At 50.4% G+C, this 56,139-nt stretch carries 58 protein-coding genes, 1 other RNA gene and 1 other annotated feature; of the genes, 41 read left to right on the top strand and 18 right to left on the bottom strand.

Annotated features, from left to right (window positions below):
- Nucleotides 1–288: 288 nt before the first annotated feature.
- From clpB to rluD, 3 genes are all read right to left on the bottom strand, one after another.
- On the bottom strand, nt 289–2,862 hold the full coding sequence (gene clpB / locus D9597_RS02975) for an ATP-dependent chaperone ClpB (protein ID WP_130221579.1): 2,574 nt from the start codon (nt 2,860–2,862) through the stop codon (nt 289–291).
- 129 nt (nt 2,863–2,991) lie between these two features.
- Nucleotides 2,992–3,723 carry a purine nucleoside phosphorylase YfiH gene (gene yfiH / locus D9597_RS02970; protein WP_130221578.1) on the bottom strand — a complete coding sequence of 244 codons (732 nt, stop codon included), beginning with the start codon at nt 3,721–3,723 and terminating at the stop codon, nt 2,992–2,994.
- Entirely contained in the window at nt 3,720–4,700 is a 981-nt protein-coding gene (gene rluD / locus D9597_RS02965; protein WP_115438707.1) for a 23S rRNA pseudouridine(1911/1915/1917) synthase RluD, read from the bottom strand. Before rluD ends, yfiH begins: the two co-directional genes overlap by 4 nt.
- Before the next feature lie 134 nt (nt 4,701–4,834).
- On the opposite strand from rluD, the gene bamD reads away from it, so the two are divergent.
- The 4 genes from bamD (at nt 4,835) to pheA (ending at nt 7,595) form a co-directional block, all read left to right on the top strand.
- On the top strand, nt 4,835–5,572 hold the full coding sequence (gene bamD / locus D9597_RS02960; RefSeq protein WP_000197686.1) for an outer membrane protein assembly factor BamD: 738 nt from the start codon (nt 4,835–4,837) through the stop codon (nt 5,570–5,572).
- Nucleotides 5,573–5,842: 270 nt separating this feature from the next.
- Nucleotides 5,843–6,184: a ribosome-associated translation inhibitor RaiA gene (gene raiA / locus D9597_RS02955; protein ID WP_000178461.1), complete on the top strand. Its 342-nt coding sequence runs from the start codon at nt 5,843–5,845 to the stop codon at nt 6,182–6,184.
- Between the two features lie 102 nt (nt 6,185–6,286).
- Nucleotides 6,287–6,412, top strand: a sequence feature (Phe leader region).
- Entirely contained in the window at nt 6,288–6,335 is a 48-nt protein-coding gene (gene pheL, locus D9597_RS02950) for a pheA operon leader peptide PheL (protein ID WP_100229775.1), read from the top strand. (Overlaps the previous feature by 48 nt.)
- 22 nt (nt 6,413–6,434) lie before the next feature.
- A complete protein-coding gene (gene pheA, locus D9597_RS02945) occupies nt 6,435–7,595 on the top strand; it encodes a bifunctional chorismate mutase/prephenate dehydratase (RefSeq protein ID WP_130221577.1) in 1,161 nt (386 codons plus the stop codon).
- A gap of 41 nt (nt 7,596–7,636) precedes the next feature.
- Here pheA and tyrA read toward each other — a convergent pair whose 3' ends face one another.
- Together tyrA and aroF are read right to left on the bottom strand one after the other, a co-directional pair.
- Nucleotides 7,637–8,758, bottom strand: a complete 1,122-nt coding sequence (gene tyrA, locus D9597_RS02940; RefSeq protein WP_130217291.1) for a bifunctional chorismate mutase/prephenate dehydrogenase — start codon at nt 8,756–8,758, stop codon at nt 7,637–7,639.
- Nucleotides 8,759–8,768: 10 nt separating this feature from the next.
- Nucleotides 8,769–9,839: a 3-deoxy-7-phosphoheptulonate synthase AroF gene (gene aroF, locus D9597_RS02935; RefSeq protein WP_130217289.1), complete on the bottom strand. Its 1,071-nt coding sequence runs from the start codon at nt 9,837–9,839 to the stop codon at nt 8,769–8,771.
- 211 nt (nt 9,840–10,050) lie between these two features.
- On the opposite strand from aroF, the gene D9597_RS02930 reads away from it, so the two are divergent.
- The 4 genes from D9597_RS02930 to D9597_RS02915 all read left to right on the top strand — a co-directional run bounded on the left by D9597_RS02930 (nt 10,051) and on the right by D9597_RS02915 (nt 12,796).
- The gene (locus D9597_RS02930) at nt 10,051–10,413 is read left to right on the top strand and encodes a DUF2799 domain-containing protein (RefSeq protein WP_130221576.1); all 363 of its coding nucleotides are present in this window, start codon (nt 10,051–10,053) and stop codon (nt 10,411–10,413) included.
- 150 nt (nt 10,414–10,563) lie between these two features.
- The gene (locus tag D9597_RS02925; protein ID WP_130221575.1) at nt 10,564–11,082 is read left to right on the top strand and encodes a YfiR family protein; all 519 of its coding nucleotides are present in this window, start codon (nt 10,564–10,566) and stop codon (nt 11,080–11,082) included.
- Nucleotides 11,075–12,298: a diguanylate cyclase DgcN gene (gene dgcN / locus D9597_RS02920; protein ID WP_130217283.1), complete on the top strand. Its 1,224-nt coding sequence runs from the start codon at nt 11,075–11,077 to the stop codon at nt 12,296–12,298. Before D9597_RS02925 ends, dgcN begins: the two co-directional genes overlap by 8 nt.
- 15 nt (nt 12,299–12,313) lie before the next feature.
- Complete coding sequence (locus D9597_RS02915; protein ID WP_064529888.1) at nt 12,314–12,796, top strand: OmpA family protein; 483 nt, start codon at nt 12,314–12,316, stop codon at nt 12,794–12,796.
- 76 nt (nt 12,797–12,872) lie between these two features.
- Here D9597_RS02915 and rplS read toward each other — a convergent pair whose 3' ends face one another.
- The 5 genes from rplS to ffh form a co-directional block, all read right to left on the bottom strand.
- Nucleotides 12,873–13,220 (bottom strand): 50S ribosomal protein L19, encoded by a 348-nt coding sequence (rplS, locus tag D9597_RS02910; protein WP_000065253.1) that lies wholly within the window; start codon nt 13,218–13,220, stop codon nt 12,873–12,875.
- A gap of 41 nt (nt 13,221–13,261) precedes the next feature.
- On the bottom strand, nt 13,262–14,029 hold the full coding sequence (gene trmD, locus D9597_RS02905; protein WP_000264781.1) for a tRNA (guanosine(37)-N1)-methyltransferase TrmD: 768 nt from the start codon (nt 14,027–14,029) through the stop codon (nt 13,262–13,264).
- Nucleotides 14,030–14,059: 30 nt separating this feature from the next.
- Nucleotides 14,060–14,608, bottom strand: a complete 549-nt coding sequence (gene rimM, locus D9597_RS02900; RefSeq protein ID WP_130221590.1) for a ribosome maturation factor RimM — start codon at nt 14,606–14,608, stop codon at nt 14,060–14,062.
- An 18-nt stretch (nt 14,609–14,626) separates the two neighbouring features.
- On the bottom strand, nt 14,627–14,875 hold the full coding sequence (gene rpsP / locus D9597_RS02895; RefSeq protein WP_000256450.1) for a 30S ribosomal protein S16: 249 nt from the start codon (nt 14,873–14,875) through the stop codon (nt 14,627–14,629).
- A 136-nt stretch (nt 14,876–15,011) separates the two neighbouring features.
- On the bottom strand, nt 15,012–16,373 hold the full coding sequence (gene ffh / locus D9597_RS02890; RefSeq protein WP_130221574.1) for a signal recognition particle protein: 1,362 nt from the start codon (nt 16,371–16,373) through the stop codon (nt 15,012–15,014).
- Nucleotides 16,374–16,539: 166 nt separating this feature from the next.
- Between ffh and D9597_RS02885 the strand changes: the two genes are divergently transcribed.
- Entirely contained in the window at nt 16,540–17,331 is a 792-nt protein-coding gene (locus D9597_RS02885; RefSeq protein WP_024165303.1) for an inner membrane protein YpjD, read from the top strand.
- Nucleotides 17,332–17,351: 20 nt separating this feature from the next.
- On the top strand, nt 17,352–18,638 hold the full coding sequence (locus tag D9597_RS02880; protein WP_010723175.1) for an HlyC/CorC family transporter: 1,287 nt from the start codon (nt 17,352–17,354) through the stop codon (nt 18,636–18,638).
- Between the two features lie 54 nt (nt 18,639–18,692).
- On the opposite strand, the gene grpE is transcribed toward D9597_RS02880, so the two are convergent.
- Complete coding sequence (gene grpE / locus D9597_RS02875; protein ID WP_001296310.1) at nt 18,693–19,286, bottom strand: nucleotide exchange factor GrpE; 594 nt, start codon at nt 19,284–19,286, stop codon at nt 18,693–18,695.
- Nucleotides 19,287–19,408: 122 nt separating this feature from the next.
- Between grpE and nadK the strand changes: the two genes are divergently transcribed.
- The 4 genes from nadK (at nt 19,409) to D9597_RS02850 (ending at nt 23,098) form a co-directional block, all read left to right on the top strand.
- Complete coding sequence (gene nadK / locus D9597_RS02865) at nt 19,409–20,287, top strand: NAD(+) kinase (RefSeq protein ID WP_001059169.1); 879 nt, start codon at nt 19,409–19,411, stop codon at nt 20,285–20,287.
- An 85-nt stretch (nt 20,288–20,372) separates the two neighbouring features.
- The gene (recN, locus tag D9597_RS02860; protein WP_130221573.1) at nt 20,373–22,034 is read left to right on the top strand and encodes a DNA repair protein RecN; all 1,662 of its coding nucleotides are present in this window, start codon (nt 20,373–20,375) and stop codon (nt 22,032–22,034) included.
- Between the two features lie 148 nt (nt 22,035–22,182).
- The gene (gene bamE / locus D9597_RS02855; protein ID WP_064529892.1) at nt 22,183–22,527 is read left to right on the top strand and encodes an outer membrane protein assembly factor BamE; all 345 of its coding nucleotides are present in this window, start codon (nt 22,183–22,185) and stop codon (nt 22,525–22,527) included.
- A gap of 64 nt (nt 22,528–22,591) precedes the next feature.
- A complete protein-coding gene (locus tag D9597_RS02850) occupies nt 22,592–23,098 on the top strand; it encodes a ClbS/DfsB family four-helix bundle protein (protein WP_130221572.1) in 507 nt (168 codons plus the stop codon).
- 11 nt (nt 23,099–23,109) lie between these two features.
- On the opposite strand, the gene D9597_RS02845 is transcribed toward D9597_RS02850, so the two are convergent.
- On the bottom strand, nt 23,110–23,400 hold the full coding sequence (locus tag D9597_RS02845; RefSeq protein ID WP_130221571.1) for an RnfH family protein: 291 nt from the start codon (nt 23,398–23,400) through the stop codon (nt 23,110–23,112).
- Nucleotides 23,390–23,827, bottom strand: coding sequence for a type II toxin-antitoxin system toxin RatA (ratA, locus tag D9597_RS02840; protein ID WP_001339419.1), 438 nt, complete (start codon nt 23,825–23,827; stop codon nt 23,390–23,392). Before ratA ends, D9597_RS02845 begins: the two co-directional genes overlap by 11 nt.
- Before the next feature lie 170 nt (nt 23,828–23,997).
- On the opposite strand from ratA, the gene smpB reads away from it, so the two are divergent.
- From smpB to csiR, 8 genes are all read left to right on the top strand, one after another.
- Nucleotides 23,998–24,480: an SsrA-binding protein SmpB gene (gene smpB, locus D9597_RS02835; RefSeq protein WP_000162574.1), complete on the top strand. Its 483-nt coding sequence runs from the start codon at nt 23,998–24,000 to the stop codon at nt 24,478–24,480.
- Between the two features lie 214 nt (nt 24,481–24,694).
- Nucleotides 24,695–25,057, top strand: a transfer-messenger RNA (tmRNA) gene (ssrA, locus tag D9597_RS02830).
- A 707-nt stretch (nt 25,058–25,764) separates the two neighbouring features.
- Nucleotides 25,765–26,742 carry a glutarate dioxygenase GlaH gene (gene glaH, locus D9597_RS02820; protein ID WP_130221570.1) on the top strand — a complete coding sequence of 326 codons (978 nt, stop codon included), beginning with the start codon at nt 25,765–25,767 and terminating at the stop codon, nt 26,740–26,742.
- Nucleotides 26,743–26,761: 19 nt separating this feature from the next.
- Nucleotides 26,762–28,030 carry an L-2-hydroxyglutarate oxidase gene (gene lhgO / locus D9597_RS02815; RefSeq protein ID WP_130221589.1) on the top strand — a complete coding sequence of 423 codons (1,269 nt, stop codon included), beginning with the start codon at nt 26,762–26,764 and terminating at the stop codon, nt 28,028–28,030.
- 22 nt (nt 28,031–28,052) lie between these two features.
- Nucleotides 28,053–29,501 (top strand): NADP-dependent succinate-semialdehyde dehydrogenase, encoded by a 1,449-nt coding sequence (gene gabD / locus D9597_RS02810; protein ID WP_130221569.1) that lies wholly within the window; start codon nt 28,053–28,055, stop codon nt 29,499–29,501.
- 13 nt (nt 29,502–29,514) lie between these two features.
- Nucleotides 29,515–30,795, top strand: a complete 1,281-nt coding sequence (gabT, locus tag D9597_RS02805; RefSeq protein WP_130221568.1) for a 4-aminobutyrate--2-oxoglutarate transaminase — start codon at nt 29,515–29,517, stop codon at nt 30,793–30,795.
- A 415-nt stretch (nt 30,796–31,210) separates the two neighbouring features.
- Nucleotides 31,211–32,611 (top strand): GABA permease, encoded by a 1,401-nt coding sequence (gene gabP / locus D9597_RS02800; RefSeq protein ID WP_130221567.1) that lies wholly within the window; start codon nt 31,211–31,213, stop codon nt 32,609–32,611.
- Between the two features lie 20 nt (nt 32,612–32,631).
- A complete protein-coding gene (gene csiR / locus D9597_RS02795; protein WP_130221566.1) occupies nt 32,632–33,291 on the top strand; it encodes a DNA-binding transcriptional regulator CsiR in 660 nt (219 codons plus the stop codon).
- Nucleotides 33,292–33,297: 6 nt separating this feature from the next.
- On the opposite strand, the gene kbp is transcribed toward csiR, so the two are convergent.
- Nucleotides 33,298–33,744: a potassium binding protein Kbp gene (kbp, locus tag D9597_RS02790; RefSeq protein ID WP_064529911.1), complete on the bottom strand. Its 447-nt coding sequence runs from the start codon at nt 33,742–33,744 to the stop codon at nt 33,298–33,300.
- Nucleotides 33,745–33,826: 82 nt separating this feature from the next.
- A complete protein-coding gene (locus D9597_RS02785) occupies nt 33,827–33,985 on the bottom strand; it encodes a YqaE/Pmp3 family membrane protein (RefSeq protein ID WP_000508177.1) in 159 nt (52 codons plus the stop codon).
- Between the two features lie 182 nt (nt 33,986–34,167).
- On the opposite strand from D9597_RS02785, the gene D9597_RS02780 reads away from it, so the two are divergent.
- A complete protein-coding gene (locus D9597_RS02780; RefSeq protein ID WP_130208087.1) occupies nt 34,168–34,467 on the top strand; it encodes a metalloregulator ArsR/SmtB family transcription factor in 300 nt (99 codons plus the stop codon).
- Between the two features lie 9 nt (nt 34,468–34,476).
- Nucleotides 34,477–35,001: a rhodanese family protein gene (locus tag D9597_RS02775; RefSeq protein WP_130221565.1), complete on the top strand. Its 525-nt coding sequence runs from the start codon at nt 34,477–34,479 to the stop codon at nt 34,999–35,001.
- Nucleotides 35,002–35,047: 46 nt separating this feature from the next.
- On the opposite strand, the gene stpA is transcribed toward D9597_RS02775, so the two are convergent.
- The gene (stpA, locus tag D9597_RS02770) at nt 35,048–35,449 is read right to left on the bottom strand and encodes a DNA-binding protein StpA (protein ID WP_064529914.1); all 402 of its coding nucleotides are present in this window, start codon (nt 35,447–35,449) and stop codon (nt 35,048–35,050) included.
- Nucleotides 35,450–36,111: 662 nt separating this feature from the next.
- Here stpA and alaE point away from each other — a divergent pair.
- A complete protein-coding gene (alaE, locus tag D9597_RS02765) occupies nt 36,112–36,561 on the top strand; it encodes an L-alanine exporter AlaE (RefSeq protein ID WP_064529915.1) in 450 nt (149 codons plus the stop codon).
- A gap of 37 nt (nt 36,562–36,598) precedes the next feature.
- Here alaE and D9597_RS02760 read toward each other — a convergent pair whose 3' ends face one another.
- Nucleotides 36,599–36,943, bottom strand: a complete 345-nt coding sequence (locus D9597_RS02760; protein ID WP_130221564.1) for a DUF2002 family protein — start codon at nt 36,941–36,943, stop codon at nt 36,599–36,601.
- A 151-nt stretch (nt 36,944–37,094) separates the two neighbouring features.
- On the opposite strand from D9597_RS02760, the gene D9597_RS02755 reads away from it, so the two are divergent.
- Nucleotides 37,095–37,424, top strand: a complete 330-nt coding sequence (locus tag D9597_RS02755) for a DUF883 domain-containing protein (RefSeq protein ID WP_001295174.1) — start codon at nt 37,095–37,097, stop codon at nt 37,422–37,424.
- A gap of 55 nt (nt 37,425–37,479) precedes the next feature.
- On the opposite strand, the gene D9597_RS02750 is transcribed toward D9597_RS02755, so the two are convergent.
- Nucleotides 37,480–38,814, bottom strand: coding sequence for a PLP-dependent aminotransferase family protein (locus D9597_RS02750; protein ID WP_130221563.1), 1,335 nt, complete (start codon nt 38,812–38,814; stop codon nt 37,480–37,482).
- Between the two features lie 87 nt (nt 38,815–38,901).
- Here D9597_RS02750 and D9597_RS02745 point away from each other — a divergent pair, with 87 nt between their 5' ends.
- From D9597_RS02745 to D9597_RS02665, 15 genes are all read left to right on the top strand, one after another.
- A complete protein-coding gene (locus D9597_RS02745; RefSeq protein WP_000209788.1) occupies nt 38,902–39,333 on the top strand; it encodes a carboxymuconolactone decarboxylase family protein in 432 nt (143 codons plus the stop codon).
- A 208-nt stretch (nt 39,334–39,541) separates the two neighbouring features.
- Nucleotides 39,542–39,787, top strand: a complete 246-nt coding sequence (gene nrdH, locus D9597_RS02735; RefSeq protein ID WP_130208073.1) for a glutaredoxin-like protein NrdH — start codon at nt 39,542–39,544, stop codon at nt 39,785–39,787.
- The gene (gene nrdI, locus D9597_RS02730) at nt 39,784–40,194 is read left to right on the top strand and encodes a class Ib ribonucleoside-diphosphate reductase assembly flavoprotein NrdI (RefSeq protein ID WP_130221561.1); all 411 of its coding nucleotides are present in this window, start codon (nt 39,784–39,786) and stop codon (nt 40,192–40,194) included. Before nrdH ends, nrdI begins: the two co-directional genes overlap by 4 nt.
- Nucleotides 40,167–42,311: a class 1b ribonucleoside-diphosphate reductase subunit alpha gene (gene nrdE / locus D9597_RS02725; RefSeq protein WP_130221560.1), complete on the top strand. Its 2,145-nt coding sequence runs from the start codon at nt 40,167–40,169 to the stop codon at nt 42,309–42,311. Before nrdI ends, nrdE begins: the two co-directional genes overlap by 28 nt.
- A gap of 9 nt (nt 42,312–42,320) precedes the next feature.
- A complete protein-coding gene (nrdF, locus tag D9597_RS02720; protein WP_130221559.1) occupies nt 42,321–43,280 on the top strand; it encodes a class 1b ribonucleoside-diphosphate reductase subunit beta in 960 nt (319 codons plus the stop codon).
- A gap of 354 nt (nt 43,281–43,634) precedes the next feature.
- Complete coding sequence (proV, locus tag D9597_RS02710) at nt 43,635–44,837, top strand: glycine betaine/L-proline ABC transporter ATP-binding protein ProV (RefSeq protein WP_130221558.1); 1,203 nt, start codon at nt 43,635–43,637, stop codon at nt 44,835–44,837.
- Nucleotides 44,830–45,894 (top strand): glycine betaine/L-proline ABC transporter permease ProW, encoded by a 1,065-nt coding sequence (gene proW / locus D9597_RS02705; protein WP_130208067.1) that lies wholly within the window; start codon nt 44,830–44,832, stop codon nt 45,892–45,894. The genes proV and proW overlap by 8 nt, the downstream gene beginning before the upstream one ends.
- A 56-nt stretch (nt 45,895–45,950) precedes the next feature.
- Entirely contained in the window at nt 45,951–46,943 is a 993-nt protein-coding gene (gene proX / locus D9597_RS02700; protein WP_032226031.1) for a glycine betaine/L-proline ABC transporter substrate-binding protein ProX, read from the top strand.
- A 291-nt stretch (nt 46,944–47,234) separates the two neighbouring features.
- Nucleotides 47,235–48,419, top strand: coding sequence for an MFS transporter (locus D9597_RS02695; protein WP_130221557.1), 1,185 nt, complete (start codon nt 47,235–47,237; stop codon nt 48,417–48,419).
- Nucleotides 48,420–48,542: 123 nt separating this feature from the next.
- Nucleotides 48,543–49,280, top strand: coding sequence for an L-valine exporter subunit YgaZ (gene ygaZ / locus D9597_RS02690; protein ID WP_130210896.1), 738 nt, complete (start codon nt 48,543–48,545; stop codon nt 49,278–49,280).
- Nucleotides 49,270–49,605: an L-valine transporter subunit YgaH gene (gene ygaH / locus D9597_RS02685; protein ID WP_130210894.1), complete on the top strand. Its 336-nt coding sequence runs from the start codon at nt 49,270–49,272 to the stop codon at nt 49,603–49,605. Before ygaZ ends, ygaH begins: the two co-directional genes overlap by 11 nt.
- Nucleotides 49,606–49,695: 90 nt before the next feature.
- Nucleotides 49,696–50,226 (top strand): multidrug efflux transporter EmrAB transcriptional repressor EmrR, encoded by a 531-nt coding sequence (emrR, locus tag D9597_RS02680; protein ID WP_000378441.1) that lies wholly within the window; start codon nt 49,696–49,698, stop codon nt 50,224–50,226.
- 126 nt (nt 50,227–50,352) lie between these two features.
- Nucleotides 50,353–51,525: a multidrug efflux MFS transporter periplasmic adaptor subunit EmrA gene (gene emrA / locus D9597_RS02675; protein WP_001295175.1), complete on the top strand. Its 1,173-nt coding sequence runs from the start codon at nt 50,353–50,355 to the stop codon at nt 51,523–51,525.
- 16 nt (nt 51,526–51,541) lie between these two features.
- Nucleotides 51,542–53,080 carry a multidrug efflux MFS transporter permease subunit EmrB gene (gene emrB / locus D9597_RS02670; RefSeq protein WP_130217219.1) on the top strand — a complete coding sequence of 513 codons (1,539 nt, stop codon included), beginning with the start codon at nt 51,542–51,544 and terminating at the stop codon, nt 53,078–53,080.
- A 622-nt stretch (nt 53,081–53,702) separates the two neighbouring features.
- Nucleotides 53,703–56,139 (top strand): autotransporter outer membrane beta-barrel domain-containing protein (locus D9597_RS02665; protein ID WP_130221588.1); only part of this gene is annotated, 2,437 nt, incomplete at its 3' end.

Below are 56,139 nucleotides of genomic sequence, written 5' to 3'. Positions count from 1 at the left end.
AGCTCACTGTCGCGAGGTGGCATATATTACGCTTTCCTCTTTCAGAGTCAAGCGTTTATTTTCGCTTTTCTCTGCCGGAATTCTCAGGAGAATCCCGCTGACCCGGCGGCTTGTTCGCCGTTGTTCCGTGTCAGTGGTGGCGCATTATAGGGAGTTATTCTGAAGAGACAAGCGGAAAATATAAAAAATTTATCGTTCGTTCAATTCTTAAGCGAAACACCTTAAAAACGACCATTTCCGGTTGGAAATTAGACAAAAAGCGAGCCCCGAAGGGCTCGCTTTTCTTATTTACTGGACGGCGACAATCCGGTCTTCATTAACTTCCAGGCGAATAACTTTACCCGGAACCAATTCACCAGACAGTATTTGCTGTGCCAGCGGGTTTTCGATCTGCTGCTGGATAGCACGTTTCAGAGGACGTGCACCATAGACCGGATCGTAACCGTTCTCGCTCAGCAGTTTCAGCGCCTCGTCAGAAATGTGGATTTCATAACCACGTTCTTCCAGACGTTTGTATAGACGTTTCAACTGAATCTGCGCAATCGACGCAATGTGCTGTTCACCCAGCGGATGGAAGACCACCACTTCATCGATACGGTTAATGAATTCCGGACGGAAGTTATGGCTTACCACACCGAGCACCAGCTCTTTCATGTGCGCATAATCCAGTTCACCAAAGCGTTCCTGAATCAGATCAGAACCGAGGTTAGAAGTCATAATGACCACCGTATTACGGAAGTCGACCGTTCTCCCCTGCCCGTCAGTCAAACGTCCATCATCCAGTACCTGCAACAGAATGTTGAAGACATCCGGATGCGCTTTTTCCACTTCATCCAGCAGGATGACGGAATACGGACGACGACGCACCGCTTCAGTCAGGTAGCCACCTTCTTCATAACCGACATATCCCGGAGGCGCACCAACCAGACGAGACACCGAGTGTTTCTCCATAAACTCGGACATATCGATACGGACCATCGCCTCGTCGCTATCAAACATAAAGTTCGCCAGCGCCTTACAAAGTTCAGTTTTACCCACACCAGTTGGGCCGAGGAACAGGAATGAACCAATCGGGCGATTTGGATCCGCCAGCCCCGCACGGCTACGACGAATAGCGTTAGATACCGCATCAACCGCTTCGTTCTGACCAATAACGCGCTGGTGCAGTTCTTGCTCCATACGCAGCAGTTTTTCGCGCTCGCTTTCCATCATGCGAGAAACCGGAATCCCCGTCCAACGCGCCAGCACTTCAGCAATTTCGGCGTCGGTCACTTTATTACGCAACAGACGCATAGTTTTGCCTTCGAGCTGCGTTGCGGCTTCCAGTTGCTTTTCCAGTTCCGGGATTTTGCCGTATTGCAGTTCAGACATCCGCGCCAGGTCACCCACACGGCGAGCCTGTTCAATAGCGATTTTCGCTTGTTCCAGTTCCGCTTTAATGGTCTGCGTACCAGAGAGCGACGCTTTCTCTGCTTTCCACTCTTCTTCTAACTCGGAGTACTGACGTTCTTTGTCGCTCAGTTCTTCGTTGAGCATATCCAGGCGTTTTTTACTGGCTTCATCAGACTCTTTCATTAACGCCTGTTGTTCCAGTTTGAGCTGGATGATACGACGATCGAGTCGGTCGAGTTCTTCTGGTTTTGAGTCAATCTGCATACGAATGCTGGATGCTGCTTCATCGATCAGGTCAATGGCCTTATCCGGCAGCTGACGGTCAGCAATGTAGCGATGAGACAACGTCGCCGCTGCAACAATTGCCGGGTCAGTAATTTGCACATGGTGGTGCAGCTCGTAACGTTCTTTCAGGCCACGCAGAATAGCAATGGTGTCTTCAACAGAAGGTTCTGCAACAAACACTTTCTGGAAGCGACGTTCCAACGCAGCATCTTTTTCGATGTACTGGCGATATTCGTCCAGCGTCGTAGCACCCACACAGTGCAGTTCACCGCGCGCCAGTGCCGGTTTCAGCATATTCCCGGCGTCCATTGCGCCATCGGCTTTACCTGCGCCAACCATAGTATGTAATTCGTCGATAAACAGGATGACGTTGCCTTCCTGTTTGGAGAGATCGTTAAGCACGCCTTTTAAACGTTCTTCAAACTCACCGCGATATTTCGCCCCAGCCACCAGCGCGCCCATATCCAGCGCCAGTACGCGGCGGCCTTTCAGCCCTTCCGGCACTTCGCCATTGATAATACGCTGCGCCAGACCTTCAACGATGGCAGTTTTACCAACACCAGGTTCACCAATCAGCACCGGGTTATTTTTAGTACGACGTTGCAGTACCTGAATGGTACGGCGAATTTCTTCATCACGACCAATCACCGGATCGAGTTTGCCTTGTTCGGCTCGTTCGGTAAGGTCGATGGTGTATTTTTTCAAAGCCTGACGTTGGTCTTCAGCTCCTTGATCGTTCACGCTTTCACCTCCACGCATTTGTTCAATCGCTTGAGTAATGTTGGCGGTGGTCGCCCCTGCTGCTTTCAGGATATCGGCCAGCGTGCCGCGAGACTCAAGTGCCGCCAGAACGAACAGTTCTGACGAGATAAAGTTATCACCACGTTTTTGCGCCAGCTTGTCGCAAAGATTAAGAACGCGCACCAGATCCTGTGATGGCTGGACATCGCCACCAGTACCTTCAACCTGTGGTAAACGGGTTAATGCCTGAGTGATATCTGTGCGCAACTGGCCAGCATTGATGCCAGCAGATGTTAATAAAGGACTAACCGAACCCCCTTCCTGATTCAGCAGGGCGCTCATTAAATGAAGTGGTTCGATGAATTGGTTGTCGTGCCCGAGTGCAAGTGATTGGGCATCGGCAAGAGCAAGCTGGAATTTATTAGTAAGACGATCCAGACGCATAACTCCTCCCATAACGGATCAAAGTTGCTACTGGAGATTAAATGAGGTCATCCCTCAATTATTCAAGGTTATTGACCAGATTAATGTGAAAAGAAAATCACGCGTACCGGATCGTCTTGATTCTTTAGGTTATATCAGCCAAATGAAACTTGCCATACGACCGGTGGTCTTGTCGCGACGATAAGAGAAGAAAGTCTCATTTTCCGTATATGTACAACGGTCGCCGCCGAAAATTTGTTCAACACCAACGCTCGCCAGACGCTGCCGGGCAAGCTGATAAATATCCGCCAGATACTTATCACCATGCTGAATGAAAGCTGTACTCGCTTTGGCGTCTACTGCCATAAACGCCTCGCGAACCTCCGGCCCCACTTCAAACGCGCGTGGACCAATTGCCGGCCCCAACCAGGCAAGAATGTTTTCGGGCTTATCGGCAAAGCAGGAAACCGTCTCTTCCAGAACGCCAGCGCACAATCCGCGCCAGCCTGCATGGGCAGCCGCGACTTCCGTTCCTGCCCGATTGCAAAACAGCACTGGCAGGCAATCGGCTGTCATTACGGCACAAACCGTGCCGGGTGTGTTGCTATACGAGGCATCCACCCGTTTTGAGGTATAAGGTTCGCCAGTAAGCTTAAGCACATCTTTGCCGTGTACCTGCTCAAGCCAGACCGGTTTTGAAGGCAAATTACCCGCAGCAAAAAGCCGCTTGCGATTTTCCTCGACGTGCTCCGGGTTATCACCACAATGAGCACCGAGGTTGAGCGAGTCGTAGGGCGGCAAGCTCACGCCGCCGACACGGGTAGAGCTACAGGCCGCAACACCTTTTGGCAGCGGCCACTGCGGGACAATCAGCTTACTCATAACCAGTCCACTTCATCCTTGTGCTCTTCGAAATCGGCACGCATCACCTCAATCAGCTCCACCATATCTTGTGGAATAGGCGCATGCCATTCCATTTCAATGCCGGAGATCGGGTGATAAAGACGCAGCATGGTTGCATGTAGCGCCTGGCGGTCAAACTTACGCAGCGTGGAGATAAACGCTTCCGAAGCACCTTTTGGCGGACGCGGACGGCCACCATAAACCGGATCGCCCACCAGCGGATGGGTGATATGGGCCATATGCACGCGGATCTGGTGCGTACGTCCTGTTTCCAGACGCAGCCGCAGACGCGTGTGCACACGGAAGTGTTCCATAATGCGATAGTGAGTGACCGCCGGTTTGCCCATGGGATGTACCGCCATGTGAGTACGTTTGGTCGGGTGGCGGCTGATTGGCTCATCCACCGTGCCACCAGCAGTCATATGACCAATTGCTACCGCTTCATACTCACGAGTAATTTCACGTCGTTGCAGAGATTCCACCAGGCGCGTCTGGGCTGGAACGGTTTTTGCCACAACCATCAGGCCAGTGGTGTCTTTATCCAGACGATGGACAATACCCGCACGCGGTACATCGGCAATGGGTGGATAGTAATGAAGCAACGCATTCAATACCGTGCCATCCGGGTTACCCGCGCCAGGATGTACCACCAGGTCGCGCGGTTTATTAATGACGATGATGTCTTCATCTTCATAGACGATATCCAGCGGGATATCCTGCGGTTCAAAACGCGCTTCTTCTTCAATCTCGGCGTTGATGGCCACCAGCTCGCCACCTAATACTTTTTCTTTCGGCTTATCACAAACTTTGCCGTTAACCAGCACGCGCTGGTCGAGGATCCATTCTTTTATTCGCGAACGTGAATAATCCGGGAACATTTCGGCTAAAGCCTGATCTAAGCGTTGACCGAGTTGGTTTTCGGACACTGTTGCAGTGAGTTCTACTCGTTGTGCCATATATACTGCTTCTTCGTTTATCGTTGGGGTTTTACGGCTTTGCCGTTTAATATAGTGTGCTATTGTAGCTGGTCTTAACCGGGAGCAGGAACAGAGAATCTCCCGTATTACATTTTGAGGAAAGTCAAAACGTCATGACGCGCATGAAATATCTGGTGGCAGCCGCCACACTTAGCCTGTTTTTGGCGGGTTGCTCGGGGTCAAAGGAAGAAGTACCTGATAATCCGCCAAATGAAATTTACGCGACTGCACAACAAAAGCTGCAGGACGGTAACTGGAGACAGGCAATAACGCAACTGGAAGCGTTAGATAATCGCTATCCGTTTGGTCCGTATTCGCAGCAGGTGCAGCTGGATCTCATCTACGCCTACTATAAAAACGCCGATCTGCCGTTAGCACAGGCTGCCATCGATCGTTTTATTCGCCTCAACCCGACCCATCCGAATATCGATTATGTCATGTACATGCGTGGCCTGACCAATATGGCGCTGGATGACAGTGCGCTGCAAGGGTTCTTTGGCGTTGACCGTAGCGATCGCGATCCTCAACATGCCCGAGCTGCGTTTAGTGACTTTTCCAAACTGGTGCGCGGCTATCCAAACAGCCAGTACACCACTGATGCAACCAAACGTCTGGTGTTCCTGAAAGATCGTCTGGCGAAATATGAATACTCCGTTGCAGAGTACTACACCGAACGTGGCGCATGGGTTGCCGTCGTCAACCGCGTCGAAGGCATGCTGCGTGACTACCCGGATACCCAGGCTACACGTGATGCGCTGCCGCTGATGGAAAATGCTTACCGCCAGATGCAGATGAACGCTCAGGCTGAAAAAGTCGCGAAAATTATTGCCGCTAACAGCAGCAACACTTAACTGGTGTGATATACGCAAAACGGCAGCCCTGGAGCTGCCGTTTTTTTATTCGATTTGAACGCTAACTAAAGCGATTCAGTCGCGACTGATCCTATCAAATATGGCTCGCTTTGAGACATTCCTCAAGTAAAAAAACACCTCTTCCTGCGATTTCTCACAAAAAAACTTCGTTGACAAAAAGTGACAAAATTATGAGATTTTCATCACACATTTTGACATCAGGAGCGGTATGCTGAATTCACCAAGACGGGAAGACAAGAGGTAAAATTTATGACAATGAACATTACCAGCAAACAAATGGAAATTACTCCGGCAATCCGCCAACATGTCGAAGACCGTCTCGCCAAACTGGAAAAATGGCAAACGCACCTGATTAATCCGCATATCATTCTGTCCAAGGAACCACAAGGGTTCGTTGCTGACGCCACTATCAATACACCTAACGGCGTTCTGGTTGCCAGTGGTAAACATGAAGATATGTACACTGCAATTAACGAATTGATCAACAAGCTGGAACGGCAGCTCAATAAACTGCAGCACAAAGGCGAAGCACGTCGTGCCGCAACGTCGGTGAAAGACGCCAACTTCGTCGAAGAAGTTGAAGAAGAGTAGTCCTTTATATTGAGTGTATCGCCAACGCGCCTTCGGGCGCGTTTTTTGTTGACAGCATGAAAACAGTACGGGTACTGTACTGAAGTTGCTTAAGGAAACAAACATGAAACAAACGCCGTTTTTCTTCGCATTCTTTTTTACCTTCCCCTGAATGGGAGGCGTTTCGTCGTGTGAAACAGAATGCGAAGACGAACAATAAGGCCTCCCAAATCGGGAGGCCTTTTTTATTGATAACAAAAAAGGCAACACTATGACATCGGAAAACCCGTTACTGGCGCTGCGCGAGAAAATTAGCACGCTGGACGAAAAATTGCTGGCGTTACTGGCAGAGCGGCGCGAGCTAGCCGTTGAGGTGGGAAAAGCCAAACTGCTTTCTCATCGCCCGGTACGTGATATCGATCGTGAGCGCGATTTGCTGGAAAGATTAATTACGCTTGGTAAGACACACCATCTGGATGCCCACTACATTACTCGCCTGTTCCAGCTCATCATTGAAGATTCCGTATTAACTCAGCAGGCTTTACTCCAGCAGCATCTCAATAAAATTAATCCGCACTCAGCCCGCATTGCTTTTCTCGGGCCCAAAGGCTCTTATTCACATCTTGCGGCGCGCCAGTACGCTGCCCGTCACTTTGAGCAATTCATTGAAAGCGGCTGCGCCAAATTTGCCGATATTTTTAATCAGGTGGAAACTGGCCAGGCCGACTATGCCGTCGTACCGATCGAAAACACCAGCTCCGGTGCCATAAACGACGTTTACGATCTGCTGCAACATACCAGCTTGTCGATTGTTGGCGAGATGACGTTAACTATCGACCATTGTTTGCTGGTTTCCGGCACCACCGATTTATCGACTATCAACATGGTCTACAGCCACCCGCAGCCGTTCCAGCAATGCAGCAAATTCCTTAACCGTTACCCGCACTGGAAGATTGAATATACCGAGAGTACGTCTGCGGCAATGGAAAAAGTTGCACAGGAAAAATCACCACATGTCGCTGCGCTGGGGAGCGAAGCTGGCGGTTCCTTGTACGGTTTACAGGTACTGGAGCGCATTGAGGCGAATCAACGACAAAACTTCACCCGATTTGTGGTGCTGGCACGTAAAGCCATTAACGTGTCTGACCAGGTTCCGGCAAAAACCACACTGTTAATGGCTACCGGACAACAAGCCGGTGCTCTGGTTGAAGCGTTGCTGGTATTGCGCAACCACAATCTGATTATGACCCGTCTGGAATCACGCCCGATTCACGGTAATCCGTGGGAAGAGATGTTTTATCTGGATATTCAGGCCAATCTTGAATCCGTGGAAATGCAAAAGGCGTTAAAAGAGTTAGGGGAAATCACCCGTTCAATGAAGGTATTGGGCTGTTACCCAAGTGAAAACGTAGTGCCTGTTGATCCAACCTGATGAAAAAAGCCGGATGATGTGAATCATCCGGCACAGGGTTATTACTGGCGGCTATCATTCGCCTGACGCAATAATACGCGGCTTTCATTCTGGAAGCGTTGTGCGTAATCGCCAAACCAGTGCTCCACCTTGCGGAAGCTGTCAATAAACGCCTGCTTATCGCCCTGCTCCAGCAACTCAATCGCCTCACCAAAACGCTTATAGTAACGTTTGATCAATGCCAGATTACGTTCTGAAGACATAATAATGTCGGCATAAAGCTGCGGATCCTGGGCAAACAGTCGCCCGACCATCGCCAGCTCAAGACGATATATGGGCGAAGAGAGTGCCAGAAGCTGCTCAAGCTGAACATTTTCTTCTGCCAGATGCAGGCCATAAGCAAAAGTGGCAAAGTGGCGCAACGCCTGGATAAACGCCATATTCTGATCATGTTCGACGGCGCTAATGCGATGCAGTCGCGCGCCCCAGACCTGAATTTGTTCAAGAAACCATTGGTACGCTTCTGGCTGGCGTCCATCACACCAGACCACGACCTGCTTCGCCAGGCTGCCGCTATCCGGACCAAACATCGGGTGAAGCCCCAGCACTGGACCATCATGCGCCGCCAGCATGGCCTGTAACGGCCCATTTTTCACTGATGCCAGATCGACCAGAATACAGTCTTGCGGTAAACGTGGTAATTTGCCGATAACTTGTTCTGTAACATGAATCGGCACGCTGACAATCACCATACCGGCATCGGCAACAATCTCATCCGCGCGATCCCAGTCATGTTGCTCCAGAATCCGTACCTGATAGCCAGAGAGCGTCAACATCTTCTCGAACAAGCGCCCCATCTGACCGCCGCCACCAACAATAACTACTGGACGTAGTGAAGGACAAAGCGTTTTAAATCCTTTGTCGTTTTCGCTGGAGTAGGACTCACGCATTACCCGACGCAGAACATCTTCAATCAGATCTGGCGGAACGCCGAGGGCTTCCGCCTCTGCGCGCCGCGAGGCCAGCATGGATGCCTCGCGCTCCGGTACATAAATGGGCAACCCAAAGCGGCTTTTCACCTCACCGACTTCAGCAACCAGCTCCAGACGCTTTGCTAATAAATTCAGCAGCTCTTTATCGACTTCATCAATTTGATCGCGTAATGCGGTCAACTCAGCAACCATAATAAACCTCTTAAGCCACGCGTGCCGTCAGCTGCCCATTCAGATCCTGATGAATTTCACGCAGCAAGGCATCGGTCATTTCCCAGCTTATGCAGGCATCTGTTACGGATACACCGTATTTCATTTCACTGCGCGGTTGCTCGGAAGACTGATTGCCTTCGTGGATGTTACTTTCGATCATCAGACCAATAATTGAGCGATTGCCATCTTTAATTTGGGCAACCACGGATTCTGCCACCGCAGGCTGACGGCGATAATCTTTATTGGAATTACCGTGGCTGCAATCTACCATCAGTGAGGGGCGCAGTCCCGCCTGTTCCATCTCTTTTTCACATTGCGCGACATCCGCCGGGCTATAGTTCGGTGCTTTTCCGCCACGCAGGATCACATGTCCGTCCGGATTACCCTGAGTTTGTAGCAGCGCCACCTGTCCTGCCTGATTAATACCAACAAAGCGATGCGGTTGTGCAGCGGCACGCATAGCATTGATTGCCGTTGCCAGACTGCCATCAGTGCCGTTTTTAAAACCAACCGGCATGGAAAGCCCGGATGCCATTTCACGGTGCGTTTGCGATTCCGTGGTACGAGCACCAATTGCCGACCAGCTAAATAGATCACCCAAATATTGCGGGCTGTTTGGATCTAACGCTTCCGTCGCCAACGGTAATCCCATATCTACCAGTTCCAACAGCAACTTACGTGCAATCTTTAATCCTGTTTCAACATCAAAGGAGCCATCCATATGTGGATCGTTAATCAACCCTTTCCAGCCGACAGTGGTACGGGGCTTTTCAAAATAGACGCGCATCACCAAATAGAGGCTATCGCTGACCTCTGCGGCAAGGGCTTTAAATCGACGAGCATATTCCAGTGCAGTTTCAGGATCATGAATGGAACAAGGACCACACACCACCAGCAGCCGGGGATCGCGCCCGGCGATGATATCTGAAATAGTTTTACGCGAATCAGCAATCTGGGCCTCTTGTTGTCGGCTTAATGGAAAAGCTGCCTTCAACTGTTCCGGGGTCATCAGAACCTGTTCGTCGGTAATATGTACGTTGTTCAGCGCGTCTTTTTGCATGATGGCGATCCTGTTTATGCTCGTTTGCGATAGTTGATCCTCAGCGAGGATGACGCAACGATATCACAACAAGTAAAGATTTCAATCCATATTTCGTAAATAATATTTTACACCAGCAATTCAGATACGTTTTAACCACCAATAAATGTACAAATAAATTTACACGCACAATAAAAACAATCCGCTATGCTTTGAAAAAGGAGAAAAAACAATGAAACACTTTATCGCCCCTTTGTTAGCTTTGGTTGTTAGCGGCTGTCAGATTGATCCCTATACTCACGCACCAACCTTGACCAGCACTGACTGGTATGATGTTGGTATGGAAGATGCGATATCAGGCGTTGCTATAAAAAATGACGATGCTTTTAACGATTCACAGGCTGATCGGGGGATATATCTTAAAGGATATGCCGAAGGGCAAAAGAAAACCTGCCAGGTCGATTTTACTTATGCCCGAGGGCTTTCCGGTAAAAGTTTCCCTGCCAGCTGCAACAATGTAGAAAATGCCAGCCAATTGCATGAAGTATGGCAAAAAGGAGCTGATGAAAATGCCCGCACGATGAGACTTAATTAATTTAAATCCCACCACAAAATTAATCATAAGATTTAACTTATTCGATTTTTAATTCTCTTCTGGATGACGACTACACAAAAGAATGATATTTTAATAAACATTCTGAAAAATTTTCGATGCGTTTCGAGCGAAGATGGTGAGGATCCCTGAATGCGCTTTTCTCACCTACTGTTCTTACTGCTGCTATTCCTTCTGGCAGGCGCGCCATTACTCGCTCAGGAAACCACTGACGTTGCGAAAAATGTGCGTTTAATGGTTTCCGGTATCGTAAGCTACACTCGCTGGCCGACGGTATCTGGTCCACCAAGACTATGTATTTTTTCATCTTCACGATTTAGCACCGCCCTGCAAGAGAAAGGTGCGACGCCTTTGCCTTATCTGCCTGTCATCGTTAACAACAAACAAGAGGCGATGATTTCAGGCTGCAATGGTTTTTATTTTGGCAGCGAGTCACCGACATTCCAGACAGAATTAATCGAACAATATCCGTCTAAGGCGTTATTATTAATTGCCGAACAAAATACCGAGTGCATTATTGGCAGCGCATTTTGTCTGGTCATCAACAATAATAACGTCAGGTTTGCCGTAAACCTGGATGCCTTATCGCGTAGTGGTGTTAAGGTCAACCCGGATGTCTTAATGCTCGCACGGAAGAAAAACGATGGATAACGATAATTCTCTTCATAAGCGCCCCACGTTTAAAAGAGCATTACGCAACATCAGCATGACCAGCATATTTATCACTATGACGCTGATCTGGCTGCTGCTTTCCGTGACGTCAGTACTAACCCTGAAACAATACGCGCAAAAAAACCTGGCACTAACCGCTGCGACAATGACTTACAGCCTGGAAGCTGCGGTCGTTTTTGCCGATGGTCCTGCAGCAACAGAAACTCTGGCCGCACTAGGTCAGCAAGGCCAATTTTCAACCGCAGAAGTGCGTGATAATCAGCAAAACATTATTGCTTCCTGGCACTACACTGCCAGAGAACCGGGAGATACCTTCAGTAATTTCATTAGCCACTGGCTCTTTCCGGCTCCCGTCATTCAGCCGATTCGCCACAATGGCGAAACTATTGGCGAAGTGCAGTTAACCGCACGCGACAGCTCAATTAGCCATTTTATCTGGTTTTCACTCGCTGTCCTGACTGCATGTATTCTGCTGGCATCAGGCATCGCGATTACCCTCACCCGCCATTTGCACAATGGTCTGGTTGAAGCGTTAAAAAACATCACCGATGTCGTACATGATGTGCGTTCCAACCGCAATTTTTCCCGACGAGTTTCGGAAGAACGTATCGCAGAGTTTCACCGCTTCGCTCTCGACTTCAACAGTCTGCTGGATGAAATGGAAGAGTGGCAGCTTCGCTTACAGGCCAAAAATGCGCAGCTTCTACGTACCGCGCTACATGACCCATTAACCGGGCTGGCTAACCGCGCAGCGTTTCGTAGTGGCATCAACACGTTGATGAACAGTTCCGATGCCCGAAAAACGTCGGCATTACTGTTTCTTGATGGCGATAATTTCAAATATATCAATGATACCTGGGGTCATGCGACGGGAGATCAGGTCTTGATTGAAGTGGCAAAACGATTAGCTGAATTTGGTGGGCTGCGACATCAGGCATACCGCATTGGCGGCGATGAATTCGCTATGGTCCTCTATGGCGTGCAGTCGGAATCTGAAGTGCAGCGGATTTGCACGGCACTGACACAAATTTTTAATCGACCATTCGATCTTAATAATGGCCATCAAACCACTATGACATTAAGCATTGGTTACGCGATGACCATTGAGCACGTCTCCGCCGAAAAATTACAAGAGCTGGCCGACCATAATATGTATCAGGCCAAACACCAGCGCGCTAAAAAGCTGGTGAAATAACAAGGAAATATCTACATGATAAAGCAACTGGTAGTTCCCCTGGTGTTCTCTTCACTGATACTGACTGGCTGCCAGTCACCACAAGGGAAGTTTACTCCAGAACAAGTCGCCGCTATGCAGTCTTATGGTTTTACTGAATCCGCTGGCGACTGGTCGCTGGGCTTATCTGATACCATTCTGTTTGCTAAAAATGACTACAAACTGCTCCCGGAAAGTCAGCAACAGATCCAGACCATGGCCGCAAAACTGACCTCCACAGGCTTAACCCATGCCCGTATGGATGGACATACCGACAATTACGGCGAAGACAGTTACAACGAAGCTTTATCGCTGAAGCGGGCAAATGTCGTCGCCGATGCGTGGGCAGAAGGTGGGCAAATTCCTCGCAGCAATCTCACCACTCAGGGCTTAGGGAAAAAATACCCCATCGCCAGTAACAAGACCGCACAGGGTCGCGCCGAGAACCGTCGCGTCGCTGTGGTGATTAGTGCACCGTAAACGCAATTTCAATAAATAAAAAAAGGGCCAGCCAATTGGCCAGCCCTTCTTAACAGGATGTCGCTTAAGCGAAATCTTAGTTAAGACGCTCTTTGATACGAGCAGCCTTACCAGTACGCTCACGCAGGTAGTACAGTTTAGCTTTACGAACAGCACCACGACGTTTGACAGAAATGCTGTCAACTACCGGAGAGTGAGTCTGGAAGACACGCTCAACGCCTTCGCCGTTGGAAATTTTACGAACAGTGAATGCAGAGTGCAGACCGCGGTTACGAATAGCGATAACCACGCCCTCGAATGCCTGCAGACGTTTTTTGGAACCTTCAACAACCCATACTTTCACTTCCACGGTATCACCCGGACGGAAGGAAGGTACGTCCTGCTTCATCTGCTCTTGTTCAAGTTGCTTAATAATGTTGCTCATAATTTAATCTCTTATCCTGGGTAAACTGATATCTCGGGGGCTTACGCCATCCCATCATGTTTATGTTGCTGTTGTGCGTGTTCCGTTTTGAACTCCGCCAGCAACCTTGCTTGCTCTTCAGTCAGAGCCAGGTTTTCCAGAAGTTCAGGTCTTCTAAGCCAGGTACGGCCCAGCGACTGTTTCAAACGCCAGCGACGTATCTCGGCATGGTTGCCCGACAGTAACACTGACGGAACTTCCATCCCTTCTAACACCTCAGGCCGCGTATAGTGCGGGCAATCCAGCAATCCTTCAGCAAAGGAATCTTCCGTTGCCGAGGCTTCATGTCCCAGTACTCCCGGAATAAACCGGGAAACGGAGTCAATCAGCGTCATTGCTGGTAACTCACCACCACTGAGAACGTAATCACCGATTGACCATTCTTCGTCAATTTCGGTTTGGATCACGCGCTCATCTATACCTTCGTAGCGACCGCACACCAGAATCAATTTTTGATTCGTTGCCAGTTCGCTGACGCCCGCTTGATCAAGCTTGCGTCCCTGTGGTGACAGATAAATCACCTTTGCGCCTTCACCCGCCGCGGCTTTTGCTGCATGAATGGCGTCCCGCAAGGGTTGCACCATCATTAACATCCCCGGTCCGCCGCCGTAAGGACGATCGTCCACGGTACGGTGCCGGTCATGCGTGAAGTCGCGAGGACTCCAGCTCTGGATGCTCAGCAGGCCATTTTTAACTGCCCGGCCAGTTACCCCGTAATCGGTAATTGCGCGGAACATTTCAGGAAACAGGCTAATTATGCCAATCCACATAGCGCCGTCTTTTACCGTTTATCCGGTGGTTTAAAAACCAGGATCCCAATCTACTTCGATTGAACGAGTAGTGAGATCGACTTTCTTGATAACCTGCCCATCGAGGAACGGTACGAGACGTTCCTTGATACCAAACGCATCTTTCAGGTTTGCCTTAATGACGAGAACGTCATTAGATCCGGTTTCCATCATATCGACGACTTTACCGAGATCGTAGCCTTCAGTGGTTACTACCTGGCAGCCCACCAGGTCTTTCCAGTAGTAGTCGCCCTCTTCAAGCTGAGGCAGTTGCGATGAATCCACGACAATTTCACAATTCGTCAGCAGGTTCGCCGCATCACGATCGTCAACGCCTTTCAGCTTGATGATCATGTCCTGATTGTGGTGCTTCCAGCTTTCCAGCTGGACTTGCTGCCACTGACCCGCCTTCTGGATAAACCAGGGCTGATAGTCAAAAATGCTTTCGGCGTCTTCGGTGGAAGAAAACACTCTGAGCCACCCACGAATACCGTAAGACGAACCCATTTTTCCCAAAACGATGGGATCAACAGGTGCTTGCGCGGTGAGTTGTTTGCTCATCATGACCACCGTGACAGATTAAGCTGCTTTGTTTACTTCTTTGATCAGCGCAGCAACGCGATCAGAAATAGTTGCGCCCTGGCCAACCCAGTGAGCGATGCGATCCAGATCCAGGCGAGTGCCTTCTTCTTTTTCGCTAGCGATTGGGTTGAAGAAACCAACGCGCTCGATGAAGCGACCGTTGCGTGCATTACGGCTGTCAGCGACAACAACCTGGTAGAACGGACGCTTTTTAGCGCCGTGACGTGCTAAACGAATAGTTACCATAACATCCTCTTGTGTGAATAAAACAACCGGACCCCATCGAGGAACGGAGTCCGGTGTCATATTAAAAGCCCGAAAATTTTACTGATTTCTGGAGAAAATGCAATCAGCAGTTAATAACTCTGTCGCATAAGGTCATTTAGCGACCAGGAAATCCCGGTGGCATCATCCCTTTCATGCTTCTCATCATCTTCGCCATTCCGCCCTTCTTCATTTTCTTCATCATGCGCTGCATGTCGTCGAACTGCTTCAGAAGGCGGTTAACGTCCTGCACCTGCATACCGCAACCGGCAGCGATACGACGCTTACGCGAACCTTTGATGATTTCTGGCTTAGCGCGCTCTTTCATCGTCATCGAGTTGATGATGGCTTCCATACGCACCAGCACTTTATCGTCCATCTGCGACTTGACGTTATCCGGGATCTGCCCCATGCCCGGCAGCTTGCCCATCAGGCTAGCCATGCCGCCCATATTTTTCATCTGCCGCAGTTGCTCAAGGAAGTCGTTGAGATCGAAGCCGTCGCCTTTTTTCAGCTTGCTGGCTAATTTCTCTGCCTGCGCACGGTCAACTTTGCTTTCGATATCTTCGATCAGCGACAGAACATCGCCCATGCCGAGAATACGGGAAGCGATACGGTCCGGGTGGAACGGCTCCAGCGCCTCTGTTTTCTCGCCAACACCGAGGAACTTGATCGGTTTGCCAGTGATGTGACGAATAGAGAGCGCCGCACCGCCGCGGGCATCGCCATCCACTTTGGTCAACACTACGCCGGTAAGCGGCAGCGCTTCGTTGAAGGCTTTCGCGGTATTCGCGGCATCCTGACCGGTCATGGCGTCAACCACAAACAGGGTTTCAACCGGATTAATCGACGCATGGACCTGTTTGATCTCGTCCATCATCGCTTCGTCAACGTGCAGACGACCGGCGGTATCCACCAGCAGCACGTCGTAGAATTTCAGTTTGGCTTCTTTCAGCGCCGCGTTAACGATATCTACCGGCTTCTGACCAACATCGGAAGGGAAGAAATCAACGCCCACCTGCTCTGCCAGCGTCTCAAGCTGTTTGATTGCCGCCGGGCGATAAACGTCGGCAGAAACCACCAGCACTTTCTTCTTGTGCTTCTCGCGCAGGAACTTACCGAGTTTACCCACGCTGGTTGTTTTACCGGCACCTTGCAGGCCCGCCATCAGCACGACCGCAGGCGGTTGCGCCGCCAGGTTCAGGGTCTGGTTCTCTTCGCCCATCGCCGCAATCAGTTCGTTACGGACGATTTTGACGAACTCCTGCCCCGGCGTCAGGCTTTTATTAACTTCATGACCAACCGCTTTCTCTTTTACGCGATTGATAAACTCACGCACTACCGGCAGAGCGACGTCCGCCTCCAGCAGCGCCATGCGCACTTCGCGCAGCGTATCTTTTACGTTGTCTTCAGTGAGGCGTCCACGGCCACTGATATTGCGCAGCGTGCGCGACAAACGATCGGTTAAATTATCAAACATTGTCTCTCGCCTGGGGTGGAAACGGTTGGCCGCAATCGCGACACATCATCAGTATTTTGCCGCAGTATAACATGAAGGCGTCTTTGTTGTTATGCAACGGTTGGAGCAGCGTTCACCTGACGCTATACTGCTTCTCTTTCTTATTGCTCAAACTGTCGACATTACTATGCCCGTTTTTGCTCTGCTCGCGCTTGTCGCCTACTCCGTCAGTCTTGCGCTGATTGTTCCCGGTCTGCTGCAAAAAAACGGCGGCTGGCGGCGCATGGCTATTATTTCTGCGGTCATCGCGCTGGTCTGCCACGCAATCGCTCTGGAAGCCCGCATCCTGCCCGACGGTGATAGCGGACAAAACCTCAGCCTGCTGAACGTTGGTTCATTGGTCAGTTTGATGATCTGTACGGTAATGACCATTGTGGCTTCTCGCAATCGTGGCTGGTTGCTGCTACCCATTGTCTATGCCTTTGCGCTTATCAACCTGGCGCTGGCGACCTTCATGCCCAATGAATACATCACCCATCTGGAAGCAACGCCAGGGATGCTGGTGCACATTGGCTTATCGCTCTTTTCCTATGCCACGCTAATTATCGCCGCCCTGTATGCGCTGCAACTGGCATGGATTGATTACCAACTGAAGAACAAGAAGTTGGCATTCAGTCAGGAAATGCCGCCATTGATGAGTATCGAGCGTAAAATGTTCCACATTACGCAGATTGGCGTGGTGCTGTTAACGCTTACTCTTTGCACTGGCCTGTTCTACATGCACAACTTATTTAGCATGGAAAATATCGACAAGGCTGTGCTCTCTATCGTGGCGTGGTTTGTCTATATTGTGCTGCTGTGGGGACATTATCATGAAGGATGGCGTGGACGCCGCGTCGTCTGGTTTAACGTTGCGGGTGCAGTCATTCTGACACTGGCCTATTTCGGCAGCCGAATTGTCCAGCAGTTAATCAGCTAAACCCAGAAAAGGAGTTTCCCCTGGAACACATTTCTACTACTACGTTGATCATTATTCTGATCATCATGGTGGTCATTTCAGCCTATTTTTCCGGGTCCGAAACCGGAATGATGACCCTCAACCGCTATCGTCTGCGGCATATGGCAAAACAGGGTAATCGCTCGGCCAAACGGGTCGAAAAATTGCTGCGTAAGCCAGACCGCCTGATAAGCCTGGTGTTAATCGGCAATAACCTGGTCAATATTCTTGCCTCCGCGCTCGGCACTATTGTTGGGATGCGTTTGTACGGCGATGCGGGCGTGGCAATTGCGACTGGTGTGCTGACTTTTGTCGTACTGGTTTTTGCTGAAGTATTGCCGAAAACCATTGCCGCGCTGTACCCGGAAAAAGTCGCTTATCCGAGTAGTTTTCTGTTAGCACCGCTGCAAATTTTGATGATGCCGCTGGTCTGGTTGCTGAATGCTATTACCCGCATGTTAATGCGCATGATGGGCATCAAAACCGATATTGTGGTTAGCGGCTCTTTGAGCAAAGAAGAGTTGCGCACCATCGTGCACGAATCGCGCTCACAAATTTCCCGTCGCAATCAGGATATGCTGCTTTCGGTACTCGATCTGGAAAAAATGACCGTTGATGACATCATGGTGCCGCGCAGTGAAATTATAGGTATTGATATCAACGATGACTGGAAATCGATTCTGCGCCAACTCTCCCACTCACCTCACGGGCGCATCGTGCTCTACCGTGATTCGCTGGACGACGCCATCAGTATGCTGCGAGTACGTGAAGCCTGGCGGTTGATGTCGGAGAAAAAAGAGTTCACCAAAGAAACCATGCTGCGCGCCGCGGACGAGATCTATTTTGTGCCCGAAGGTACGCCGCTCAGCACGCAGTTGGTAAAGTTTCAGCGCAACAAAAAGAAAGTCGGCCTGGTCGTCAACGAGTATGGAGACATTCAGGGGCTGGTGACGGTTGAAGATATTCTGGAAGAGATTGTCGGCGATTTCACTACGTCGATGTCGCCAACACTTGCCGAAGAAGTCACGCCGCAAAACGACGGTTCGGTGATTATTGATGGCACTGCCAACGTGCGGGAAATCAACAAAGCCTTTAACTGGCATCTACCGGAAGATGATGCCCGCACGGTTAATGGCGTCATTCTTGAGGCACTGGAAGAGATCCCGGTTGCAGGCACCCGCGTGCGTATTGGCGAGTACGATATCGATATTCTCGACGTACAGGACAATATGATTAAGCAGGTAAAAGTTTTTCCTGTGAAACCGCTGCGCGAGAGTGTGGCGGAGTAAAAAAAACGGCCCGGCATTCGCATGCTGGGCCGTGATTTATTACGAAAACAGAAATTAAGCTTTTGCCTTCGCTACAGTAACCATCGCCGCGCGAATCGTACGACCGTTCAGCGTATAACCTTTCTGCATAATACCCAGTACGTTACCTGGCGCAACGTCATCAGATTCCACCATTGCGATAGCCTGATGCACATTCGGGTCCAGCGGCACGTTAGTTTCTGCGATCACTTCAACGCCAAACTTACGCACAACATCCAGCATCGACTTCAGCGTCAGCTCAATGCCTTCAACCATCGCGGACATATCCGGGTTAGCTTTATCAGCCACTTCCAGCGCACGATCCAGGCTATCAATCACCGGCAGTAATTCGTTGATGAATTTCTCCAGCGCAAATTTGTGGGCTTTTTCGATATCCAGTTCAGTACGACGACGCAGGTTTTCCATTTCGGCTTTTACGCGCAAAATACCGTCACGTTCACGGGTCTGAGCTTCAGCCAGCTGAGCTTCGAGATTCGCAATTTTTTCATCGCGCGGATCCACCTGCTCAGCAGAAGCTTCTGGCTCAACTGCCTCAATCTCTTCGTGCTGATCCATGATAATTTCTTCCGGGGCTTGCCCCTCAGGCGTTTTCTGTTCTTTACTACTCATGAATTTCTCCGCGTTTTTTTCGCATTCATCTCGCTAACTTCGCTTATTATGGGGATCAGTTTCAGGGTTTCAAGGGAAGCACTCACATTGTCATCAATCTTCGCAACAAGGACCTCGGAAAAATGAATAATCATTTCAAGTGTATTGGCATTGTGGGACACCCACGGCACCCTACTGCACTGACAACACATGAAATGCTCTACCGCTGGCTGTGCACAAAAGGTTACGAGGTCATCGTTGAGCAACAAATCGCTCACGAACTGCAACTGAAGAATGTGAAAACTGGCACGCTCGCGGAGATTGGGCAACTGGCTGATCTCGCGGTAGTCGTTGGTGGCGACGGTAATATGCTGGGCGCGGCGCGCACACTCGCCCGTTACGATATTAAAGTTATTGGAATCAACCGTGGCAATCTGGGTTTCCTGACTGACCTTGACCCCGATAACGCCCAGCAACAATTAGCCGATGTGCTGGAAGGCCACTACATCAGCGAGAAACGTTTTTTGCTGGAAGCGCAAGTCTGTCAGCAAGATTGCCAGAAACGCATCAGCACTGCGATTAACGAAGTGGTACTTCATCCAGGCAAAGTGGCGCATATGATTGAGTTCGAAGTGTATATCGACGAAATCTTTGCGTTTTCTCAGCGATCTGACGGACTAATTATTTCAACGCCAACAGGCTCCACTGCCTATTCCCTCTCTGCGGGCGGTCCTATTCTGACACCCTCTCTGGATGCAATTACCCTGGTGCCCATGTTCCCGCATACGTTGTCAGCACGACCACTGGTCATAAACAGCAGCAGCACGATCCGTCTGCGTTTTTCGCATCGCCGTAACGACCTGGAAATCAGTTGCGACAGCCAGATAGCACTGCCGATTCAGGAAGGTGAAGATGTCCTGATTCGTCGCTGTGATTATCATCTGAATTTGATTCATCCGAAAGATTACAGCTATTTCAATACATTAAGCACCAAGCTCGGCTGGTCAAAAAAATTATTCTAATTTTACGCCAGCCTCTTTACTGTATATAAAACCAGTTTATACTGTACACAATAACAGTAATGGTTTTTCATACAGGAAAACGACTATGTTGGCACAACTGACCATCAGCAACTTTGCTATCGTTCGTGAGCTTGAGATTGATTTTCACAGCGGCATGACCGTAATAACCGGTGAAACCGGCGCGGGTAAATCTATTGCGATAGATGCCCTCGGCCTTTGTCTCGGTGGTCGCGCTGAAGCCGACATGGTGCGTACCGGCGCTGCTCGCGCTGACCTGTGCGCCCGTTTTTCACTGAAAGATACGCCAGCGGCTCTGCGCTGGCTGGAAGAAAACCAACTGGAAGATGGCCGTGAATGCCTGCTTCGTCGCGTAATCAGTAGCGATGGTCGCTCCCGTGGTTTCATCAACGGTACAGCTGTTCCTCTGTCACAACTGCGCGAACTGGGTCAGTTGCTGATTCAGATCCATGGTCAGCACGCTCATCAATTACTCACCAAATCCGAGCACCAAAAATTCCTGCTTGATGGCTATGCCAATGAAACCTCTCTGCTCCAGGAAATGACCGTACGTTATCAGTTGTGGCACCAAAGCTGCCGCGACCTCGCGCACCATCAACAACTAAGTCAGGAACGCGCCGCCCGTGCGGAACTGCTGCAATACCAATTAAAAGAACTTAACGAATTTAATCCGCAGCCCGGAGAGTTTGAGCAAATTGACGAAGAGTACAAACGTCTGGCGAACAGCGGTCAATTACTGACTACCAGTCAAAATGCATTGGCATTAATGGCCGACGGTGAAGACGCAAACCTGCAAAGTCAGCTTTACACGGCTAAACAACTGGTGAGCGAATTGATTGGCATGGACAGCAAACTGTCCGGCGTACTTGATATGCTGGAAGAAGCTACCATCCAGATTTCTGAAGCCAGCGACGAACTGCGCCACTACTGCGATCGTCTGGATCTCGATCCCAACCGACTGTTTGAACTTGAACAGCGCATCTCAAAACAAATTTCGCTGGCACGTAAACATCACGTCAGCCCTGAGGCATTGCCACAGTATTACCAGTCGCTACTGGAAGAACAGCAGCAACTGGACGATCAGGCCGACTCACAAGAAACGCTCGCGCTGGCGGTAACGAAACATCATCAGCAAGCACTGGAAACGGCACACGCGTTACACCAGCAACGCCAGCATTATGCAAATGAGTTGGCACAACTGATCACCGATAGTATGCATGCACTCTCTATGCCGCATGGGCAGTTTACGATTGATGTTAAATTTGACGAGCATCACCTGGGCATTGACGGTGCCGATCGTATTGAGTTTCGGGTAACCACCAACCCAGGTCAGCCAATGCAGCCTATTGCCAAAGTCGCATCCGGTGGTGAGTTGTCCCGCATCGCATTGGCAATCCAGGTCATCACTGCGCGTAAAATGGAAACCCCGGCACTGATTTTTGATGAAGTGGATGTAGGGATTAGCGGTCCAACAGCGGCAGTTGTCGGCAAACTGCTACGTCAGCTTGGCGAATCAACCCAGGTGATGTGTGTTACCCATTTGCCGCAAGTCGCAGGATGCGGTCATCAACACTATTTTGTCAGCAAAGAAACCGATGGCGCGATGACCGAAACTCATATGGAGTCGCTGGACAAAAAAGCGCGGTTACAGGAGCTGGCGCGCCTGCTTGGTGGCAGTGAAGTCACACGTAACACACTGGCGAATGCGAAAGAACTGCTTGCGGCGTAAACTTTTTTCCTGCTTTACGGTCAGAGTAAACAGCAAAACGCCGTAAGACCGGAAAGCAAAAGGTTTTAAAGTGATGAAAGGTCTATTATCATCGGCATATTACAGATGAGCCACGTACTGCTCGGGCCCGAAAAGGAATCAAATCACTATGCGCTGTAAAACGCTGACTGCTGCAGCAGCAGTACTATTGATGTTGACCGCAGGCTGTTCCACTCTGGAGCGAGTGGTTTACCGTCCTGACATCAACCAAGGGAACTATCTGACCGCTAACGACGTATCCAAAATACGTGTTGGCATGACGCAACAACAAGTTGCGTACGCATTGGGTACACCGCTGATGTCCGATCCATTTGGTACGAATACCTGGTTCTATGTGTTCCGTCAGCAACCAGGCCATGAAGGTGTAACACAGCAAACGCTGACGCTGACCTTTAACAGTAGCGGTGTGTTGACCAACATTGATAACAAACCCGCGCTGACTGGCAACGAATAAAATTTGCTGTTTATAGCGATTAAAAAAAGGTGCTCAATGAGCACCTTTTTCATAGGAGGATCCTATGTCTGTACCAGAAAGCAAAGCTGCACTGTTGCAGGAAATGGAAAAATCATGGAATGGACTTACAAAAAAGTTATCTCGCATTCCAGAAGAAAAAGCTTTTCTCATCACAATGGAAGGGCATGCCAGCGGCACTGTGATGAGTGCGGCTAACCTGGTAAGCTATCTAATAGGTTGGGGAGAGCAGGTTCTTATCTGGCACAGACAAGAAGAAGCAGGAATCCCCATTGATTTTCCGGCTAAAGACCATAAGTGGAATGAACTTGGGAAACTAGCGCAGACATTTTACGCTAATTATTCCCATGTCACATCATGGTCCCAATTGTGCGAAATGTTAGAAACCAACCATCAGCAACTCAAATCGCTAGTGGAACGCTACAGCGATAACGAGTTATACCATCATCCCTGGTACGGTAAATGGACGCGTGGCCGAATGATCCAATTTAATACTGTATCACCCTATAGAAATGCAAGCACACGTCTGAACGCCCTACTAAAACAATTCTGACAATAGATTTGCTATTTATTCGCTGATTTTTCTGCTCGTTGCCTGCGAAGCTCTTTCGGATCGGCAATGAGAGAACGATAAATCTCCACCCGATCGCCATCATGCACGGTATCGTTCAGTTTTGCCGGACGGCTGTAAATGCCGACTTTGTTTTTAGTTAAATCGATATCGGTACGCAATTCCAGCAAGCCACTGGCGCGAATTGCTTCTTCAACCGTCGCGCCCTCCTGCAATCTTACCCGTTGCAGGTATTGTTTCTCGGGTAATGCGTAAGCAACCTCAACGGCAATTTTACCTGGCACTGTAGACCTCTTTTGCACGAACAGTAAAAGCCTGCACCATATTAGCTGCCAGCTCTTTAAACACGCGACCAAAGGCGAGTTCAATCAACTTATTGGTAAACTCAAAGTCGAGATGAAACTCAATACGGCACGCGTCCTGGCTCAACGGCGTAAACTTCCAGCCGCCGATCAATTTCTTAAACGGTCCATCAACCAGACTCATCAGAATACTTTGGTTACTGGTCAACTGGTTGCGGGTAGTAAACGTTTTGCTGATCCCAGCCTTAGACACATCTACCGCAGCGGTCATCTGCCCAGGAGTGGACTCCAGAATCCGGCTTCCAGTGCACCCTGGTAAAAACTGAGGATAAGACTGAACGTCATTCACTAACTGATACATTTGCTCCGCGCTGTAGGGTACCAGTGCGGTCCGGCTAATCTGAGGCATAACAATTTCCATCAACAAAAATCCAACAAATAATATCATTTATCCTGCCGTAAAAAAAACGCTATCCCGACGCTGGGTAACATCCGGTTCATGCTAAGATAGAGCCTTGTCCCCCGCAGGATTGATATGGGGTATTTTCGATTTCAGATTACCGATGATTCACGACGCTTATGACGAAGAAAAAAGCACATAAACCTGGTTCAGCGACCATCGCGCTTAACAAGCGCGCCCGTCACGAATACTTTATTGAAGAAGAGTTCGAAGCGGGACTTGCCCTGCAAGGCTGGGAAGTTAAATCCCTGCGCGCAGGAAAAGCCAATATTAGCGACAGCTATGTCCTTCTGCGCGACGGAGAAGCGTTCCTGTTTGGAGCAAACATCACGCCGATGGCAGTGGCTTCCACGCACGTGGTGTGCGACCCTACTCGCACCCGCAAACTGCTTCTCAACCAGCGCGAACTTGACTCTCTCTATGGCCGAGTGAACCGTGAAGGTTATACCGTAGTGGCGCTCTCCCTGTACTGGAAAAATGCCTGGTGCAAAGTAAAAATCGGCGTCGCGAAAGGTAAGAAACAACACGATAAACGTTCTGATATCAAAGAACGCGAATGGCAGGTTGATAAAGCACGTATCATGAAAAACGCGCACCGTTAAACCTATATAAGCGATACTAATCAAATCTTCACCGCGCCTCCCTATCCGGTGGCGCGAATGGACATCTTGTCGACTGTCAAATCTGACACTGATGTAGCCATCCCATTGCTTAATCGAAGAAAAATCATACTATGCAGGCGCTAATTCCAGGATGATAACGCCTTTGGGGCTAGTCATGGCGCTCAAAAATCTGGTATACTTAACGTTACACATTGGGGCTGATTCTGGATTCGACGGGATTTGCGAAACCCAAGGTGCATGCCGAGGGGCGGTTGGCCTCGTAAAAAGCCGCAAAAAATAGTCGCAAACGACGAAAACTACGCTTTAGCAGCTTAATAACCTGCTTAGAGCCCTCTCTCCCTAGCCTCCGCTCTTAGGACGGGGATCAAGAGAGGTCAAACCCAAAAGAGATCGCGTGGAAGCCCTGCCTGGGGTTGAAGCGTTAAAACTTAATCAGGCTAGTTTGTTAGTGGCGTGTCTGTCCGCAGCTGGCAAGCGAATGTAAAGACTGACTAAGCATGTAGTACCGAGGATGTAGGAATTTCGGACGCGGGTTCAACTCCCGCCAGCTCCACCAATCATGATTGGATGGTGTTATCACAACACCAACAAAAACAGGAAGTTAGAAGTCTCATCAGAACACCGACCAGACGGTGAGGAGACAAAAAAGGATACGCAACGGAGTCGCGACTCCCTGTGACATTAAAGCCCGCTGATGCGGGCTTTTTTATTGGTCCAGATTCCATCGTGTGTAAACCCCATTCAATTACAGTCCAGACATATACAGCATCCCTCAGGTCAGTATCAGCTTCTCGAAAAATGGTAACTGTCATTAACCCGTTGCCAGAAATAGAAAAATTAGCCTCCATAGCCAGTCTTCCCGGAATCTGTTTGTTCATTAAGATTGTTATCGATGTCATCAAATAACATCGGTTGAATGGGATTGTTCTTGCTCACATTAGTCGATACGGAACTCAGTAAGTTGAAGTAACTCCGAACTCTGAAAAAGCAGTTTAAATAGCATTTCAACAAATGAGCAAACAAATGCCATCCGGTCGAAAACTGGATAAAACCGAAATTAATATATTGTTTTAATTATATATTTATATTCAGCCCAATTCTTATCCCTTACATTTTTTGTTATTAATTTGTTGTTTTTGATCACAATAAGAAAACAACATGTAACTTTTGTGCGCATTTTTCAGAAATGTAGATATTTTTAGATTATGGCTACGAAATGAGCATCGCCATGTCACCCTACATCTCATAAGAGGATCGCTTCTGATGAATGCACTGACCGCCGTACAAAATAACGCTGTCGATTCAGGCCAGGACTATAGCGGATTCACCCTCACCCCGTCGGCGCAATCCCCGCGTCTGCTGGAACTCACCTTCACCGAACAGACGACCAAACAGTTCCTCGAGCAGGTTGCCGAGTGGCCCGTGCAGGCGCTGGAGTACAAATCGTTTCTGCGTTTTCGGGTAGGCAAAATTCTTGACGATCTCTGTACGAACCAGCTGCAACCGTTGCTGTTGAAGACGTTGCTAAACCGCGATGAAGGTGCGTTGTTGATCAACGCCGTGGGTGTCGATGATGTCGCGCAGGCGGATGAGATGGTGAAGCTGGCAACGGCGGTGGCGCATCTGATTGGCCGTTCCAATTTCGATGCCATGAGCGGTCAGTATTATGCGCGTTTTGTAGTGAAAAATGTCGATAACTCAGACAGCTATCTGCGTCAGCCGCACCGCGTAATGGAGCTGCACAACGACGGCACCTACGTCGAAGAGATCACCGACTATGTGCTGATGATGAAAATCGACGAGCAGAACATGCAGGGCGGAAATTCGCTGCTGCTGCATCTCGATGACTGGGAACATCTGGACCACTTTTTCCGCCACCCGCTGGCGCGTCGTCCGATGCGCTTTGCCGCGCCGCCGAGTAAAAACGTCAGCAAAGATGTCTTCCATCCTGTGTTCGATGTCGATCAGCAGGGTCGCCCGGTGATGCGTTATATCGACCAGTTCGTCCAGCCGAAAGACTTCGAAGAAGGCGTGTGGTTGAGCGAGCTTTCGGACGCCATTGAAACCAGCAAAGGCATTCTTTCTGTTCCCGTTCCCGTTGGCAAATTCCTGTTGATTAACAACCTGTTCTGGCTGCACGGTCGCGACCGCTTTACCGCGCATCCGGATCTACGTCGCGAACTGATGCGCCAGCGTGGCTATTTCGCTTACGCCACTAACCACTACCAGACGCATCAGTAAGCGCAAAGGAATTGAGCGGATGTATGATTTTGTGATTATTGGCGGCGGCATCATCGGCATGTCGACCGCCATGCAACTGATTGATGTCTATCCGGACGCCCGCATAGCGTTGCTGGAAAAAGAGTCCGGCCCTGCCTGTCATCAGACGGGCCACAACAGCGGCGTGATCCATGCCGGGGTTTATTACACGCCCGGTAGCCTGAAGGCGCAGTTTTGCCTGGCGGGGAACCGCGCCACTAAAGCCTTTTGCGATCAAAACGGCATTCGCTTTGACAACTGCGGCAAGATGCTGGTCGCCACCTCTGAACTCGAAATGGAACGGATGCGCGCCTTATGGGAACGCACGGCGGCGAACGGTATCGAGCGCGAGTGGTTAAACGCCGACGAACTGCACGAGCGCGAACCGAATATCACCGGGCTTGGCGGTATTTTTGTGCCGTCCAGCGGCATTGTCAGCTACCGCGAAGTAACGGCGGCAATGGCAAAAATCTTCCAGGCCAGAGGCGGTGAGATTATCTATAACGCCGAAGTCAGCGGCCTCAGTGAGCATAAAAACGGCGTGGTGATACGTACCCGCCAGGGCGGCGAATATGAAGCATCGACGCTGATTAGCTGTTCCGGGCTGATGGCTGACCGGCTGGTGAAAATGCTCGGCCTCGAGCCTGGCTTTATTATCTGCCCGTTCCGCGGCGAGTATTTCCGCCTTGCGCCGGAGCATAACCACATTGTTAACCACCTGATTTACCCCATTCCCGATCCGGCAATGCCGTTTTTGGGCGTGCATCTCACCCGCATGATCGACGGCAGCGTGACCGTCGGGCCAAACGCGGTGCTGGCTTTCAAACGCGAAGGCTATCGCAAGCGCGACTTCTCATTTAGCGACACGCTGGAAATTTTGGGCTCGTCGGGGATTCGCCGGGTGCTGCAAAACCATCTACGCTCAGGACTGGGCGAGATGAAAAACTCGCTGTGCAAAAGCGGCTATCTGCGGCTGGTGCAAAAGTATTGTCCCCGGCTTTCATTAAGCGATCTCCAGCCCTGGCCCGCCGGTGTGCGGGCGCAGGCGGTATCGCCGGACGGCAAGCTGATTGACGATTTTCTGTTTGTCACCACCCCACGCACGATCCACACCTGCAATGCGCCCTCCCCGGCAGCGACATCAGCAATTCCTATTGGTGCGCATATTGTCAGCAAGGTACAAACGCTGTTGGCAAGCCAGAGTAACCCCGGACGCACGCTGCGAGCGGCACGTAGTGTGGATGCCTTACACGCCGCATTTAATCAATAACCTTTGAAAACAGGACGTAACAATGAAACCTAACGACAGTAACTTATTCCGCCAGCAGGCGTTGATTAACGGGGAATGGCTGGACGCTAACAATGGCGAGGTCATCGACGTCACCAATCCGGCGAACGGCGACAAGCTGGGTAGCGTGCCAAAAATGGGCGCTGATGAAACCCGCGCCGCTATCGACGCCGCCAACCGCGCCCTGCCCGCCTGGCGTGCGCTCACCGCCAAAGAACGCGCCAACATTTTGCGTAACTGGTTCAATTTGATGATGGAGCATCAGGACGATTTAGCGCGTCTGATGACCCTCGAACAGGGTAAACCGCTGGCTGAAGCGAAAGGCGAAATCAGCTACGCCGCTTCCTTTATTGAGTGGTTTGCCGAAGAAGGCAAACGTATTTATGGCGACACCATTCCCGGTCATCAGGCCGATAAGCGCCTGATTGTTATCAAGCAGCCGATTGGCGTTACCGCAGCCATCACCCCGTGGAACTTCCCGGCAGCGATGATTACCCGTAAAGCCGGTCCGGCGCTGGCGGCAGGCTGTACCATGGTACTGAAACCCGCCAGTCAGACGCCGTTCTCTGCGCTGGCGCTGGCGGAGCTGGCGATTCGTGCGGGCATTCCGGCTGGCGTGTTTAACGTGGTCACCGGTTCGGCAGGCGCGGTCGGTAATGAACTGACCAGCAACCCGCTGGTACGCAAACTGTCGTTTACCGGCTCGACCGAAATTGGCCGCCAGTTAATGGAACAGTGCGCGAAAGACATCAAAAAAGTGTCGCTGGAGCTCGGCGGCAACGCGCCGTTTATCGTCTTTGACGATGCCGATCTCGATAAAGCCGTGGAAGGCGCGCTGGCCTCGAAATTCCGCAACGCCGGGCAAACCTGCGTTTGCGCCAACCGTTTATACGTGCAGGACGGCGTGTATGACCGCTTTGCCGAAAAATTGCAGCAGGCGGTGAGCAAACTGCACATCGGCGACGGGCTGGATAAAGGCGTTACCATCGGGCCGCTGATCGATGAAAAAGCGGTAGCAAAAGTGGAAGAGCATATTGCCGATGCGCTGGAGAAAGGCGCGCGCGTGGTTTGCGGTGGTAAAGCGCACGAACGCGGCGGCAACTTCTTCCAGCCAACCATTCTGGTGGACGTTCCGGCTAACGCCAAAGTGTCGAAAGAAGAGACGTTCGGCCCTCTCGCCCCGCTGTTCCGCTTTAAAGATGAAGCCGATGTGATTGCGCAAGCCAATGACACCGAATTCGGCCTTGCCGCCTATTTCTATGCCCGTGATTTAGGCCGCGTCTTCCGCGTGGGCGAGGCGCTGGAGTACGGCATCGTCGGCATCAATACCGGCATTATTTCCAATGAAGTCGCCCCGTTCGGCGGTATCAAAGCCTCGGGTCTGGGTCGTGAAGGTTCGAAGTATGGCATCGAAGATTACTTAGAAATCAAATATATGTGCATCGGTCTTTAACTGGAGAACGCGAATGAGCAGCAATAAAGAGTTAATGCAGCGCCGCAGTCAGGCGATTCCCCGTGGCGTTGGGCAAATTCACCCGATTTTCGCTGACCGCGCGGAAAACTGCCGGGTGTGGGACGTTGAAGGCCGTGAGTATCTTGATTTCGCGGGCGGCATTGCGGTGCTCAATACCGGGCACCTGCATCCGAAAGTGGTTGCGGCGGTGGAAGCGCAGTTGAAAAAACTGTCGCACACCTGCTTCCAGGTGCTGGCCTACGAGCCGTATCTTGAGCTGTGCGAGATTATGAATCAGAAGGTGCCAGGCGATTTTGCCAAAAAAACGCTGCTGGTCACCACAGGTTCTGAAGCGGTAGAGAACGCGGTGAAAATCGCCCGCGCCGCCACCAAACGTAGCGGCACCATCGCCTTTAGCGGCGCGTATCACGGGCGCACGCATTACACTTTGGCGCTGACCGGCAAGGTGAATCCGTACTCTGCGGGGATGGGCCTGATGCCGGGCCATGTTTATCGCGCGCTTTATCCTTGCCCGCTGCACGGCATAAGCGAGGATGATGCTATCGCCAGCATCCACCGGATCTTCAAAAATGACGCGGCGCCGGAAGATATCGCCGCCATCGTGATTGAGCCGGTTCAGGGCGAAGGCGGTTTCTACGCCGCAACGCCAGCCTTTATGCAGCGTTTACGCGCGCTGTGTGACGAACACGGGATCATGCTGATTGCCGATGAAGTGCAGAGCGGCGCGGGGCGTACCGGCACGCTGTTTGCGATGGAGCAGATGGGCGTGGCACCAGAGCTCACCACCTTTGCGAAATCCATCGCGGGCGGCTTCCCCCTGGCGGGCGTCACCGGGCGCGCTGAAGTGATGGATGCCGTCGCTCCAGGCGGGCTGGGCGGCACTTATGCCGGTAACCCGATTGCCTGCGTGGCAGCGCTGGAAGTGTTGAAGGTGTTCGAGCAGGAAAATCTGCTGCAAAAAGCCAACGATCTGGGGCAGAAGTTGAAAGACGGATTGTTGGCGATCGCCGAAAAACACCCGGAGATCGACGACGTACGCGGGCTGGGGGCGATGATTGCCATCGAGCTGTTTGAAGATGGCGATCACAACAAACCGGACGCCAAACTCACCGCCGAGATCGTGGCTCGCGCCCGCGATAAGGGCCTGATTCTTCTCTCCTGCGGCCCGTATTACAACGTGCTGCGCATCCTGGTACCGCTCACCATTGAAGACGCTCAGATCCATCAGGGTCTGGAGATCATCAGCCAGTGTTTTGCTGAGGCGAAACAGTAGGTCCGTACCCATGCCGGAAGCGACGCTTTGCGTCTTGTCCGGCACACGAGAATCCAGGTCGGATAAGGCGTTTACGCCGCATCCGACAATCAGCGCACCATGCCGGAGGCGACGCTTTGCGTCTTGTCCGGCCTACGGGGATCCAGGCCGGATAAGGCGTTTGCGCCGCATCCGACAATCGGCACACCATGCCGGAAGCGACGCTTTGCGTCTTGTCCGGCCTACGAGAATCCAGGTCGGATAAGGCGTTTACGCCGCATCCGACAATCTGTACGTGAACAGGAATAAATCTATGTTGGCCGGATAAGGCGGAGCCGCTCTCCGGCAAAAAGAATCAATAACAATTATACGCGTGACCCGACGCGGGAAATGTCGGGGCGCTCTCCCAAGTGACACACTTTCGAGAGGATTCAGGATGGGGCAATCATCGCAATCACATGAGTTAGGCGGCGGGCTGAAATCACGCCACGTCACCATGTTGTCTATTGCCGGTGTTATCGGCGCAAGTCTGTTTGTTGGTTCCAGCGTCGCCATCGCCGAAGCGGGCCCGGCGGTATTGCTGGCCTATCTGTTCGCCGGGTTACTGGTGGTTATGATTATGCGGATGCTGGCGGAAATGGCGGTTGCCACGCCCGACACCGGCTCCTTTTCCACCTATGCCGATAAAGCTATTGGCCGCTGGGCGGGCTATACCATCGGCTGGCTGTACTGGTGGTTTTGGGTACTGGTTATCCCACTGGAAGCCAACATCGCCGCCATGATCCTGCACTCATGGGTTCCCGGCATTCCCATCTGGTTATTTTCCCTCGTCATTACCCTCGCCTTAACCGGCAGTAATTTATTAAGCGTTAAAAACTACGGTGAATTTGAGTTCTGGTTGGCGATATGCAAAGTGATTGCCATCCTGGCATTTATTTTCCTCGGCGCAGTGGCGATTAGCGGTTTTTACCCATATGCAGAAGTGAGCGGTATTTCAAGATTATGGGATAGCGGCGGCTTTATGCCTAACGGCTTCGGGGCGGTATTAAGCGCGATGCTGATCACCATGTTCTCGTTTATGGGCGCGGAAATTGTCACCATCGCCGCCGCAGAATCCGACACGCCGGATAAACATATTGTTCGCGCCACCAACTCGGTTATCTGGCGTATCTCTATTTTCTATTTGTGTTCTATTTTTGTCGTCGTGGCTCTCATTCCGTGGAATATGCCAGGACTGAAAACCGTGGGTTCCTACCGTTCCGTGCTGGAGCTGCTGAATATTCCGCATGCAAAATTCATTATGGATTGCGTTATTTTGCTGTCAGTAACCAGTTGCCTGAACTCGGCGCTGTATACCGCGTCAAGGATGCTCTACTCCTTAAGCCGTCGCGGTGATGCGCCCGCGGTAATGGGTAAAATCAACCGCAGTAAAACCCCGTACGTGGCAGTATTACTCTCCACCGGTGCGGCATTTTTAACGGTGGTAGTGAACTATTACGCGCCTGCGAAAGTGTTTAAATTCCTGATCGACAGCTCCGGCGCTATCGCCTTGCTGGTTTATTTAGTCATTGCCGTTTCGCAATTACGGATGCGTAAAATCCTACTGGCGGAAGGCGGCGATATTCGCCTGCGCATGTGGCTTTATCCGTGGCTCACCTGGCTGGTGATTGGCTTTATTACTTTTGTGTTGGTGGTGATGCTATTCCGTCCGGCTCAACAGTTAGAAGTGATCTCCACCGGCTTATTAGCGATAGGGATTATCTGTACCGTGCCAATTATGGCTCGCTGGAAAAAGCTGATAATGTGGCAAAAAACACCCATTCATAATACGCGCTGATAATGATCAGGAGTCACACCATGACCATTACCTCTCTGGATGGCTATCGCTGGTTGAAGAACGATATTATTCGCGGCAATTTTCAGCCGGATGAAAAATTACGGATGAGTTTGCTGACATCGCGTTATGCACTTGGCGTCGGGCCCTTGCGGGAAGCGCTTTCGCAACTGGTGGCAGAACGGCTGGTCACGGTGGTGAATCAAAGAGGGTATCGGGTGGCGTCTATGTCAGAACAGGAGCTGCTCGATATTTTCGATGCCCGTGCCAATATGGAAGCGATGCTGGTAAGCCTGGCGATTGCCCGCGGTAGTGATGAGTGGGAGGCAGACGTTCTTGCGAAGGCACATCTGCTCAGTAAGCTTGAGGCCTGTGACGCCAGTGAGAAAATGCTTGATGAGTGGGATCTGCGTCATCAGGCGTTTCATACTGCAATTGTGACAGGCTGTGGTTCTCACTATTTGCTGCAAATGCGTGAACGGTTGTTTGATCTGGCGGCGCGCTATCGCTTCATCTGGTTGCGGCGAACGGTGCTTTCCGTGGAAATGCTGGAAGATAAACACAACCAACATCAAATTTTAACCGAAGCTGTGTTGGCGCGGGATGCCGCGCGCGCCAGTGAGTTAATGCGCCAGCATTTGCTGACGCCGATTCCCATTATCCAGCAGGCGATGGCGGACTAACCGCTATTACTCTGGAATACGCAACACTTGTCCCGGATAAATTTTATCCGGGCTTTTCAGCATCGGTTTATTCGCTTCGAAGATTTTATTGTACAGATTGGCGTTGCCGTAGACCTGTTTGGAAATGGCGCTAAGCGTGTCGCCAGACTTAACGGTATAAAACTGGCTGGCAGTGGCTGGTGTCGCAGTTTTTACCTGATCGTCGACGCTGGCGATACCAGAAATATTCCCCACCGCAACAAGGATTTTTTCCTTCGCTTCCTGGCTCAAACCATCACCAGTCACCGTCGCTTTGCCATCGGTAATTTGGATATTTACTTTATCGGCATCTGGAATGCCGGTTTTGTTCAGATGCTCCTGCACCTTCTTCGCCTGATCGTCTTTATCATGCTGACCAGTAACTGTATCCCAGAGTTTTTCTCCGGCATCTTTCACAAAATTGAACAGACCCATAGTTACCTCGTTCGTTAACGGAAACACTCAGAAAGTGTAGCAGAGGAACGCGGCGCACTAACGCCGCGGAGTAAGCACAGAGTTAATCGCGGGTTTGCACCCAGAAAGCGTGAATTAAACCAGGGATATACCCAAGCAGCGTCAACAAGATATTAATGATGAACGCCCAACCAAATCCTTTGCCAAGCAGCACGCCGAGCGGCGGCAAAATGATGGTGATGACGATTCTCCAGAAACCCATATTTACTCCCTATAAGAAAATTAACCATTGTTTAAAAAGAGATTTTATCTCTTAAGCATAATAATTTTAGCGGAACCAGCCAGTTTCAGCCTACGCGTTTACCCTCATTTACGCTGCTGACGCTGGTATACGTTGCATTTTTAGTTTAGAATTCACTTAATTTAGAAAATACTTAAATAACTATGACTGAACTCGCCCAACTACAGGCCAGCGCCGAACAGGCTGCGGCCTTACTGAAAGCAATGAGTCACCCCAAACGGTTGTTGATTCTGTGCATGCTTTGCGGGTCACCTGGGACCAGCGCCGGAGAACTGGCTCGCATTACCGGACTTAGCGCCTCCGCCACGTCACAGCATCTGGCTCGCATGCGTGACGAGGGACTTATTGACAGCCAGCGGGACGCCCAACGCATCCTTTATTCCATTAAAAATGAGGCGGTAAATGCCATTATCGCCACCCTGAAAAATATCTATTGTCCGTAAGGAGTGACGATGGCTTTGATAACAATTTCACCGCATGACGCGCAAGAATTAATCGCGCGTGGTGCAAAGTTAATCGATATTCGTGATGCCGACGAATATCTTCGTGAACATATTCCAGCAGCCTCTCTGGCACCATTATCCGTGATAGAACAGTCCGGTCTTCCAGATAAATTACGTAGCGAACAAATTATATTCCACTGCCAGGCAGGTAAACGCACCCGTAATAACGCTGATAAATTAGCAGCGATTGCCGCCCCCGCAGAGGTCTTTTTACTGGAAGATGGGATCGATGGCTGGAAAAAAGCGGGATTGCCGGTAGCAGAAAATAAATCTCAACCGTTGCCATTAATGCGTCAGGTACAGATCGCCGCTGGCGGCTTAATATTAATCGGCATCGTACTGGGTTATGCCATTAATAGCAGCTTCTTCTTATTAAGTGGATTTGTCGGCGCAGGATTAGTGTTTGCAGGAATCAGCGGTTTTTGCGGGATGGCAAGGCTATTAGACAAGATGCCGTGGAATCAGCGAACTTGAGAAGCAACGCCGGATGCGCCATAGAGGCGGCATCCGGCGCCAGGGATTAGATCAGGAAATCGTCGAGAGATTTACCTTCTGCCAGCGCCTGAGCAATTGGCTTCGGCGTACGGCCCTGACCGGTCCAGGTTTTGGTTTCACCATTGAAGTCGGTGAATTTATATTTTGCTGGACGCGGTTCACGCTTTTTACCTGCACGCGGAGCAGCGGTGCCGTTAGCCAATAACTCTTCCGGGTTAATACCATCAGCTTTCATCAGCTCCAGCCAGGTGCTAATTTTTTCCTGGCGTTCTGCCAGTTCACGCTGCTGCTGTTCTTCTTCTTCACGTCTTTCTTTAGTGACAACCCTGAATTTTTCGAGCATTTCTTCAAGAACGTCAATGGAGAATTCGCGAGCCATTGCACGAAGGGTGCGGATATTATTTAAGCTTTGTAACATTACGGACATAATAAAGAAAACCTTTTAAAGCCAAAACAAAAAGTATTTCGCCGCGTAGTGTAAGCGATCACTTATTATATTTCCACAAAATTTAATATATTTACAATCGCGAAGGGATATTATTTCGCGCGTTATTTGCTGACACATTAATGCTTATATGCAAATTATATAGCAGCCATTTAACTTACTTATTACAGCGACTGGTGAGTGTTCCGGCGTACGATACAACCTCCCGGCCGATAACGGAACCCGCAATCAGCATAAATATGCACATAAAAAGAATACATATTACCCATGTCAACTTGAAACTTTGTGCTGCCATTACAGGCTTTACAACATAAAAGATGCTGAATGAGGCCAGGCGCGCTCCTAAGCCGAATTCTCTACGCTTTGCTGCGTAAACACACCTTGTACACTCTGCTAAAAAATATCAGAGCCACGTCATAACATAATGATTTAAAATAACATTATCTTTTAAGACATAAAAAAATCCAGAATGTACAAAAAATGCGCCACTACGGAATATTTTATCTACAAAAACCAAGGAAATAAAAATTTTTCACTAATTGATAAGTCATAGCCAGCGATATACGCTATGCGAAAGTGCAAACGGTAATTTAAACCACTGCATTCACATTCATCCGATTTCGCGTTTATTAAGGAGCATGGGCATGTTCTCACCGCAGTCACGCTTGCGTCATGCAGTAGCAGATACGTTCGCGATGGTTGTTTACTGTTCTGTCGTGAACATGTTTATCGAAGTATTTCTCTCCGGAATGAGCTTCGAACAGTCCCTTTATTCCAGACTGGTAGCGATTCCGGTGAACATCTTAATTGCATGGCCATACGGTATGTACCGCGATCTATTTATGCGAATGGCACGCAAAGTTGGCTCGTCGGGCTGGGTAAAAAATCTTGCGGATATTCTGGCTTATGTGACGTTCCAGTCACCGGTATATATGGCAATCTTACTCGTCGTGGGCGCGGGTTGGCACCAGATTATGGCCGCGGTCAGTTCAAACATCGTCGTTTCGATGTTGATGGGTGCGGTCTATGGCTACTTCCTTGATTACTGCCGCCGCCTGTTCAAAGTCAGCAGTTACCAGCAGGTAAAAGCCTGACCCTTCTTTGTCGCGACTGGCAATGCCAGTCGCGTCTTTAATTGGCTTCGCCAAACAATCCATGTAAATAACGTTCAAGCGCAACACGCGAGCTGAAACCGTGTGGAATGCCGTAATGCTCGTGACGCTCACCCGCTAAATAGAGCGGGAACTGCTGGTAATGATCGCAAGTTTTAATATCGGAAGCCGGTTCTGCCAGTGTCGAACTACGTTCTTTTAACGTGGGATGAATTACCAGTGCGGTACGTCCCATTCGCGCTTCGCGATTAACATAGACATAATTTTCCCCACGGCGATAACCATAAGTTTTCTGGGTTACCACATCGACGGTAAAACCGACTTTCTCAAGTACGCGCGCCACCTCGTCTGGTCGTAAATACATATTTTATCCTCGTTATTATCTACCGCGGCCCTACCTTACCTGATTGAGCATTCACAACGCTTTCAGAAAAGTCCATAAAGCCACGATGAATCTCTGTTAAGAAAATTATGGTCTACACTGAAAATTACATTGAATCCTGATGGGAGATCATATGTTTAACAGACCGAACCGCAACGACGTCGATGATGGCGTGCAGGATATTCAGAATGATGTCAATCAATTAGCTGACAGCCTGGAATCTGTATTGAAGTCCTGGGGCAGCGACGCTAAAGGGGAAGCCGAAGCCGCACGCAGTAAAGCTCAGGCTTTACTGAAAGAAACCAGGGCGCGGATGCATGGTCGAACTCGCGTCCAGCAAGCCGCGCGCGATGCTGTTGGCTGCGCAGACTCTTTTGTTCGTGAAAGACCCTGGTGTAGTGTGGGAACAGCTGCTGCGGTAGGTATTTTTATCGGCGCGTTGTTAAGCATGCGTAAATCGTAGTGAAACAATGATAATAAATACACGTCCCTGGCCCCGAAGCCTGACTTCGGGGTTTTTAACTTAAGGCACTGCGTAATTGTTGTGCCACCTGCTGCGCCATACTTTCGCTAACGATATTGGTAAACGAGAGCAGCAATCCTCCTTCCCCATTTGAGCGGATACGCCAGTCGCTAAGTGCCTGCACCGCAAGGCCAGCAGCATTGGCCTTACGCGCGTGGGCAATATCGTCGCCCACCATGCTGATAACCATCTGGATACCGCCTTTTTGCGGCACAACCTGAAATCCCTGCTGCGTCAACGCCTGCTCAATCCACTGCCGACGTTGAGCATAGTGCTGACGCATTTTCTTCAGATGCCGCCAGAAATGCCCCTCACGAATGAAATCTGCCAGTGTGTTCTGCCACAGTACGGGTACCGCACATGGCTCCAGTGACGCCTGTTGGCGGAATTGCGTAATCTGCTCCACCGGCACCACCAGCCACGCACAGCGCAGTGCAGGAAATAGCGATTTGCTGAATGTTCCGGCATAAATTACCCGCTGCGGTGCGTCGAGACTTTTCAGCGCCGGTAACGGCTTACCGTGATAGCGAAACTCACTGTCGTAATCATCTTCAATAATCCATGCCTGACTACGCTCTGCCCATTCCAGCATCTGGTGCCTGCGCGCTAAAGAGAGCGCCACACCCAGCGGGCTCTGGTGTGCCGGCGTAATCAGAGCAAAACGCGCATCAGGATAATTTTGTATTCCGCTTGTGACATCCAGTCCGTTGTCATCAACCGGCACCGGTAAAATTTCCACACCGTGGCGAGTGACAATCGGGCGAATCAGTGGAAAGCCGGGATCTTCCATCCACATCCCGTTTCCCGGTTTCGCCAGCGCGTGTAGAATTAAAGCCATTGAGGCCGCATAACCATGAGTGATAAAGACCTGCTCTGGCTGGCATTCAATCCCGCGTGAAACGCGTAAGTAATCAACTATTGCCTCGCGCAACGCCGCCTCACCGCAGACATCGCCTAATGCCAAATCAAAGCGCGTCTGGGTACGAAGGCGACGCCCCGTCACCCGCGCCCACTGCTCTCGCGGAAAGAGATCGAGTGCGGGTAATCCCAATTGAAATGGCAGTGGCTGCTGACTTTCACCAGCAAAAGCCACGACATCCACAGCAGATTGTTGCGGATGTATCTGCTCACTGACAAATGTGCCAGCCTGTCCCCGCCTGACCAGCCATCCTTGCGCCACCAGCTCAGCATACGCATTTTCGACAGTGGATCGAGAGCCCCCCAGTTCCTGCGACCAGGTACGACTCGAAGGTAGCCTTGCGCCAGGTTTCAATTCCCCTTGCTCAATAGCCGTTTTTAACTGACGGGCGATATCCTGATAACGTGGCATATGGTCTGCTTTTTTACGTAATTTATGGCTCTCTTTAGCAGTCCATTATAGTGCTACATTGCGGGCGTTAATAAGAGGAGAAACTGTATGACTACATTACGTCAGCCTTACTACGAACTTAGCCCGGCAGTGTATAACGCACTGGTGCAGGCCAAAACGGCACTGGAAAATAGCGCGCTGGATACCACGCTGATGGAGTTAATTTATTTGCGCGTCTCGCAAATCAACGGCTGCGCATTTTGTCTGGAGATGCACAGCAAAGCATTACGCAAATCCGGCGTGCCACAGCACAAACTGGACGCCCTGGCAGGCTGGCGCGTAAGCCATCATTTTGACGATCGCGAGCGGGCGGCGCTGGCATGGGCGGAATCGGTAACCGATATTGCCCGAACCCATGCGGAAGACGAGGTTTATCAGCCTTTGCTTGAGCATTTCAGCGCAGCAGAAATCAGCGACTTAACGTTTGCCATCGGGCTGATGAATTGTTTTAACCGTCTGGCCGTTTCCATGCGCATGTAACTTCTTGATGCCGGGTAATCACCCGGCAAAAAAACACAAAATCCCCTACCCCGTTGAGCCATTCAGCGGTGGCGTAATCAATCCAAAATTCCCATATCTTGTGTGGTTGAATCTTTTTTCAACTACATCTAGTATCTCTGTATCAACAGAGAGACAACCCGACGCGTATCATCGCGCCGTATCTTCATTTTAAACGGAAATACGAATCATGCGCATTACTATTTACACTCGTAACGATTGCGTTCAGTGCCACGCCACCAAACGGGCGATGGAAAACCGGGGCTTTGACTTTGAAATGATTAATGTCGATCACGTCCCTGAAGCAGCAGAAACATTGCGTGCTCAGGGCTTTCGCCAGTTACCGGTGGTAATTGCTGGCGATCTTAGCTGGTCTGGCTTCCGCCCGGACATGATCAACCGTCTGCATCCTGCGCCACACGCGGCCAGTGCATGAGCCAGCTCGTCTACTTTTCCAGCAGCTCCGAAAATACGCAGCGTTTTATCGAACGTTTAGGGCTGCCCGCGGTGCGCATCCCGCTCAATGAGCGGGAACGGATTCAGGTAGGCGAGCCTTACATCCTGATCGTGCCCTCTTACGGCGGTGGCGGTACGGCTGGCGCGGTGCCACGACAGGTAATTCGCTTTTTAAACGACGAGCACAACCGGGCGTTGCTGCGCGGCGTGATTGCTTCGGGTAATCGCAACTTTGGTGAGGCGTATGGCCGCGCCGGAGATGTGATTGCTCAAAAATGCGGCGTGCCGTGGCTATACCGCTTTGAACTCATGGGTACGCAAAGCGATATCGAAAACGTTCGTAAAGGAGTAACCGAATTTTGGCAACGACAACCGCAGAACGCCTGACGCAGGAAACGATGGATTACCACGCGCTGAATGCGATGCTTAACCTTTACGATAGCGCAGGTCGCATTCAGTTCGATAAAGACAGCCAGGCCGTTGACGCCTTTATGGCGACGCATGTGCGCCCGAACAGTGTGACCTTCAGTAGCCAGCAGCAGCGCCTGAACTGGCTGGTCAACGAAGGTTACTATGATGAAAGCGTTCTTAATCGCTACTCTCGCGATTTTGTCATTACACTGTTTGCCCACGCGCACGCCAGCGGTTTTCGTTTTCAGACATTCCTCGGAGCATGGAAGTTTTACACCAGCTATACGTTGAAGACATTCGACGGTAAGCGTTATCTGGAAGATTTTGCCGATCGAGTCACGATGGTGGCGCTGACGCTGGCACAAGGCGATGAAACACTGGCGACGCAACTGACTGATGAGATGCTGTCAGGACGCTTTCAGCCTGCCACGCCAACATTCCTCAACTGCGGTAAACAGCAGCGCGGCGAACTGGTTTCCTGTTTTCTGCTGCGTATTGAAGACAATATGGAGTCGATTGGCCGGGCGGTAAATTCCGCACTGCAACTGTCGAAACGCGGCGGCGGCGTGGCATTTTTGCTGTCGAATCTGCGGGAAGCGGGCGCGCCAATTAAACGTATTGAAAATCAATCTTCTGGCGTAATTCCGGTGATGAAAATGCTGGAAGACGCATTTTCCTATGCCAACCAACTCGGCGCTCGTCAGGGGGCAGGTGCAGTCTATTTACATGCCCATCATCCCGATATTCTGCGTTTTCTCGATACAAAGCGGGAAAATGCCGACGAAAAAATCCGCATTAAAACACTGTCGCTGGGCGTGGTGATCCCGGATATCACTTTCCATCTGGCAAAAGAGAATGCGCAGATGGCGCTGTTTTCGCCTTATGACGTTGAGCGAGTTTATGGCAAGCCGTTTGCCGATATCGCCATCAGTGAACACTATGACGAACTGGTTGCCGATGAACGCATCCGCAAAAAATACCTCAACGCCCGTGATTTCTTCCAGCGACTGGCAGAAATCCAGTTTGAGTCCGGCTATCCCTACATCATGTATGAAGACACGGTTAACCGTGCTAACCCTATCGCCGGGCGCATAAATATGAGCAATCTCTGCTCAGAAATTTTGCAGGTTAACAGCGCATCAGAGTATGACGAGAATCTCGACTATGCCCGCACAGGCCATGATATTTCCTGCAATTTAGGTTCGTTGAATATTGCCCACACCATGGATTCCCCCGACTTTGCCCGCACGGTAGAGACCGCCGTACGCGGTTTAACAGCGGTGTCAGATATGAGTCATATCCGCAGCGTGCCGTCCATCGAAGCCGGAAATGCCGCCTCACACGCCATCGGTCTGGGGCAGATGAATTTACACGGTTATCTGGCGCGAGAAGGCATCGCTTATGGTTCGCCGGAAGCACTGGATTTCACCAATCTCTATTTCTATACCATCACCTGGCACGCACTGCGTACCTCGATGTTGCTGGCACGCGAACGTGGTGAAACCTTCGCCGGGTTCAAACAGTCACGCTATGCCAGTGGTGAATATTTTAGCCAATATCTGCAAGGGAACTGGCAGCCGAAAACGGCGAAAGTTGGCGAACTGTTTGCCCGTAGCGGTATTACGTTATCTACCCGTGAGATGTGGGCGCAACTGCGCGACGACGTGATGCGCTACGGCATTTACAACCAGAATCTTCAGGCGGTGCCGCCAACCGGTTCTATCTCTTATATCAACCATGCTACGTCGAGTATTCATCCGATTGTGGCGAAAGTAGAGATACGCAAAGAGGGCAAAACAGGACGCGTTTACTACCCTGCCCCGTTTATGACTAACGAGAATCTGGCGCTGTATCAGGATGCTTACGAAATTGGCGCAGAAAAGATCATCGACACCTACGCGGAAGCGACTCGCCATGTCGATCAGGGTTTGTCGCTGACGCTGTTTTTCCCCGATACCGCCACCACTCGCGATATCAACAAAGCGCAGATTTACGCCTGGCGCAAGGGTATCAAAACGCTCTATTACATTCGCCTGCGTCAGATGGCGCTGGAAGGCACTGAAATTGAAGGCTGCGTCTCCTGTGCACTTTAAGGAATATCTATGAAACTCTCACGTATCAGCGCCATCAACTGGAACAAGATAACAGACGATAAAGATCTGGAGGTGTGGAATCGCCTGACCAGCAATTTCTGGCTACCAGAAAAGGTGCCACTGTCGAACGATGTTCCTGCGTGGCAGACATTAAGTGTCGTAGAACAACAACTGACGATGCGCGTTTTTACTGGCCTGACGCTGCTCGATACGCTGCAAAATGTTATCGGCGCGCCTTCGCTGATGCCCGATGCGCTCACGCCTCATGAAGAGGCGGTATTATCGAATATCAGCTTTATGGAAGCGGTTCATGCCCGCTCTTACAGTTCGATTTTCTCGACGCTGTGCCAGACCAAAGATGTCGATGCCGCCTACGCCTGGAGTGAAGAAAACGCACCGTTGCAGCGAAAAGCACAGATTATTCAGCAACATTATCGCGGTGATAATCCGCTGAAAAAGAAAATCACCAGTGTGTTTCTTGAATCATTTTTGTTCTATTCCGGTTTCTGGCTGCCGATGTATTTTTCCAGCCGCGGAAAGCTAACCAATACCGCAGACCTGATCCGTCTGATTATCCGCGATGAAGCAGTCCACGGTTACTACATCGGCTATAAATATCAGAAAAACCTGGAAAAGATCTCCCAGGCACAACGTGAAGAATTGAAGAGTTTCGCCTTCGATTTGTTGCTGGAACTTTATGACAACGAGTTGCAATACACCGATGAGCTGTACGCCGAAACCCCGTGGGCTGACGATGTAAAAGCGTTTCTCTGCTACAACGCCAATAAGGCGTTGATGAATCTGGGCTACGAACCGTTATTTCCCGCAGAAATGGCGGAAGTGAATCCGGCAATCCTCGCCGCGCTTTCGCCGAATGCCGATGAAAATCACGACTTCTTTTCCGGTTCAGGCTCTTCATATGTGATGGGAAAAGCGGTCGAAACAGAAGATGAAGACTGGAATTTCTGACGGGGCTATTTTTAAAAATATCACTACCCGCAGCAGGGAATTAATTCCTGCCAGATAGCTTTTTATCACGCAAATATTTTGTGGTGATCTACACTGATACTCTGTTGCATTATTCGCCTGAAACTACAATATTCAGGCGTTTTTTCGCTATCTATGACAAAAAATATCAACTTTCTCGATTTGCTCTCAGCCCTTATATCACGGGAAATTCCGGCAATTTGCTCGCATCAATATTCATGCCACATTTGCCATCAGGGGTTGCCTCAGATTCTCAGTATGTTAGGGTAGAAAAAAGTGACTATTTCCATTGGGTAATATATCGACATAAACAAATAACAGGAATCTTTCTATTGCATGGCAATTAAATTAGAAATTAAAAATCTTTATAAAATATTTGGCGAGCATCCACAGCGAGCTTTCAAATATATCGAACAAGGACTTTCAAAAGAACAAATTCTGGAAAAAACTGGGCTATCGCTTGGCGTAAAAGACGCCAGTCTGGCCATTGAAGAAGGCGAGATATTTGTCATCATGGGATTATCCGGTTCGGGTAAATCCACAATGGTACGCCTTCTCAATCGCCTGATTGAACCCACCCGCGGGCAAGTGCTGATTGATGGTGTGGATATTGCCAAAATATCCGACGCCGAACTCCGCGAGGTGCGCAGAAAAAAGATTGCGATGGTCTTCCAGTCCTTTGCCTTAATGCCGCATATGACCGTGCTGGACAATACTGCGTTCGGTATGGAATTGGCCGGAATTAATGCCGAAGAACGCCGGGAAAAAGCCATTGATGCACTGCGTCAGGTCGGGCTGGAAAATTATGCCCACAGCTACCCGGATGAACTCTCTGGCGGGATGCGTCAACGTGTGGGATTAGCCCGTGCATTAGCGATTAATCCGGATATTTTATTAATGGATGAAGCCTTCTCGGCGCTCGATCCATTAATTCGCACCGAGATGCAGGATGAGCTGGTAAAATTACAGGCGAAACATCAACGCACCATTGTCTTTATTTCCCACGATCTCGATGAAGCCATGCGTATTGGCGACCGAATTGCCATTATGCAAAATGGTGAAGTGGTACAGGTCGGCACACCGGATGAAATTCTCAATAATCCGGCGAATGATTATGTCCGCACCTTCTTCCGTGGCGTCGATATTAGCCAGGTATTCAGTGCGAAAGATATTGCCCGCCGCAGCCCTAATGGCTTAATTCGTAAAACCCCTGGCTTCGGCCCACGTTCGGCACTGAAATTATTGCAGGATGAAGATCGCGAATATGGCTACGTTATCGAACGCGGTAATAAGTTTGTCGGCGCAGTCTCTATCGATTCGCTTAAAACCGCATTAACACAGCAGCAAGGTCTTGATGCAGCACTGATTGATGCGCCGTTAGCGGTCGATGCGCAAACGCCTCTTAGCGAGTTGCTCTCTCATGTCGGACAGGCGCCCTGTGCGGTGCCAGTGGTCGACGAGGACCAACAGTATGTCGGCATCATTTCGAAAGGAATGCTGCTGCGCGCTTTAGATCGTGAGGGGGTAAATAATGGCTGATCAAAATAATCCGTGGGATACCACACCAGCGGCGGACAGTGCCGCACAATCCGCAGATGCCTGGGGTACACCGGCTGCTACACCGACTGACGGTGGCGGCGCCGACTGGCTGACCAGCACGCCTGCGCCAAACGCCGAGCATTTTAACATTCTCGATCCGTTCCATAAAACACTGATCCCACTCGACAGTTGGGTCACTGAAGGGATCGACTGGGTCGTTACCCATTTCCGTCCCGTCTTCCAGGGCGTGCGCGTTCCGGTCGATTACATCCTCAACGGTTTCCAGCAATTGCTGCTGGGTATGCCGGCACCGGTGGCGATTATCGTTTTCGCTCTCATCGCCTGGCAGATTTCCGGGGTCGGAATGGGCGTGGCGACGCTGGTTTCGCTGATTGCCATCGGCGCAATCGGAGCCTGGTCACAGGCAATGGTTACTCTGGCGCTGGTGTTAACCGCCCTGCTGTTCTGTATCGTCATCGGTTTGCCGTTGGGGATCTGGCTGGCGAGAAGTCCGCGAGCGGCGAAAATTATTCGTCCACTGCTTGATGCCATGCAGACCACGCCAGCGTTTGTTTATCTGGTGCCAATCGTCATGCTGTTTGGTATCGGCAACGTGCCGGGCGTAGTGGTGACGATCATCTTTGCTCTGCCGCCGATTATCCGCCTGACTATTCTGGGGATTAACCAGGTTCCGGCGGATCTGATTGAAGCCTCGCGCTCATTCGGTGCCAGCCCGCGCCAGATGCTGTTCAAAGTTCAGTTACCGCTGGCGATGCCGACCATTATGGCGGGCGTTAACCAGACGCTGATGCTGGCCCTTTCTATGGTGGTCATCGCCTCGATGATTGCCGTCGGCGGGCTGGGTCAGATGGTACTTCGCGGTATCGGTCGTCTGGATATGGGGCTTGCCACCGTTGGCGGCGTCGGGATTGTGATCCTCGCCATTATCCTCGACCGCCTGACGCAGGCCGTTGGGCGCGACTCACGCAGTCGCGGCAACCGTCGCTGGTACACCACTGGCCCTGTTGGTCTGCTGACCCGCCCATTCATTAAATAACTCTGCACTTGCCCGGTGACGCCGGGCATTACCCCCTGCCAAAAAAAGGAATAACAATGCGACATAGCGTACTTTTTGCGACAGCGTTTGCCACGCTTATCTCTACACAAACTTTTGCAGCCGATCTGCCGGGCAAAGGCATTACCGTAAACCCGATTCAGAGCACCATCACTGAAGAAACCTTCCAGACGCTGCTGGTTAGTCGTGCGCTGGAGAAATTAGGTTATACCGTCAATAAACCCAGCGAAGTGGATTACAACGTTGGCTATACCTCGCTTGCTTCCGGCGATGCAACCTTTACCGCCGTGAACTGGACGCCGCTGCATGACAACATGTACGAAGCTGCCGGTGGCGATAAGAAATTTTATCGTGAAGGGGTATTTGTTAACGGCGCGGCACAAGGTTACCTGATCGATAAGAAAACTGCCGACCAGTACAAAATCACCAACATCGCGCAACTGAAAGATCCGAAGATCGCCAAACTGTTCGATACCAACGGCGACGGTAAAGCGGATTTAACCGGCTGTAATCCTGGCTGGGGCTGCGAAGGTGCCATCAACCACCAGCTTGCCGCGTATGAACTGACCAATACCGTGACGCATAATCAGGGGAACTATGCGGCGATGATGGCCGACACCATCAGTCGCTACAAAGAGGGCAAACCGGTGTTTTACTACACCTGGACGCCGTACTGGGTGAGTAATGAGCTGAAGCCAGGGAAAGATGTGGTCTGGTTGCAGGTGCCGTTCTCTGCACTGCCGGGCGATAAAAATGCCGATACCAAACTGCCGAATGGTGCGAATTACGGCTTCCCGGTCAGCACCATGCATATCGTTGCCAACAAAGCCTGGGCCGAGAAAAACCCGGCAGCAGCGAAACTGTTTGCCATTATGCAGTTACCAGTGGCAGATATTAACGCCCAGAACGCCATTATGCATGACGGTAAAGCCTCAGAAGGCGATATTCAGGGCCATGTTGATGGCTGGATTAAAGCCCACCAGCAGCAGTTCGATGGCTGGGTGAATGAGGCGCTGGCAGCGCAGAAGTAATTTTTATTAGGGCGGATAAGGCGTTTTTGCCTCATCCGCCGCTCTGTACACAATGCCTGATGCGACGCTAACGCGTCTTATCATGCCTACAAAACACACTCATTCCGTAGGGCGGATAAGGCGTTTTCGCCGCATCCGCCGTTCTGTGCTCAATGCCTGATGCGACGCTGGCGCGTCTTATCATGCCTACAAACCACACCGCACATTTCAACAATCTATCTTTCATCCCATATTCATCAACATCCGCTATTATTGATTTCCAGCTTAATCATCACCTGATGAACAAAAATAATGACTAAACCCAATCATGAGCTTAGCCCGGCGCTGATCGTGCTAATGTCGATCGCCACCGGTCTGGCGGTCGCCAGCAACTATTACGCACAGCCATTGCTCGACACCATCGCGCGTAACTTTTCCCTTTCCGCCAGTTCGGCGGGCTTTATTGTCACCGCCGCGCAGTTGGGCTATGCCGCAGGTCTGCTGTTTCTTGTTCCCCTCGGTGATATGTTTGAACGCCGCCGCCTGATTGTCTCGATGACCTTACTGGCGGCAGGCGGTATGTTGATTACCGCCAGCAGTCAGTCGCTGGCGATGATGATCCTCGGTACGGCATTAACCGGTTTATTCTCTGTCGTGGCACAAATTCTGGTTCCGCTGGCGGCGACGCTGGCTTCACCGGACAAACGCGGCAAAGTGGTTGGCACCATTATGAGTGGCCTGCTACTGGGGATCTTACTCGCACGGACCGTTGCCGGACTGCTGGCGAATCTCGGCGGCTGGCGCACCGTCTTTTGGGTCGCATCGGTGTTAATGGCACTGATGGCACTGGCGTTATGGCGCGGCCTGCCACAAATGAAATCTGAAACCCACCTCAACTACCCACAGTTGCTTGGTTCCGTTTTCAGCATGTTTATCAGCGAGAAGATCCTGCGTACCCGCGCGATACTGGGCTGCCTGACCTTTGCCAACTTCAGCATTCTCTGGACATCAATGGCTTTTTTGCTCGCCGCGCCGCCTTTTAATTACAGCGATGGCGTAATTGGTCTGTTTGGACTTGCGGGGGCTGCCGGGGCGTTGGGCGCTCGCCCGGCGGGCGGTTTTGCCGATAAGGGCAAATCGCATCTCACAACAACGTTTGGTCTGCTGCTGCTGTTACTTTCGTGGTTGGCGATCTGGTTTGGCCACGCTTCCGTACTGGCGCTAATTATCGGCATTCTGATACTGGATCTCACCGTGCAGGGCGTGCATATCACCAATCAAACCGTGATTTATCGTATTCATCCTGATGCGCGTAATCGCCTGACCGCAGGTTACATGACCAGCTACTTTATTGGCGGTGCTGCTGGTTCGCTGATCTCGGCATCCGCCTGGCAACATGCCGGTTGGGCTGGCGTTTGTCTGGCTGGCGCGACGATTGCCCTGGTTAACTTACTGGTCTGGTGGCGAGGTTTTCATCTTCAGGAAGTCGCAAATTAAGCAATCAGCAACCGTTTTCGTGGCTTTACACTTATAAGGGTGTTAAGAATCCCATCAGTCTGATAAGGTTAGGATATTCATCCAGACTATTAATAATATTAACAATCGTTAAGCGTACACTCTATGGTAAGCCCTACTCCACTGCCTGCTTCTGGTTCGGCGACCTTCATGGAAGGCTGCAAAGACAGTTTACCGATTGTTATTAGTTATATTCCGGTGGCCTTTGCATTTGGTCTGAATGCGACCCGTCTGGGATTCTCTCCCCTGGAAAGCGTTTTTTTCTCCTGCATTATTTATGCAGGAGCGAGCCAGTTTGTCATCACCGCAATGCTGGCAGCTGGTAGTAGCTTGTGGGTAGCCGCATTGACCGTTATGGCAATGGATGTTCGCCATGTACTGTATGGTCCATCGTTGCGTAGCCGCATTGTTCAACGCCTGCAAAAATCGAAAACCGCACTGTGGGCGTTTGGCCTGACGGACGAAGTTTTTGCCGCAGCAACGGCAAAACTGGTACGTAATAATCGCCGCTGGAGCGAAAACTGGATGATCGGCATTGCCTTCAGTTCATGGTCATCGTGGGTATTTGGTACGGTAATAGGGGCATTTTCGGGCAGCGGTTTGCTGCAAGGTTATCCAGCCGTCGAAGCAGCATTAGGCTTTATGCTGCCGGCACTCTTTATGAGTTTTCTGCTCGCCTCTTTCCAGCGCAAACAATCTCTTTGCGTTACCGCAGCGTTAGTTGGTGCCCTTGCTGGCGTAACGCTATTTTCTATTCCCGTCGCCATTCTGGCAGGCATTGTCTTTGGCTGCCTCACTGCGTTAATCCAGTCATTCTGGCAAGGAGCACCTGATGAGCTATGAGGTTCTGCTGCTTGGATTACTGGTTGGCGCGGCGAATTACTGCTTCCGCTATTTACCCCTACGCCTGCGAGTGGGCAATGCCCGCCCAACCAAGCGTGGCGCAGTGGGTATTTTGCTCGACACCATTGGCATCGCCTCGATTTGCGCTCTGCTGGTTGTCTCTACCGCACCAGAAGTGATACACGATTCACGCCGTTTCGTACCCACGCTGGTCGGTTTTGCGGTACTGGGAGCCAGTTTCTATAAAACACGCAGCATCATTATTCCCACTTTATTGAGTGCGCTGGCCTACGGGCTGACGTGGAAAGTGATGACGTTTCTATAGACCACAAGAATCATTTTTCTAAAACAATACATTTACTTTATTTGTCACTGTCGTTACTATATCGGCTGAAATTAATGAGGTCATACCCAAATGGATAGTTCGTTTACGCCCATTGAACAAATGCTAAAATTTCGCGCCAGCCGCCACGAAGATTTTCCTTATCAGGAGATCCTTCTGACCCGTCTTTGCATGCATATGCAAAGCAAGCTGCTGGAGAACCGCAATAAAATGCTGAAGGCTCAGGGGATTAACGAGACGTTGTTTATGGCGTTGATTACGCTGGAGTCTCAGGAAAACCACAGTATTCAGCCTTCTGAATTGAGCTGTGCTCTTGGATCATCCCGTACCAATGCGACGCGTATTGCCGATGAGCTGGAAAAACGTGGCTGGATCGAACGTCGTGAAAGCGATAACGATCGCCGCTGCCTGCATCTGCAATTAACGGAAAAAGGTCACGAGTTTTTGCGCGAGGTTTTACCGCCGCAGCATAACTGCCTGCATCAACTCTGGTCCGCGCTCAGCACAACAGAAAAAGATCAGCTCGAGCAAATCACCCGCAAATTGCTCTCCCGTCTCGATCAGATGGAACAAGACGGTGCTGTTCTCGAAGCGATGAGCTAACGCGTCATCTCGCTCAAAAATCCAGACTTATAAAAGAAAAACTGACCGGCCAGCATCGCAACGTGCTGGCCTTTTTGGCAAGCAGGTCGGCTCAGCCGATGAGTTAAGAAGATCGTGGAGAATACTATGAGCGCAAATGCGGAGACACAAACCCCGCAGCAACCGGTAAAGAAGAGCGGCAAACGTAAGCGTCTGCTCCTCCTTCTCACCTTGCTCTTTATTATTATTGCCGTAGCGATAGGGATTTATTGGTTTTTGGTACTGCGTCATTTCGAAGAAACGGATGACGCATACGTGGCAGGAAATCAGATTCAAATTATGTCTCAGGTGTCAGGCAGTGTGACGAAAGTCTGGGCCGATAACACCGATTTTGTAAAAGAAGGCGATGTGCTGGTCACTCTCGACCCGACGGATGCTCGCCAGGCGTTTGAAAAAGCCAAAACTGCGCTGGCTTCCAGCGTACGTCAAACCCACCAGCTGATGATTAACAGCAAACAGTTGCAGGCAAATATTGAGGTGCAGAAAATCGCCCTCGCCAAAGCTCAGAGTGACTACAACCGTCGCGTGCCGCTGGGCAATGCCAACCTGATTGGCCGAGAAGAGCTGCAACACGCCCGCGACGCCGTCACCAGCGCCCAGGCGCAGCTGGATGTCGCCATTCAACAATACAATGCCAATCAGGCGATGATTTTGGGTACTAAACTTGAAGATCAGCCTGCCGTGCAACAGGCTGCCACTGAAGTGCGTAATGCCTGGCTGGCGCTGGAGCGTACCCGTATTGTCAGCCCGATGACTGGTTATGTCTCCCGTCGCGCAGTACAGCCTGGTGCACAAATTAGCCCAACGACGCCGCTGATGGCGGTCGTTCCAGCCACGAATATGTGGGTGGATGCTAACTTTAAAGAGACGCAGATTGCCAATATGCGCATCGGTCAGCCGGTTACCATCACCACCGATATTTACGGCGATGATGTGAAATACACCGGTAAAGTGGTTGGTCTGGATATGGGTACGGGTAGCGCGTTCTCGCTGCTTCCGGCGCAAAACGCCACCGGTAACTGGATCAAAGTCGTTCAGCGTCTGCCTGTTCGTATCGAACTGGACCAGAAACAGTTGGAGCAATACCCGCTGCGTATCGGTTTATCCACGCTGGTGAGCGTCAATACCACTAACCGTGACGGCCAGGTACTGGCAAACAAAGTACGCTCCACACCGGTCGCGGTAAGCACCGCGCGTGAAATCAGCCTGGCACCTGTCAATAAACTGATCGACGACATCGTAAAAGCTAACGCTGGCTAATCCAGAGGTGCGTGTGATGCAACAGCAAAAACCGCTGGAAGGCGCGCAACTGGTCATTATGACGATTGCGCTGTCGCTGGCGACATTCATGCAGGTGCTGGACTCCACCATTGCTAACGTGGCGATCCCCACTATCGCCGGGAACCTGGGTTCATCACTCAGTCAGGGAACGTGGGTAATCACCTCCTTCGGGGTGGCGAATGCCATCTCGATCCCTCTTACCGGCTGGCTGGCAAAGCGCTTCGGGGAAGTGAAACTGTTCCTCTGGTCGACCATCGCCTTCGCCATTGCTTCGTGGGCATGTGGTGTCTCCAGCAGTCTGAATATGCTGATCTTCTTCCGCGTGATTCAGGGGATTGTCGCCGGGCCATTGATCCCGCTTTCGCAAAGTCTGTTACTGAATAACTACCCACCGGCCAAACGTTCTATCGCGCTGGCGTTGTGGTCGATGACGGTGATTGTCGCGCCAATTTGCGGCCCGATCCTCGGCGGTTATATCAGTGATAATTACCACTGGGGCTGGATATTCTTCATCAACGTGCCGATTGGCGTGGCGGTTGTATTGATGACACTGCAAACCCTGCGCGGACGTGAAACCCGCACCGAACGGCGGCGGATTGATGCCGTGGGGCTGGCACTGCTGGTAATTGGTATCGGCAGCCTACAGATTATGCTCGACCGGGGTAAAGAGCTGGACTGGTTCTCATCACAGGAAATTATCATCCTTACCGTGGTGGCAGTGGTGGCTATCTGCTTCCTGATTGTCTGGGAGCTAACGGATGATAACCCGATAGTCGATCTGTCGTTGTTTAAGTCGCGCAACTTCACCATCGGCTGCTTGTGTATCAGCCTCGCGTATATGCTCTACTTCGGCGCTATTGTTCTGCTGCCGCAGTTGTTGCAGGAGGTCTACGGTTACACGGCAACGTGGGCAGGGCTGGCCTCTGCGCCGGTAGGGATTATTCCGGTGATCCTGTCGCCAATTATCGGTCGCTTTGCGCATAAACTGGATATGCGCCGACTGGTGACGTTCAGCTTTATTATGTATGCCGTCTGCTTCTACTGGCGTGCTTATACCTTTGAACCGGGTATGGATTTCGGCGCGTCGGCCTGGCCGCAGTTTATTCAGGGCTTCGCGGTGGCCTGCTTCTTTATGCCGCTGACCACCATTACGCTGTCTGGTCTGCCACCGGAACGACTGGCGGCGGCGTCGAGCCTCTCCAACTTTACGCGAACGCTGGCGGGGTCTATCGGTACGTCCATAACGACGACGATGTGGACTAACCGCGAGTCGATGCACCATGCTCAGTTGACCGAATCGGTGAACCCGTATAACCCGAACGCCCAGGCGATGTACAGCCAACTGGAAGGGCTGGGGATGACGCAACAGCAGGCATCGGGCTGGATTGCTCAGCAGATCACCAATCAGGGGCTGATTATTTCTGCCAATGAGATCTTCTGGATGTCAGCCGGGATATTCCTCGTCTTGCTGGGGCTGGTGTGGTTTGCTAAACCGCCATTTGGCGCAGGCGGCGGCGGAGGCGGCGCGCACTAAGGTTGTTCAAGGGAGCTGCGGCTCCCTTTTTTATATGCTCATTCTGTAAACGGTTGTTTAATCAACGCCAAATGATGCCATTATGGAGGGTTGCTTAATAAACAGTTCTGCAATCAGAAAAATAGACAATGTATTTATATTTTTCTTAAGAATCGTGTGTTTTATCTCATATTTTTATTCATTTCATCGATACACAGAAATCACATTTATATTATTTTTTTGATAAAAACCCTGGTATTTACCCCCTTCTAAGAAGATGTGCAAACAATAAACATGCAATTAATTTGTCATTTTTATTAAATTCAAAAAATATCGACACCATATATCTTAATGATTTTCCTCATTTTTCTTTTTATCATTTTTTACCACTTAAGATATTTAAAGATTTTTGCCATAGAAAACTATGCTACTTATTTTTTAGCACAACAACTAAACCATCAAAATAAATTAATATTAAATTAACCATAAATTAAACTGATTTATAAACATTGGTTTCACGCACTACTCTTCATTTGAAGAAACAGTAACCTGTTCCAAAGACGTTAAAATCTAATTTTCTTACGTAGTTACTGTGAGTTCATTATTTATCTAAAAATAAATCATAAGGATGAGAAGGAACTTTATGAACATCAAAAAGCATCCCTTGTCAACGCTGGCAATAGCTATTTCAACCGTGTTATCAATACCCGTTTCACTGGCATGGACACCACCCACGACCATCAACAGTGATGTTACCATCGACAATAATGATGTTGTAACGCTATCCTCATCCGAAAATAATTCATCAGCCTGGGATCAATTTCATTATCTTAATGTTGGTTCAAAAAGTGAAGGAACATTGAATATAGATGGGCGGGATCTGTCTACGGCTAAAATCGTAATCGGCAATGCTACCTCCGGGGTAATGAAATTAGAAAATAATACTCATCTAACGCTTAGTCATGCATCGCCTAATGAACGCGATGTTTATTTAGGTAAGAATGGTGGTTCAGGAACCTTAATGGTGCTTAGCGGCAGTACTATCACCGATTTAAATGAATTCAGAATCGGTGAATTTAATTACCAGGCACAGGGTCAAGTTGTTATTGACGGTGAGGGTTCATCCGTTGCCGCACGGTATGTGATGGTAGGCGATCAGGGGACGGGTAAACTCGAAATCACTCATGGCGGTCGTCTTACAGCATCAAAAGATATGATCATTGGCTTTAATGGAAATATGGAGAATTTTCAGGGAACGGGATACGGCGAAACCCTGGTTGATGGTGACAATTCTTCATTAGCCGTGAATGAGTTTATCTCCCTTGGTGGATTGGGCTCATTGCAGAACGATGCAAAGGGTACTCTTACCGTTAGTAATAATGCCACGGTCAGCGCGAATCAATTTATCTGGCTTGGAATGGACGAAACCAGCACCGGTATTCTAAACATTGGTGGAGCGAAGGGAGAAGCCGAACAGAAAGCGGGGGCAATTAAGACGCCGATTATCCATATGGGAAGCGATGTAGGGGATAGTACTGCCCAAATTAATTTCAACCATTCCAGCGAAGATTTTATCCTGGCTGCAGATATAGCTGGCAAAGGCGAAGTTAACCAGGAAGGTTCAGGTATCACTACGTTGACTGGCGCAAATACCTATTCTGGCCAAACGAATATTAGTAAAGGCACCCTGCGCGCCGGTATCAACGATACCTTTAGTCCGAACTCCAGTTATGTCGTCTCCAGTGGAGGGAATATTGATTTAGACGGTTTTTCGCAAACCTTAAATACGCTGGATTTAGCAGGTACAGCGACGCTATCGTCCTCAAAAAATGGCAACAAGTTGACACCTGCCACACTCACCATTAATGGAGATTACACCGCCAATAATGGGTTGTTAGTTATGCGTACCGAACTCGGTGATGATAATTCCGCGACCGATAAATTAATTGTAAAAGGCAACACGTCTGGTCATACCCGCGTGAGTGTTCACAATGCGGGCGGTCTGGGCGCGGATACTCTGGAAGGGATAAAAATTGTCGAGGTTGACGGCCTGTCAGAGGGCGTTTTCAGTAAAGAAGGTCGTATTGTTGCCGGTCCTTATGATTACAACGTAGTAAAAAGCGACAACCAGAACTGGTTTTTAACCAGTGAAATTCCCGCAGGACCGTATACCCCGGTACTCCCCGTCATCCCGGAACCCGATCCTGAGCCCCCTGTAACACCAGAACCGCCTGTGACACCGGAGCCGCCTGTTACGCCATCTGTTCCACAACCAGAACGAAAACATCTGTATCGCCCGGAAATTGGTAGCTATGTGGCTAATATTCAGGCGGCAAATACGCTGTTTAATACCCGACTGCATGACCGTCTGGGGGAAACACAATACACCGACCTGCTCACTGGCGAACAGAAAGTGACCAGTCTGTGGATGCGTAACATTGGCGGACATAATCGCTTTAAAGATCGCTCGGATGAATTGAGCACTCAGAGCAACCGTTATGTTCTGCAACTGGGTGGTGACCTCGCACAATGGAGCAGTAATGACCTTGATCGCTGGCATCTCGGCTTAATGGCTGGCTATGCCAACAGCAAGAGTCACACGCATTCCAACCTGACCGGGTACAACTCACGTGGGCAAATCGACGGCTACAGTGTGGGCGTGTATGGCACCTGGTACGCTAATGAAGCAGACAAAACAGGGACTTATGTTGACAGCTGGTTGCTCTACAACTGGTTTGATAATACCGTCTCCGGCGAGTATCTGCCCAGTGAGAAATATCACTCTGACGGCATCACCGCCGCCATTGAAGCGGGTTATACCTTCCGTCTTGGTGAAAGCGCAGATGCACGTACCAGCTACTGGTTGCAGCCAAAAATGCAACTGACATGGATGGATGTGAAGGCAGACAATCATACGGAAGACAATGGCACGCTTGTTGAGGACAGCACCGAAGGCAACCTGCAAACACGTCTGGGGGTGAAAGCATATCTGCAGGGTCATCATGCTATTGATGATCATAAAGAGCGTTCTTTCCAGCCTTTCGTGGAAGCCAACTGGGTTTATAACTCCCGCAATTACA

This window comes from Escherichia sp. E13S3 (genome assembly GCF_004212325.1).
Lineage (GTDB): Bacteria > Pseudomonadota > Gammaproteobacteria > Enterobacterales > Enterobacteriaceae > Escherichia.
Note: the sequence above shows the minus strand (reverse complement) of the source record. Positions and strands in the feature narration are given on the sequence as shown.

Bases quoted from the DNA above. Each gene is read 5' to 3' on its own strand.
- D9597_RS02885 (WP_024165303.1), top strand. From the start codon at position 16,540: ATGCCCGTTTTTGCTCTGCTCGCGCTTGTCGCCTACTCCGTCAGTCTT.
- grpE (WP_001296310.1), bottom strand. From the start codon at position 19,286: ATGAGTAGTAAAGAACAGAAAACGCCTGAGGGGCAAGCCCCGGAAGAA.
- dgcN (WP_130217283.1), top strand. From the start codon at position 11,075: ATGGATAACGATAATTCTCTTCATAAGCGCCCCACGTTTAAAAGAGCA.
- ffh (WP_130221574.1), bottom strand. From the start codon at position 16,373: ATGTTTGATAATTTAACCGATCGTTTGTCGCGCACGCTGCGCAATATC.
- D9597_RS02780 (WP_130208087.1), top strand. From the start codon at position 34,168: ATGACTGAACTCGCCCAACTACAGGCCAGCGCCGAACAGGCTGCGGCC.
- D9597_RS02750 (WP_130221563.1), bottom strand. From the start codon at position 38,814: ATGCCACGTTATCAGGATATCGCCCGTCAGTTAAAAACGGCTATTGAG.
- rimM (WP_130221590.1), bottom strand. From the start codon at position 14,608: ATGAGCAAACAACTCACCGCGCAAGCACCTGTTGATCCCATCGTTTTG.
- gabD (WP_130221569.1), top strand. From the start codon at position 28,053: ATGAAACCTAACGACAGTAACTTATTCCGCCAGCAGGCGTTGATTAAC.
- raiA (WP_000178461.1), top strand. From the start codon at position 5,843: ATGACAATGAACATTACCAGCAAACAAATGGAAATTACTCCGGCAATC.
- glaH (WP_130221570.1), top strand. From the start codon at position 25,765: ATGAATGCACTGACCGCCGTACAAAATAACGCTGTCGATTCAGGCCAG.
- smpB (WP_000162574.1), top strand. From the start codon at position 23,998: ATGACGAAGAAAAAAGCACATAAACCTGGTTCAGCGACCATCGCGCTT.
- stpA (WP_064529914.1), bottom strand. From the start codon at position 35,449: ATGTCCGTAATGTTACAAAGCTTAAATAATATCCGCACCCTTCGTGCA.
- D9597_RS02930 (WP_130221576.1), top strand. From the start codon at position 10,051: ATGAAACACTTTATCGCCCCTTTGTTAGCTTTGGTTGTTAGCGGCTGT.
- rluD (WP_115438707.1), bottom strand. From the start codon at position 4,700: ATGGCACAACGAGTAGAACTCACTGCAACAGTGTCCGAAAACCAACTC.
- D9597_RS02925 (WP_130221575.1), top strand. From the start codon at position 10,564: ATGCGCTTTTCTCACCTACTGTTCTTACTGCTGCTATTCCTTCTGGCA.
- yfiH (WP_130221578.1), bottom strand. From the start codon at position 3,723: ATGAGTAAGCTGATTGTCCCGCAGTGGCCGCTGCCAAAAGGTGTTGCG.
- kbp (WP_064529911.1), bottom strand. From the start codon at position 33,744: ATGGGTCTGTTCAATTTTGTGAAAGATGCCGGAGAAAAACTCTGGGAT.
- D9597_RS02745 (WP_000209788.1), top strand. From the start codon at position 38,902: ATGACTACATTACGTCAGCCTTACTACGAACTTAGCCCGGCAGTGTAT.
- D9597_RS02760 (WP_130221564.1), bottom strand. From the start codon at position 36,943: ATGTATTTACGACCAGACGAGGTGGCGCGCGTACTTGAGAAAGTCGGT.
- emrR (WP_000378441.1), top strand. From the start codon at position 49,696: ATGGATAGTTCGTTTACGCCCATTGAACAAATGCTAAAATTTCGCGCC.
- bamD (WP_000197686.1), top strand. From the start codon at position 4,835: ATGACGCGCATGAAATATCTGGTGGCAGCCGCCACACTTAGCCTGTTT.
- nrdF (WP_130221559.1), top strand. From the start codon at position 42,321: ATGAAACTCTCACGTATCAGCGCCATCAACTGGAACAAGATAACAGAC.
- ratA (WP_001339419.1), bottom strand. From the start codon at position 23,827: ATGCCTCAGATTAGCCGGACCGCACTGGTACCCTACAGCGCGGAGCAA.
- rpsP (WP_000256450.1), bottom strand. From the start codon at position 14,875: ATGGTAACTATTCGTTTAGCACGTCACGGCGCTAAAAAGCGTCCGTTC.
- aroF (WP_130217289.1), bottom strand. From the start codon at position 9,839: ATGCAAAAAGACGCGCTGAACAACGTACATATTACCGACGAACAGGTT.
- csiR (WP_130221566.1), top strand. From the start codon at position 32,632: ATGACCATTACCTCTCTGGATGGCTATCGCTGGTTGAAGAACGATATT.
- D9597_RS02775 (WP_130221565.1), top strand. From the start codon at position 34,477: ATGGCTTTGATAACAATTTCACCGCATGACGCGCAAGAATTAATCGCG.
- bamE (WP_064529892.1), top strand. From the start codon at position 22,183: ATGCGCTGTAAAACGCTGACTGCTGCAGCAGCAGTACTATTGATGTTG.
- gabT (WP_130221568.1), top strand. From the start codon at position 29,515: ATGAGCAGCAATAAAGAGTTAATGCAGCGCCGCAGTCAGGCGATTCCC.
- ygaH (WP_130210894.1), top strand. From the start codon at position 49,270: ATGAGCTATGAGGTTCTGCTGCTTGGATTACTGGTTGGCGCGGCGAAT.
- lhgO (WP_130221589.1), top strand. From the start codon at position 26,762: ATGTATGATTTTGTGATTATTGGCGGCGGCATCATCGGCATGTCGACC.
- pheA (WP_130221577.1), top strand. From the start codon at position 6,435: ATGACATCGGAAAACCCGTTACTGGCGCTGCGCGAGAAAATTAGCACG.
- nrdI (WP_130221561.1), top strand. From the start codon at position 39,784: ATGAGCCAGCTCGTCTACTTTTCCAGCAGCTCCGAAAATACGCAGCGT.
- gabP (WP_130221567.1), top strand. From the start codon at position 31,211: ATGGGGCAATCATCGCAATCACATGAGTTAGGCGGCGGGCTGAAATCA.
- D9597_RS02850 (WP_130221572.1), top strand. From the start codon at position 22,592: ATGTCTGTACCAGAAAGCAAAGCTGCACTGTTGCAGGAAATGGAAAAA.
- clpB (WP_130221579.1), bottom strand. From the start codon at position 2,862: ATGCGTCTGGATCGTCTTACTAATAAATTCCAGCTTGCTCTTGCCGAT.
- tyrA (WP_130217291.1), bottom strand. From the start codon at position 8,758: ATGGTTGCTGAGTTGACCGCATTACGCGATCAAATTGATGAAGTCGAT.
- proX (WP_032226031.1), top strand. From the start codon at position 45,951: ATGCGACATAGCGTACTTTTTGCGACAGCGTTTGCCACGCTTATCTCT.
- D9597_RS02785 (WP_000508177.1), bottom strand. From the start codon at position 33,985: ATGGGTTTCTGGAGAATCGTCATCACCATCATTTTGCCGCCGCTCGGC.
- emrA (WP_001295175.1), top strand. From the start codon at position 50,353: ATGAGCGCAAATGCGGAGACACAAACCCCGCAGCAACCGGTAAAGAAG.
- recN (WP_130221573.1), top strand. From the start codon at position 20,373: ATGTTGGCACAACTGACCATCAGCAACTTTGCTATCGTTCGTGAGCTT.
- trmD (WP_000264781.1), bottom strand. From the start codon at position 14,029: ATGTGGATTGGCATAATTAGCCTGTTTCCTGAAATGTTCCGCGCAATT.
- alaE (WP_064529915.1), top strand. From the start codon at position 36,112: ATGTTCTCACCGCAGTCACGCTTGCGTCATGCAGTAGCAGATACGTTC.
- nrdH (WP_130208073.1), top strand. From the start codon at position 39,542: ATGCGCATTACTATTTACACTCGTAACGATTGCGTTCAGTGCCACGCC.
- rplS (WP_000065253.1), bottom strand. From the start codon at position 13,220: ATGAGCAACATTATTAAGCAACTTGAACAAGAGCAGATGAAGCAGGAC.
- D9597_RS02755 (WP_001295174.1), top strand. From the start codon at position 37,095: ATGTTTAACAGACCGAACCGCAACGACGTCGATGATGGCGTGCAGGAT.
- D9597_RS02915 (WP_064529888.1), top strand. From the start codon at position 12,314: ATGATAAAGCAACTGGTAGTTCCCCTGGTGTTCTCTTCACTGATACTG.
- ygaZ (WP_130210896.1), top strand. From the start codon at position 48,543: ATGGTAAGCCCTACTCCACTGCCTGCTTCTGGTTCGGCGACCTTCATG.
- D9597_RS02695 (WP_130221557.1), top strand. From the start codon at position 47,235: ATGACTAAACCCAATCATGAGCTTAGCCCGGCGCTGATCGTGCTAATG.
- proV (WP_130221558.1), top strand. From the start codon at position 43,635: ATGGCAATTAAATTAGAAATTAAAAATCTTTATAAAATATTTGGCGAG.
- proW (WP_130208067.1), top strand. From the start codon at position 44,830: ATGGCTGATCAAAATAATCCGTGGGATACCACACCAGCGGCGGACAGT.
- emrB (WP_130217219.1), top strand. From the start codon at position 51,542: ATGCAACAGCAAAAACCGCTGGAAGGCGCGCAACTGGTCATTATGACG.
- nadK (WP_001059169.1), top strand. From the start codon at position 19,409: ATGAATAATCATTTCAAGTGTATTGGCATTGTGGGACACCCACGGCAC.